Source organism: Parageobacillus galactosidasius (assembly GCF_002217735.1).
Taxonomy (GTDB): domain Bacteria; phylum Bacillota; class Bacilli; order Bacillales; family Anoxybacillaceae; genus Parageobacillus_B; species Parageobacillus_B toebii.
In genome coordinates this window covers 1495093-1551930 of record NZ_NDYL01000001.1, presented here as the reverse complement: position 1 = coordinate 1551930, position 56838 = coordinate 1495093, and the positions used below count along the sequence as shown (strand labels likewise).

76 protein-coding genes and 1 tRNA gene (2 of these 77 cut by a window edge) are annotated in these 56838 nt (G+C 35.2%); 37 read left to right on the top strand and 40 right to left on the bottom strand.

Annotated features, from left to right (window positions below; translation table 11 throughout):
• The 25 genes from B9L23_RS08120 to B9L23_RS08005 form a co-directional block, all read right to left on the bottom strand.
• Window positions 1-263, bottom strand: the 5' portion of a protein-coding gene (locus B9L23_RS08120; RefSeq protein WP_089097279.1) for a hypothetical protein. It extends 139 nt beyond the left edge of the window; the window shows 263 of its 402 coding nt (coding positions 1-263); it begins with the start codon at window positions 261-263; its stop codon lies beyond the left edge, outside the window.
• A 19-nt stretch (window positions 264-282) separates the two neighbouring features.
• Window positions 283-495: a hypothetical protein gene (locus tag B9L23_RS08115; protein WP_089097278.1), complete on the bottom strand. Its 213-nt coding sequence runs from the start codon at window positions 493-495 to the stop codon at window positions 283-285.
• Entirely contained in the window at window positions 492-659 is a 168-nt protein-coding gene (locus B9L23_RS20395) for a hypothetical protein (RefSeq protein ID WP_169712535.1), read from the bottom strand. Before B9L23_RS20395 ends, B9L23_RS08115 begins: the two co-directional genes overlap by 4 nt.
• Window positions 656-1000: a BC1872 family protein gene (locus B9L23_RS08110; RefSeq protein ID WP_089097277.1), complete on the bottom strand. Its 345-nt coding sequence runs from the start codon at window positions 998-1000 to the stop codon at window positions 656-658. The genes B9L23_RS20395 and B9L23_RS08110 overlap by 4 nt, the downstream gene beginning before the upstream one ends.
• A gap of 96 nt (window positions 1001-1096) precedes the next feature.
• Window positions 1097-1438 (bottom strand): hypothetical protein, encoded by a 342-nt coding sequence (locus B9L23_RS08105; protein WP_089097276.1) that lies wholly within the window; start codon window positions 1436-1438, stop codon window positions 1097-1099.
• A 36-nt stretch (window positions 1439-1474) separates the two neighbouring features.
• Window positions 1475-1843 carry a hypothetical protein gene (locus tag B9L23_RS08100; RefSeq protein WP_141103853.1) on the bottom strand — a complete coding sequence of 123 codons (369 nt, stop codon included), beginning with the start codon at window positions 1841-1843 and terminating at the stop codon, window positions 1475-1477.
• A gap of 39 nt (window positions 1844-1882) precedes the next feature.
• Window positions 1883-2074 carry a hypothetical protein gene (locus B9L23_RS08095; protein ID WP_089097274.1) on the bottom strand — a complete coding sequence of 64 codons (192 nt, stop codon included), beginning with the start codon at window positions 2072-2074 and terminating at the stop codon, window positions 1883-1885.
• A gap of 295 nt (window positions 2075-2369) precedes the next feature.
• Window positions 2370-2705 carry a hypothetical protein gene (locus B9L23_RS08085; RefSeq protein WP_089097272.1) on the bottom strand — a complete coding sequence of 112 codons (336 nt, stop codon included), beginning with the start codon at window positions 2703-2705 and terminating at the stop codon, window positions 2370-2372.
• Window positions 2698-2850: a hypothetical protein gene (locus B9L23_RS20390; protein ID WP_169712534.1), complete on the bottom strand. Its 153-nt coding sequence runs from the start codon at window positions 2848-2850 to the stop codon at window positions 2698-2700. The genes B9L23_RS08085 and B9L23_RS20390 overlap by 8 nt, the downstream gene beginning before the upstream one ends.
• On the bottom strand, window positions 2840-3274 hold the full coding sequence (locus tag B9L23_RS08080; RefSeq protein WP_089097271.1) for a YopX family protein: 435 nt from the start codon (window positions 3272-3274) through the stop codon (window positions 2840-2842). Before B9L23_RS08080 ends, B9L23_RS20390 begins: the two co-directional genes overlap by 11 nt.
• Window positions 3275-3279: 5 nt before the next feature.
• A complete protein-coding gene (locus B9L23_RS08075; RefSeq protein ID WP_089097270.1) occupies window positions 3280-3474 on the bottom strand; it encodes a hypothetical protein in 195 nt (64 codons plus the stop codon).
• Window positions 3475-3490: 16 nt separating this feature from the next.
• On the bottom strand, window positions 3491-3853 hold the full coding sequence (locus tag B9L23_RS08070; RefSeq protein WP_089097269.1) for a hypothetical protein: 363 nt from the start codon (window positions 3851-3853) through the stop codon (window positions 3491-3493).
• Window positions 3854-3944: 91 nt separating this feature from the next.
• Window positions 3945-4388 carry a hypothetical protein gene (locus B9L23_RS08065; RefSeq protein ID WP_089097268.1) on the bottom strand — a complete coding sequence of 148 codons (444 nt, stop codon included), beginning with the start codon at window positions 4386-4388 and terminating at the stop codon, window positions 3945-3947.
• Entirely contained in the window at window positions 4373-4741 is a 369-nt protein-coding gene (locus B9L23_RS08060) for a hypothetical protein (protein WP_089097267.1), read from the bottom strand. The genes B9L23_RS08065 and B9L23_RS08060 overlap by 16 nt, the downstream gene beginning before the upstream one ends.
• 37 nt (window positions 4742-4778) lie before the next feature.
• On the bottom strand, window positions 4779-4964 hold the full coding sequence (locus tag B9L23_RS08055; protein WP_089097266.1) for a hypothetical protein: 186 nt from the start codon (window positions 4962-4964) through the stop codon (window positions 4779-4781).
• Window positions 4965-4985: 21 nt separating this feature from the next.
• Window positions 4986-5495, bottom strand: coding sequence for a YopX family protein (locus B9L23_RS08050; protein WP_089097265.1), 510 nt, complete (start codon window positions 5493-5495; stop codon window positions 4986-4988).
• Window positions 5496-5525: 30 nt separating this feature from the next.
• Window positions 5526-5771 carry a hypothetical protein gene (locus tag B9L23_RS08045; RefSeq protein WP_089097264.1) on the bottom strand — a complete coding sequence of 82 codons (246 nt, stop codon included), beginning with the start codon at window positions 5769-5771 and terminating at the stop codon, window positions 5526-5528.
• The gene (locus B9L23_RS08040) at window positions 5743-6027 is read right to left on the bottom strand and encodes a hypothetical protein (RefSeq protein ID WP_089097263.1); all 285 of its coding nucleotides are present in this window, start codon (window positions 6025-6027) and stop codon (window positions 5743-5745) included. The genes B9L23_RS08045 and B9L23_RS08040 overlap by 29 nt, the downstream gene beginning before the upstream one ends.
• A gap of 430 nt (window positions 6028-6457) precedes the next feature.
• Entirely contained in the window at window positions 6458-8323 is a 1866-nt protein-coding gene (locus B9L23_RS08030) for a DEAD/DEAH box helicase (protein WP_089097261.1), read from the bottom strand.
• A gap of 188 nt (window positions 8324-8511) precedes the next feature.
• The gene (locus B9L23_RS08025) at window positions 8512-9519 is read right to left on the bottom strand and encodes a hypothetical protein (protein ID WP_089097260.1); all 1008 of its coding nucleotides are present in this window, start codon (window positions 9517-9519) and stop codon (window positions 8512-8514) included.
• 181 nt (window positions 9520-9700) lie between these two features.
• Window positions 9701-9952, bottom strand: a complete 252-nt coding sequence (locus tag B9L23_RS08020) for a hypothetical protein (protein ID WP_089097259.1) — start codon at window positions 9950-9952, stop codon at window positions 9701-9703.
• Between the two features lie 116 nt (window positions 9953-10068).
• Complete coding sequence (locus tag B9L23_RS08015; protein WP_089097258.1) at window positions 10069-10284, bottom strand: hypothetical protein; 216 nt, start codon at window positions 10282-10284, stop codon at window positions 10069-10071.
• 89 nt (window positions 10285-10373) lie between these two features.
• Window positions 10374-10508 (bottom strand): hypothetical protein, encoded by a 135-nt coding sequence (locus B9L23_RS21345; RefSeq protein WP_281255477.1) that lies wholly within the window; start codon window positions 10506-10508, stop codon window positions 10374-10376.
• Window positions 10508-10921, bottom strand: coding sequence for a hypothetical protein (locus B9L23_RS08010; RefSeq protein ID WP_089097257.1), 414 nt, complete (start codon window positions 10919-10921; stop codon window positions 10508-10510). The genes B9L23_RS21345 and B9L23_RS08010 overlap by 1 nt, the downstream gene beginning before the upstream one ends.
• Before the next feature lie 14 nt (window positions 10922-10935).
• Window positions 10936-11433, bottom strand: coding sequence for an RNase H family protein (locus B9L23_RS08005; RefSeq protein ID WP_169712533.1), 498 nt, complete (start codon window positions 11431-11433; stop codon window positions 10936-10938).
• A gap of 652 nt (window positions 11434-12085) precedes the next feature.
• On the opposite strand from B9L23_RS08005, the gene B9L23_RS08000 reads away from it, so the two are divergent.
• Window positions 12086-12778 carry a MerR family transcriptional regulator gene (locus B9L23_RS08000; protein WP_089097255.1) on the top strand — a complete coding sequence of 231 codons (693 nt, stop codon included), beginning with the start codon at window positions 12086-12088 and terminating at the stop codon, window positions 12776-12778.
• Between the two features lie 117 nt (window positions 12779-12895).
• On the opposite strand, the gene B9L23_RS07995 is transcribed toward B9L23_RS08000, so the two are convergent.
• From B9L23_RS07995 to B9L23_RS07925, 15 genes are all read right to left on the bottom strand, one after another.
• Window positions 12896-13093 (bottom strand): hypothetical protein, encoded by a 198-nt coding sequence (locus B9L23_RS07995; protein ID WP_089097254.1) that lies wholly within the window; start codon window positions 13091-13093, stop codon window positions 12896-12898.
• A gap of 64 nt (window positions 13094-13157) precedes the next feature.
• Entirely contained in the window at window positions 13158-13457 is a 300-nt protein-coding gene (locus B9L23_RS07990; RefSeq protein WP_089097253.1) for a hypothetical protein, read from the bottom strand.
• A 167-nt stretch (window positions 13458-13624) separates the two neighbouring features.
• A complete protein-coding gene (locus tag B9L23_RS07985; protein ID WP_089097252.1) occupies window positions 13625-13969 on the bottom strand; it encodes a hypothetical protein in 345 nt (114 codons plus the stop codon).
• A 161-nt stretch (window positions 13970-14130) separates the two neighbouring features.
• Window positions 14131-14391, bottom strand: a complete 261-nt coding sequence (locus B9L23_RS07980; RefSeq protein ID WP_089097251.1) for a hypothetical protein — start codon at window positions 14389-14391, stop codon at window positions 14131-14133.
• Window positions 14392-14434: 43 nt separating this feature from the next.
• Window positions 14435-14899: a macro domain-containing protein gene (locus B9L23_RS07975; RefSeq protein WP_089097250.1), complete on the bottom strand. Its 465-nt coding sequence runs from the start codon at window positions 14897-14899 to the stop codon at window positions 14435-14437.
• Window positions 14900-15251: 352 nt separating this feature from the next.
• A complete protein-coding gene (locus tag B9L23_RS07970) occupies window positions 15252-15527 on the bottom strand; it encodes a hypothetical protein (protein WP_089097249.1) in 276 nt (91 codons plus the stop codon).
• Window positions 15528-15655: 128 nt separating this feature from the next.
• The gene (locus B9L23_RS07965) at window positions 15656-15982 is read right to left on the bottom strand and encodes a hypothetical protein (RefSeq protein ID WP_089097248.1); all 327 of its coding nucleotides are present in this window, start codon (window positions 15980-15982) and stop codon (window positions 15656-15658) included.
• Between the two features lie 170 nt (window positions 15983-16152).
• Window positions 16153-16338, bottom strand: a complete 186-nt coding sequence (locus B9L23_RS07960; RefSeq protein ID WP_089097247.1) for a hypothetical protein — start codon at window positions 16336-16338, stop codon at window positions 16153-16155.
• Between the two features lie 285 nt (window positions 16339-16623).
• The gene (locus tag B9L23_RS07955; protein WP_089097246.1) at window positions 16624-17136 is read right to left on the bottom strand and encodes a hypothetical protein; all 513 of its coding nucleotides are present in this window, start codon (window positions 17134-17136) and stop codon (window positions 16624-16626) included.
• A 232-nt stretch (window positions 17137-17368) separates the two neighbouring features.
• Window positions 17369-17797 (bottom strand): hypothetical protein, encoded by a 429-nt coding sequence (locus tag B9L23_RS07950; RefSeq protein ID WP_089097245.1) that lies wholly within the window; start codon window positions 17795-17797, stop codon window positions 17369-17371.
• Window positions 17798-19141: 1344 nt separating this feature from the next.
• Entirely contained in the window at window positions 19142-22897 is a 3756-nt protein-coding gene (locus B9L23_RS07945; RefSeq protein WP_089097494.1) for a Rho termination factor N-terminal domain-containing protein, read from the bottom strand.
• Between the two features lie 21 nt (window positions 22898-22918).
• Window positions 22919-23104 carry a hypothetical protein gene (locus tag B9L23_RS07940; RefSeq protein ID WP_089097244.1) on the bottom strand — a complete coding sequence of 62 codons (186 nt, stop codon included), beginning with the start codon at window positions 23102-23104 and terminating at the stop codon, window positions 22919-22921.
• Window positions 23105-23161: 57 nt separating this feature from the next.
• Complete coding sequence (locus B9L23_RS07935) at window positions 23162-23566, bottom strand: hypothetical protein (protein WP_089097243.1); 405 nt, start codon at window positions 23564-23566, stop codon at window positions 23162-23164.
• Window positions 23566-23739, bottom strand: a complete 174-nt coding sequence (locus B9L23_RS20385) for a hypothetical protein (protein WP_169712532.1) — start codon at window positions 23737-23739, stop codon at window positions 23566-23568. The genes B9L23_RS07935 and B9L23_RS20385 overlap by 1 nt, the downstream gene beginning before the upstream one ends.
• Window positions 23740-24119: 380 nt before the next feature.
• Window positions 24120-24638, bottom strand: a complete 519-nt coding sequence (locus B9L23_RS07925; RefSeq protein ID WP_089097241.1) for a hypothetical protein — start codon at window positions 24636-24638, stop codon at window positions 24120-24122.
• 195 nt (window positions 24639-24833) lie between these two features.
• On the opposite strand from B9L23_RS07925, the gene B9L23_RS07920 reads away from it, so the two are divergent.
• From B9L23_RS07920 to B9L23_RS07745, 36 genes are all read left to right on the top strand, one after another.
• Window positions 24834-25049: a hypothetical protein gene (locus B9L23_RS07920; protein ID WP_089097240.1), complete on the top strand. Its 216-nt coding sequence runs from the start codon at window positions 24834-24836 to the stop codon at window positions 25047-25049.
• 58 nt (window positions 25050-25107) lie between these two features.
• Window positions 25108-25296, top strand: coding sequence for a hypothetical protein (locus B9L23_RS07915; RefSeq protein ID WP_089097239.1), 189 nt, complete (start codon window positions 25108-25110; stop codon window positions 25294-25296).
• Between the two features lie 20 nt (window positions 25297-25316).
• Complete coding sequence (locus tag B9L23_RS07910) at window positions 25317-25709, top strand: Thoeris anti-defense Tad2 family protein (protein ID WP_089097238.1); 393 nt, start codon at window positions 25317-25319, stop codon at window positions 25707-25709.
• 11 nt (window positions 25710-25720) lie between these two features.
• Window positions 25721-26296, top strand: a complete 576-nt coding sequence (locus tag B9L23_RS07905; RefSeq protein ID WP_089097237.1) for a hypothetical protein — start codon at window positions 25721-25723, stop codon at window positions 26294-26296.
• 338 nt (window positions 26297-26634) lie between these two features.
• Window positions 26635-26710: transfer RNA gene (locus B9L23_RS07900), tRNA-Asn, on the top strand.
• A gap of 390 nt (window positions 26711-27100) precedes the next feature.
• The gene (locus B9L23_RS07895; RefSeq protein ID WP_169712531.1) at window positions 27101-28312 is read left to right on the top strand and encodes a ParM/StbA family protein; all 1212 of its coding nucleotides are present in this window, start codon (window positions 27101-27103) and stop codon (window positions 28310-28312) included.
• Window positions 28313-28507, top strand: a complete 195-nt coding sequence (locus B9L23_RS07890) for a hypothetical protein (protein WP_245842320.1) — start codon at window positions 28313-28315, stop codon at window positions 28505-28507.
• Window positions 28508-28685: 178 nt separating this feature from the next.
• Window positions 28686-29459 (top strand): hypothetical protein, encoded by a 774-nt coding sequence (locus B9L23_RS07885; RefSeq protein ID WP_089097236.1) that lies wholly within the window; start codon window positions 28686-28688, stop codon window positions 29457-29459.
• Window positions 29460-29476: 17 nt separating this feature from the next.
• Window positions 29477-29815, top strand: a complete 339-nt coding sequence (locus tag B9L23_RS07880; RefSeq protein WP_089097235.1) for a hypothetical protein — start codon at window positions 29477-29479, stop codon at window positions 29813-29815.
• A 17-nt stretch (window positions 29816-29832) separates the two neighbouring features.
• Window positions 29833-30198, top strand: coding sequence for a hypothetical protein (locus B9L23_RS07875; RefSeq protein WP_089097234.1), 366 nt, complete (start codon window positions 29833-29835; stop codon window positions 30196-30198).
• Window positions 30199-30203: 5 nt separating this feature from the next.
• Window positions 30204-30629, top strand: a complete 426-nt coding sequence (locus B9L23_RS07870) for a hypothetical protein (protein WP_089097233.1) — start codon at window positions 30204-30206, stop codon at window positions 30627-30629.
• Window positions 30630-30643: 14 nt separating this feature from the next.
• Window positions 30644-31258 carry a hypothetical protein gene (locus B9L23_RS07865; protein ID WP_089097232.1) on the top strand — a complete coding sequence of 205 codons (615 nt, stop codon included), beginning with the start codon at window positions 30644-30646 and terminating at the stop codon, window positions 31256-31258.
• Window positions 31259-31264: 6 nt separating this feature from the next.
• Window positions 31265-31660, top strand: a complete 396-nt coding sequence (locus B9L23_RS07860; RefSeq protein WP_089097231.1) for a hypothetical protein — start codon at window positions 31265-31267, stop codon at window positions 31658-31660.
• 27 nt (window positions 31661-31687) lie between these two features.
• Window positions 31688-32203 (top strand): terminase large subunit domain-containing protein, encoded by a 516-nt coding sequence (locus B9L23_RS07855; protein ID WP_089097230.1) that lies wholly within the window; start codon window positions 31688-31690, stop codon window positions 32201-32203.
• Window positions 32204-32220: 17 nt separating this feature from the next.
• On the top strand, window positions 32221-32433 hold the full coding sequence (locus tag B9L23_RS07850) for a proline/glycine betaine transporter ProP (RefSeq protein WP_089097229.1): 213 nt from the start codon (window positions 32221-32223) through the stop codon (window positions 32431-32433).
• Between the two features lie 295 nt (window positions 32434-32728).
• Window positions 32729-33388: a hypothetical protein gene (locus tag B9L23_RS07845; RefSeq protein WP_089097228.1), complete on the top strand. Its 660-nt coding sequence runs from the start codon at window positions 32729-32731 to the stop codon at window positions 33386-33388.
• A gap of 188 nt (window positions 33389-33576) precedes the next feature.
• On the top strand, window positions 33577-34266 hold the full coding sequence (locus B9L23_RS07840) for a hypothetical protein (RefSeq protein WP_089097227.1): 690 nt from the start codon (window positions 33577-33579) through the stop codon (window positions 34264-34266).
• 15 nt (window positions 34267-34281) lie between these two features.
• On the top strand, window positions 34282-34623 hold the full coding sequence (locus B9L23_RS07835; RefSeq protein WP_089097226.1) for a hypothetical protein: 342 nt from the start codon (window positions 34282-34284) through the stop codon (window positions 34621-34623).
• A gap of 240 nt (window positions 34624-34863) precedes the next feature.
• Window positions 34864-36102 (top strand): hypothetical protein, encoded by a 1239-nt coding sequence (locus B9L23_RS07830; protein WP_089097225.1) that lies wholly within the window; start codon window positions 34864-34866, stop codon window positions 36100-36102.
• A gap of 96 nt (window positions 36103-36198) precedes the next feature.
• A complete protein-coding gene (locus B9L23_RS07825) occupies window positions 36199-38409 on the top strand; it encodes a hypothetical protein (protein WP_089097224.1) in 2211 nt (736 codons plus the stop codon).
• 1 nt (window position 38410) lies between these two features.
• Window positions 38411-39859: a hypothetical protein gene (locus B9L23_RS07820; protein ID WP_089097223.1), complete on the top strand. Its 1449-nt coding sequence runs from the start codon at window positions 38411-38413 to the stop codon at window positions 39857-39859.
• 14 nt (window positions 39860-39873) lie between these two features.
• A complete protein-coding gene (locus B9L23_RS07815) occupies window positions 39874-41142 on the top strand; it encodes a hypothetical protein (protein WP_089097222.1) in 1269 nt (422 codons plus the stop codon).
• A 19-nt stretch (window positions 41143-41161) separates the two neighbouring features.
• Window positions 41162-42178 carry a phage major capsid protein gene (locus B9L23_RS07810; protein ID WP_089097221.1) on the top strand — a complete coding sequence of 339 codons (1017 nt, stop codon included), beginning with the start codon at window positions 41162-41164 and terminating at the stop codon, window positions 42176-42178.
• Window positions 42179-42348: 170 nt separating this feature from the next.
• Window positions 42349-43146: an LAGLIDADG family homing endonuclease gene (locus B9L23_RS07805; RefSeq protein ID WP_089097220.1), complete on the top strand. Its 798-nt coding sequence runs from the start codon at window positions 42349-42351 to the stop codon at window positions 43144-43146.
• A gap of 300 nt (window positions 43147-43446) precedes the next feature.
• Window positions 43447-43944 carry a hypothetical protein gene (locus B9L23_RS07800; RefSeq protein ID WP_089097219.1) on the top strand — a complete coding sequence of 166 codons (498 nt, stop codon included), beginning with the start codon at window positions 43447-43449 and terminating at the stop codon, window positions 43942-43944.
• A gap of 18 nt (window positions 43945-43962) precedes the next feature.
• A complete protein-coding gene (locus B9L23_RS07795; RefSeq protein ID WP_089097218.1) occupies window positions 43963-46026 on the top strand; it encodes a ligand-binding sensor domain-containing protein in 2064 nt (687 codons plus the stop codon).
• Window positions 46027-46047: 21 nt separating this feature from the next.
• On the top strand, window positions 46048-48114 hold the full coding sequence (locus B9L23_RS07790; RefSeq protein ID WP_089097217.1) for a hypothetical protein: 2067 nt from the start codon (window positions 46048-46050) through the stop codon (window positions 48112-48114).
• A 23-nt stretch (window positions 48115-48137) separates the two neighbouring features.
• Window positions 48138-49889 (top strand): hypothetical protein, encoded by a 1752-nt coding sequence (locus B9L23_RS07785; protein ID WP_089097216.1) that lies wholly within the window; start codon window positions 48138-48140, stop codon window positions 49887-49889.
• A 13-nt stretch (window positions 49890-49902) separates the two neighbouring features.
• Complete coding sequence (locus B9L23_RS07780) at window positions 49903-50415, top strand: hypothetical protein (protein WP_089097215.1); 513 nt, start codon at window positions 49903-49905, stop codon at window positions 50413-50415.
• Window positions 50416-50428: 13 nt separating this feature from the next.
• Window positions 50429-50740 carry a hypothetical protein gene (locus tag B9L23_RS07775; protein ID WP_089097214.1) on the top strand — a complete coding sequence of 104 codons (312 nt, stop codon included), beginning with the start codon at window positions 50429-50431 and terminating at the stop codon, window positions 50738-50740.
• A gap of 2 nt (window positions 50741-50742) precedes the next feature.
• Window positions 50743-51633, top strand: coding sequence for an Ig-like domain-containing domain (locus B9L23_RS07770; RefSeq protein WP_089097213.1), 891 nt, complete (start codon window positions 50743-50745; stop codon window positions 51631-51633).
• A gap of 28 nt (window positions 51634-51661) precedes the next feature.
• A complete protein-coding gene (locus tag B9L23_RS07765; RefSeq protein WP_089097212.1) occupies window positions 51662-52744 on the top strand; it encodes an Ig-like domain-containing domain in 1083 nt (360 codons plus the stop codon).
• Complete coding sequence (locus B9L23_RS07760; protein ID WP_089097211.1) at window positions 52744-53226, top strand: hypothetical protein; 483 nt, start codon at window positions 52744-52746, stop codon at window positions 53224-53226. Before B9L23_RS07765 ends, B9L23_RS07760 begins: the two co-directional genes overlap by 1 nt.
• Window positions 53204-54244 carry a hypothetical protein gene (locus B9L23_RS07755; RefSeq protein ID WP_089097210.1) on the top strand — a complete coding sequence of 347 codons (1041 nt, stop codon included), beginning with the start codon at window positions 53204-53206 and terminating at the stop codon, window positions 54242-54244. Before B9L23_RS07760 ends, B9L23_RS07755 begins: the two co-directional genes overlap by 23 nt.
• A 14-nt stretch (window positions 54245-54258) precedes the next feature.
• Window positions 54259-54861, top strand: a complete 603-nt coding sequence (locus tag B9L23_RS07750; protein WP_089097209.1) for a hypothetical protein — start codon at window positions 54259-54261, stop codon at window positions 54859-54861.
• Window positions 54861-56838, top strand: partial view of a phage tail sheath protein gene (locus B9L23_RS07745; RefSeq protein WP_089097208.1) — the 5' portion only. 875 nt of this gene lie beyond the right edge of the window; the window shows 1978 of its 2853 coding nt (coding positions 1-1978); its start codon is at window positions 54861-54863; the stop codon falls past the right edge of the window. The genes B9L23_RS07750 and B9L23_RS07745 overlap by 1 nt, the downstream gene beginning before the upstream one ends.

The following is a 56838-nucleotide window of genomic DNA, read 5'->3' as shown; positions in this document are numbered from 1 at the left end:
AGAACAAACTCTACAATTCCATCTTGGATACCAGTGAAATAATATTTTGCTTCTTTGTTTTCTTTAAAACCAAACAATTCAGCTAATCGCTTTTTATATTCTTCATAAGGCAAATCTTGTTCGTATCTATCATTAATTAGATTTAATAATCCTTTAATAAACTTGAGTCGAAGATCAGGGCTTCCGCAGCCGCATAAACGCAAATCTTCAAAATACATCTTCTGTATTTTCTTAGCATAAGTTTCAAATTTTTCGTAATCCATGGAATTACCTCCTTACAGATTAATAAAACAGTTTCCCTTCACTTATCCCTTTTTTAATTTCATCTTCACTCATATATTCAATGGATAGATTAGAAACCCAAGAAAGTCTCATATCTTCATTTTGGGCTTCTTCAAGTGTATCAAATGTACCCCAGATCCTTCCGTATCCACCCCATATATTTTCAATTAACACAAATTTTCCATCTTCTTGTAATTGTTCTTGATTATTCATTCTTCATTCTCCTTTTTTATCTTCATCAAAGCATGGAAAGTACTTCTTTTAATTTCATCCAACAACTCAAATGCTTCATGTGGAGTTAAACCATCATCGGCTACCAATCCAGTTAGACCAGCTATAATTAATTGTTGGTTGATATTATTTAAATCTAGTTTCATTCCTCTTCCTCCACTTCTACACCTACTGCTTTCAATGCAGCTACACATATTGCTTTTGGTGTTAAGAAGAAGATCATCCATCCTGCATCTATTAAATTACCTCTGTTTTTTGTTTCTTCAGGAGTAACTTCTCTCTGTAATTCATCAATGAAACGTTTTCTAATAGAAAATCTCGCTTCCTTCATCTTCTCGACAACTGGCCAAGCTTCCGCAAAGCTAGATGAATAATGAGGTAAATCTAGACTAATTGCGCCTTCACGAAAATATCCAGCAATATATGGGCTTTCTTCCCAACCCATGATTTTTGTATGTACTAATCGATCAATCTTACGCAGATCCATTTCGTTCCACCTTTCTTTTCACATGAATTTGACACTCCCCATGACTAAAGTCAGGGGATTCTTGGGAACTCCTGTCCATTGACAGGATAATAAACATTAAGCTGGTTCAATATACACAACAATAGCTTTTTTCCATTCAAGTTGATCAATCCGTTTTCTAACTTGTTGATTTACCCATTCGTTTTGTTCATCTGATAAAGGAAATTCATTAAAATGTTTGTCAGCAATTTCTTCAGCTATATAGTCAAATAACTCGTCTTGATTATCAACTCGAAACCAAACTATATCATCTACGATAGTGTATTCATCGAGTATAATCCTTTTTGGCTGTCCCAACGTATAGTAATGATCAGACCCTTCTTCTGGATACATAAAAATGAGTTCTCGGTCAGGATTGTCTTGTAATAGTTGAAGCAACTCTTTTGTTTTGCTGTTCATTAAATTCACTCCTTCACAGTTTGTGTCAAATACATATTACCACCACTTATAACGAAAACCTTGAAATCCTCTTACCTGAATATCCAAATGTTCTATTCTTAAATCATCCATAATGATCTGACATCTTCCTGACCATGTTCTTCCCGTTGTTTCACATGTCATTGTTGAATTTTCAATAATATCGACAACCTTCATAGATGACTCAATTTTTCCGTCTTTTACGAAGTAGACCCTATCACCAATTTTTAATCTTCTCGGCACTTTTGATAATGTCCAAAATTGAACTAAATCCTTCTCTAACATATCTTGTGTTTCTCTATCATCGTTTTCATACTCAGACTTTGGAATTGTAACTACAATGTCTATACTTATCATCCTTTCTATTGCACAACATGTATCTATCATAAAACAAAATGAATTTCATGTAATCTTTATATCGTTCATTTAAGTTTCTTCTATTGGCTCACAATCATCTTGATCAAACACCCATCCATCATGATATAAATCCCAACTACCATCAGAACATTCTTTAACAGCTTCCAAAGTAACAACACTACCTATCTCAAAAGGATGACAACAAGTATTAGCTATTATTTTTACCTTTTGCCCAACATAGAACTTCTCATTCTGTTTCACACTCTCACCCCATTAATTTGAAACATATGTCTATTATGTAACACAATACTTATTTTGTATCCTGTTGTTTTTTCTTCTCTTTGATCTTAGCCTCCATAATTACAGCAAATACCCATAGTATTAACGCAAGAATTGGTTGGACAATAAAACAAAAGAAATCATAATAATATTGAACAGTTGGTGTTTTTATATTAAGTTTAATAATAACATGCAAGGTGTGATATATGGAAAAACCAATCACAAAAAACAATGCATTTCGAAGCGTAAAGAACGTCATCTCCTTATTGATACTAAGTTAACTATGCGCAAGCTTTTGCAAACGATCAATTTCCTTTTGCTGTTCTCTCACTAAATTAAGCAAAAATGGAATATCTTCTCTTGCATGCGCAATAAATTCTGCATTTTCTTTGTCAATAAACACACGATAATGTGGCTCATATATACAAATTCCTAATGTAACAATACCAACAACATCTTTTAATTGTGGATGTTTGTAATCTGTTACAATTCTTCTTTCTGCTAAATACTCTTTACCATCTTCATAAATCTTTTCTTGTACTTTCCATGGACCTGGAGATGCTTTTTGTACTCGATCTTGGATTTCTTGAAGTCGTTTTTCTATGTTATTCATTTTTCACCCTCCAATATTGCAATGCTTGTTTAGCCCATGTTTGTAATACAGATTTAGGAGCATTAGTGTACGCTATCTTTTTTAATATTTCTTCATAATGCTCTGCTTGTTCTGTTTTCAAAATTTGTCGTAATTTATCGCTCATTTGATTCCCTCCGATACTCCGATAACAATTCTGGATTTTCGTAAATATTACCAATGATTTCACCAATTTCATCAATTTCATTCAGTAAGTTATATCCCTTTAATGTAGGCGAATAAGCCATAAAGGAAGCAGTTTGTTCTGACCACTGAATAACAACGTAGTTGTCTCCATATCCCTGAACCTTTAGGATATCTCCCTCATAAATTCTTCTTCCATTTTTGTCTTTTCGGCCGGTATACATTCTAAAAACTAAGTCATTTAAGTCTGCAAATTCAGATAAGCCAACAGGCTCTTCCCAATAGACATTTGGATCATTTTCATCTTGTGTGTATAGAATCCATTTATCTCGAAATACATCAACAGATTCTAAATACTGCCTTGGAGAAACGCCTATAATAAGTGCTTGAAATTTAATCTCTTTCATTTTGTTCACTCCAATTCGATGTATCCAATATGCTTTTGATAAACCAAAACTTGAACTGTTTGATTATCTAATATATCAAAATAAGAATTGACGATTTTCCATCCATACTGTTTCATTTTCTTTGTATGTTCTTCCATTTCCTTATCATCTTTATAAGCAAATTTCAATTGTCCTACTAATTGATTGTCAATACAAATCATTCATATATCACCTACATTATTCATACCAAGTTTCTAATTGCTTCAAAAATTCTTCTATTTCACCAATTGCACATACAAGACCCATGATTTTTCCTATTATTGAAGCTTTTCTTCTTTCTGTCTTTGCATTGAAAAATTCCTTTTCATACTCTTCAATTTTATCTTCTAGTCGTTTCAAAATAGTTTGGGCAAACTCTTTATGATCCAATATTAATTCTTTATTATCTTTTTGTTCAACAATCCAACCCAAATCTAAAGATACTCCATAATCATATTTTCCCTGTTCAGACCACTTTTTAAGTATGTATAAAGCTCGTTTGCGATTAATTGGCAACTCATCAATTAGCTCTCTTGGCTTCTTTTTCGCAATTTTTAACAATTAGTAAAACATTTCTTCTTCACTTTTCCGTAACTGTAATAATCGTTTATATTGCTCTTTTGTCATATTAGCACTCCTTCTTAATTAATTGTTAATACTCAATAGTCCATTGACCTTCAAATAAATCTTGCCATGTCAAAAGCCATGCATCATCTTCATGGTGAAGCTCAAGACTTTCTTGAATTGGTTCTACATTTGAAAAAGAAATCTTTTTACCCTTATGGTGTAATGTTACAGATTTGCATTTGCCTTCTCTTAATGCATTCATTGCAGTTCCAAATTTGACATATCGAGGACGAATACGCCATCTTGCACTCAAAATATTATGATTTAAAATAAATTGGGCATAACCTTTTGTGTTGCCTTCTGAACTACAAAAATTCATTCCATGTTCATTTTTTATCACACAATATTCTCTTCCTAATATATCAACACCTTCTGCTATTTCTTCTATTGCCTTTAGTTGGTCGATCATTTGTCCGGTTGTTAATGGATACTCCATATGAATTCCTCCATCTATTAATTTTGCAAACATAATCGTTTCCACTCCTTAAATATCTCAGTAAACATTCTTTTCTCTAATTTCTTTTTAATTCTTTTGTTTTTAGTTCTGTTTCTTATCTTTGTTAATCGATCAATTTCTTTGTATAGCCAATGATTCTCACCAAATAACAAACAAACTAATTCATCAAAATCATATAAAGGTTTCTTAATATTTATATCAATACTGCCAGATATACTGTTTAATAGAAGCTCATACATAGGTTTTTGTTCGCCTTCACAATTTGTAACAACCTCTATTTCTTCAGTTTGCCCAACCAACAATTCTTTACCCGTTTCAGAATCATAAAAAATAACATTGATCTGATCGCTTGAGACTAGTCCCACTGCTATCACTCCATTTCTTAAAGTGAAAATGACATATTTACTGTATGATATTTAAACCTTGAACAGTATTTGAATCTTCTTTTTTAATATGCAACAGCTTCCAATCGGCATCAGCGGCATAATCCATTAAGTAATCAATATCCTCTAATGTAAGATCATTAGTATTTTGAATATCATAAGATGAATCAATTTCTGCTTCTAGTATTACTTTGTATTTAAACATGTGATGACCCCCTAAGTTGTCTTATTTACTGGTATTTTTCTCCTCATCAGGAATTAAGTCTGGATTTTCAAATATATTACCAATGACTTTACATGTAGATAGAATACCTTTTCCAAAACCATAATCACAATATTCATATAGTTGCTGAATCTCAGAGATTCCTAATAATTTTCGAAGTGAAGGCCCTTTTATCCAGGCCCCTAAATAGTTAAAATGCACAACAGCACGATAAGGATAGGATTTGAATTCAGTAACTTCTACAATATCTCCTTCATAAATTTCTTTACCGGTGTCATCAAATAGTCCTGTAAATTGAGTAATAATTGCATCCTCAACTTCTATCCAATCCGGAATAGTATAAGTATCACCATCTTCATCAGTAACTTGAATTCTACGCTGAAATGTAAACAGTCTTAATCCCGTACATTTTTTCCAATCAAATTCAAACTTATAAGAATTTAAAGGGTATGTGTCTTTATCAGAATAAATCATTTTCTCTCCTGTCCATGCTCGAACCTTGAAAACATACATTTATTTTCACCCTTTGATAATATATATGTTCTATTCATGTATTTGTACTTTTGCTGGTTTTAACACAAGTTTTGTATAATCATTGCGAAAAATAACCGTATCACCTTGGATTGTGATAAACTTTTCATATGTATGTATAACCTTTTCTTTAGAATAAATAGTCACCCTACGGCCGTAATCCGGTTCACGATATTGAACGTATTGATGTCGTAAATCAAATGCAGCAAACAATAATATGACTAACACACTAACCCAAAACCATATCTTTTTCATCATTTTGCGCACCACTTTTACATAATTCGTACTCATAATGCTCTGCTGCTAATACTTCTTCTACTTTTTGAATACGTTCATAAGCAGACGTAACACAATATCCACGTTGCAATAGCTCATAAAACAATGCTTTTACTCCTTTATCCAAATGGTACATATCCTCTAATTCATCCACATAAACTAAACAACGATCCCAAGTTTCATGGTCTCCGTTATGAAAAGATTCTGTACGGAAGTCAGGACAAATTAATTTATACATACAGCTCCCTCACTTTTATTTATTTTGATTTGATTAACAATAATTATATTTAAATTCATATTATGTATATATTCCTTTGGATATCTTCATTTATATAATATATAAAACATCTTTGTAACACAATACACATTTTATCTTAAATATCCTAAAAAATTCTCCAATTTTCTTAAAAAATCTTTGAACCTCTCCACCTTACAGAAGGTGGAGATTCTTGAGAAGTTTGGTAGTTTACACTACCCTTATTCTCAAGGGGTGGTTCAAGCACCCATTATCCCTCGCAATTTGTATTGCTCTGGGAATACCTTTGATATATTTTCTTAATATATTCAATGCACCATCAGCATTCGCAATTCATCTCCCACCTAAAGAAGTGGGAGTCTTCTTGCTTATTTACGATAAAAAATAAAGACCGACACGTTTTTGTGTCGGCCTACATTACTTTTTGTTTTAACCGTTTGGCTTGATTTTTCAACATTCTTTCTAGTGCCAGACGTGTGAAGTCCTGATGGCGAGCTTTCATTTTTCCGCCTTCTAGAATGTTTTGGGCCATTTCTGCCTTCCGCTGCAGGATCTCGATAAGGTGTTCATCGTACCCTTCACTCATGACGAGATACATAATCGTAATATTTGGGTGTGGGTTTCCGGTACGGTCAATACGACCTATTCTTTGCTCAATAAGCGTTGGATCCCATGGCATATCAATGTGAACCATATAGTTGGCGACCTGAAGGTTGAGGCCCGTTGAGGCAGCGTCAGTTCCGAGAAATACTTTGCAATTTGGATCATTACGGAACTTTTCCACTGCCCATTCTTTTTCACGGTCTGGTAATTGACCATGATAAATTACACTCGTTGTTGGAATATATTTATGAATTAATTGAATCATTCGCTCAAATTGACTAAATACCACGATCTTGGAGTTTGGCTCATCATTTATAATTTGATGATAAAAATCTAAGAAATAATCTAATTTTGGTGACTTAGTAATTTCTTTTTCTGTTATATTAAGTTCATTTAATATGCGATGAGCCATGTGGGAATCAGACATCTTAAATAGCTCTGGCGAATCACAATTAACAAGCAAGAATGTAGTATATCCTTGGATCATGCCATCATAATATTCTTTTGCCTGTTCTTCATTGAGAAACATGCCATTAATCACGGTACCATTTGGACCGATGGACCGGGACTCTTCTTTTAATTCTTCAATTTTGTACATAATATAATCCTGTATCTTGATTTGAGCATCGGACATTTCTAAGAAAATATGGTCATGTTTCACTTTTGGAAGTTGCTGTTGAATTTCCGGCATTTCTTTGGTGCGGCGAATAAAATATGGAGCAATTCTATAATACAACTCTCCGTCATTCATAGAGCCAGTTACACCATAACGAGGATGATACTTACAGTATCGTTCACGGAATTCTTCCCACGGACCAAGAATATTGTCATCTAAGAAGTGAAATAAACTCCATATTTCTGTCGGCTTACCTTGAATCGGTGTGGCTGTCGCAATAAATCTGTATGGAATATATTTTAATTCATATGTTGCCATTGCATTTTGGGAAGGTTTTAAGCCTAATACCTTATCAGTTACACCTGTTTTAATCTTTTGGGCTTCATCCAGCGCTACAATATCGAATGGGATTTTCTTAATTTCTTTCATATACTTTTCGTTCCGTAGGGATTCATAATTAATAATTAAAAATCTGACATCGTTACGAGAAGCGAAGCCTTTGATTAGTTTTAAGCGTTTAGCTGGATCCCCTACTACAGCAATGGCAGGTTCACCCATAAATTTTTCTACTTCTTTTGCCCATTGACGCTTCAATGCATTAAGAGTAACAATTAATGCTCGTTTTGCTTTTCCTTTATTAAATAGAATCTGACAAGCTCCTAGTATTTCTGGAGTCTTTCCTAAACCCACTGAATCAAATGTTGCCGCACGGCCACGATCTGCAAGGAAATGAGCTCCTACCTTTTGATATGGATATGGTTTTAGTTTCCACGTTTTAAAGTCATCTTCATCTCTCCAGGATAAATGTTTCTTCACTAACTCATCGTTTACTGGAACATCCTTCACAATTTCTTCTAAGGGCTGTACCCATACGATTTGATTCCCAAACTGACGAAGCAACTCCCCTATCATTTCTTTGGGAAACATCCACTCACCGGTATCCATTTTAAAAGATCGGCCGGGAATGGCACGAATTTTATTCAGAGTTAATTCAAATGTTTCTGCTGTATCTAAAATACGGACATAAATCATGCCGTATTGTTCTCTAACCTGTATCAAGAAATGTGTCCCCCTTTCTACAATCATTAGGGATGATTATACTATTCATTATAACAAATTTTGTATATTTCTTAAACATTACTTCATTTTTCAGGGGAAATCGATGGGGAGGAATAATTGTAGGGAGGAACAATCATAGAGGAAAAGATCAGCCAAACGCAAATATGCATTCAGCTGATCAGATATGATTAGAATGGGAGATTTTCATCATTTATCTCTGGTTTAGTTATGTCTATTGGATTTTGGAAGGAACCTTGGGATCCAGAAAAAGCTGGCTGTGGTTGATCTTGAAATTGTACTGGTTGTTGCATTTGTTGTTGAGCTTGCTGTTGTTGATTCCAGGCAGCAGCTTGTCCAAATGCAGTATTTGCTGTCCAGTTTTGATTCTGGAATCCTTGGAAACCACCGAAAGAACCAAGTGCTTGTGCCGGAGTTTGATTTACGATAAGTTCTTTTGCTTTCTCAAAAGCAACTTCCATGATCATTCTTTCGTAGATTCCAGCAAGCATGCGTCTTTCATTGCTCATTTCTTGGATGTACACGATTTCTGTTTGATTTTCATCAATCATCACCATTCCGTTTTGTGCACCTTGTCCAGCGGCTTTAATTAAAGATGGAGCGTCTGCTCCATTCTTATGGATTGGGATATAACGTTTCTTAGGTGGCAGCATGTGAGAATTGTATTTGTCAACGAATGTGTCTGTATTACGATCATAACAAGAATCATAACCAACTAGATAAGGAGCATTAGTATGTTCAGAAATGGTAACAAAGAAATTTGTTGTTAGCATGTGGAATGGTGAATTTTGATCAATTACAGTCATTGTGATGCTAACACCATTCTTTCTTTGCAAAGCAGTAAACCAAAGTTGATCATTCATTGGATAAGTAGCAAATCTAGTATTATAGCGTTGCTCCACTCCTTCACCATTTTGGAATTTACTATACACAACTTGTAGATGGGAATACAATTGGCTAAAATTTGGGATATGTAATTCTGCAAAGCGCCCAGTTGTGCTAAATAAATCATCATTGTATCTGGACTTATCTACTCGATAAACCAATGTCCACCCTGCTGTAACAGAATTGGATATATCTTTAACCGTAACAGGATATTTTCCATATTGAGCAGGCTGAACGTCTACTTGAATAGCACTTGCTACTTTCTCACGGATCATGTTTAAAATGAATGACATGAAGATTCCTCCTTATTAAGATTTAATTAATTTGTTTTCACCAAGCTCGCCGACAGGCGACAAAAAATAAATTAATTCATTTTGGAAAACATTTTATGTAATAAAGCAATGATCAATAAAATTGGGGCATATACTACATGCCCCGTTGCACATAGTAGTAAAAATGCAACAGCGTAGAACATTATAACAACGCACCCTCTTTAACTAGGGCACGTTCATATTCAAATAGAACATCTTCAAACATAGCAGCTTGAGCCATTCTCCAAATAGCAAGAGCATTATTCCCTTGTCGAATTGCTATTTCCACTTCATTATTGATTTCATTTATCCAGTAACTTAAAATTTCGCATTTCTCTTGCAACGTAAAATCTTTTAATCTGCGTTTTAATTCTTTAATATTGGTTACACCAGACAAATTTGGTTGTTGCAACATCATATATCCTCCCCTTTTTAATAAACATTTTTTGTTGTCAAAGGAAAAGATGTTTCACAACATCTCTTTCTTTGACAACAAAAAAGAGTGCTCGCTATGGAGCACTCCAGAAACAACTATTTTGTTAAATTAAAATCCAACCTATTTAAATCGAAATCATAAGATGGCTTTAACTCTTTAACTGTCTTTATTAATTCCATAACATCTTTTAAATCTAAATTTTGTACTTCAACTTCTACATTTTCTAGATTAATATTCATTTCTGGAATAAGGTCTGTTTGAGGAATTTGTACTTGCATTGAACCTACTTTATATGAAAAATTCAAACCCATAGTAGTTCCTCCTTATTACAATCAATTTAATTTTCCACAAAGCCCGCCGACAGGCGGCAAAAAAATATCAAATATCAATAGAAAATTATTTATGTGAATAATAAGCTAATAAGACCAAAAATCATGCCAATAATAAAAAAGCCTAAAAAGATTTCCCAAACACTTAATCCATCCCATGGATGTTCTTCCTGATGATCTTCTTTTTTACCATTTAAACGAAACATTACTTATCCTCTCCTCCAAAGTAATATTCAAAAAATGATATTCTCCTCTGAATAACGGGGATTCGGTATGTTTCTCCAGCTTGGATGCGACCAGCAGAATCTAACCCATTTTCTTGTCGCACGTATGAAAGTAAATCCCGAATATCTTTATTCGGATAATGTTTATTAAATTCCTTGACAACTGAATACATGGTATCCCCTTTTTGCGCTTGATAAGAAACGTATTTTACCTCATATTTAGGACACCATGCATATATAAAAGCAAGTACACAAAGCGTCATCATAAATACCATTAAAAATGTTCTTACAACACGATATATATTAATTCTTCTTCTTTGCTTTTGATGTATGTTAATTTTTCTTTTTTGTTTTTTAGATCGAATATTTGAATGCTGAACAACTATAGTTCTCATTATAATTCCCCCTTTTATGGCAACACCACTTCTTTTAAAGTTTTCTTCGCTCTCATAGCATACTCACTTGAGCGGTGAATCACCACAAGATTATAATCCGGGTTTGGACTTTCCTTTTGGTAATGCACTTTATAGTGCAACGATTTTTGTTGTAGTAAATCATAAATTTCTTGCCAAAGGTCTGCGTGTTGCAGTTCTCCTCCATCTTTCCGTTTCCAATTATTTTTTGACCATTCGTAAATGTATTTATTTAGTCCGGAAGAAACTTGAGGAATTTGTGTGTAAATATGTATAAAAGCTTTTTGCTTAATTGCACGCAGCCCGGCAATAACCGCTTTCAAAGTCATTCTAGTGACAGTGGTATTTGAGCCATATCCACCAAGCGTTTTTATATACGGTCTGCCAAGCATATTACAATACAATAAAGCGCAATAACCGCCATTCCCCTCTTTATCAGCGGTCCCAGAAACCCATAGATCGATTCTTAATTTATCGAACTCTAACTTGCTCAATAGAAAACCTCCTCTCTTGAATTTCTGTTGCATTTCACAAAGTCCACCGATAGGTGGTAAAAAAGAAAAAGACTTGCCTAGAACGGCAAGTCCTTTGTAAATTCTTCTAATTCTTCTTCAGTTAATTCAAAATCGTTATCTGTTGGTATAGTATATGACTTGACACTCCCCATGACTAAAGTCAGGGGATTCTTGGGAACTCCTGTCCATTGACAGGATAATAAGAATATTTCACCAAGCTCGCCGACAGGCGACAAAAACAAGCCGTAGGCTTGTGTGAATCATTGCTGATAAGTGAATAACAAATGATGGAATAGATATAAAACACAAATGAATATGAAACAACGAATGATTCATCATTACACAAACACAATATAAATACAAGTGATTCATTGATTATTAGTGATTCATCATGATGAACAATGTGACTGATAAACAATGAATCACTGATAATCAATGAATCATTAATAAATAAATAATGAATCATCAACTGTAACGAATAATTTACTAATGATCATTATCTAAGAAGAAAATGATGAATCATTTATAATAAATGTTTCACAACTGGTTTAATAATGATGCATAATAAAGGAGGAGTTAATCACTGATGATCGAAGCATTATATAAGGTTGTTGTGTGAAGGAGGAATAGAATGGAGATTAACACAAATGTGTGGCAAATCACTGAATTTGCCGAAAAAATAACTGAAGGCTTGGAAGGGACAATTCATTACAACACCGTAGATAAATGGTTTAAAGAGCTTGAAAAAAGAGGAATACATTATGTAAATCGTGTGGCCGGGGAAAAGGTTTATGATGAGTTAGACCTCGCCATAGGGAGATTCATCTATAAGAGACGACAAGAAAAATGGCGCTTGGATGTCATCTTTGAGCATCTTCCGAAATATGTAGAAGTACGTCCGTTTCCGGCTGAATGGGAAAGCAATCAAGACATAATAGATCCATCGCAAATAGAAAGAAAAATTGTTCGTACGGTAATGGAAGAACTAAATAAAGAACTCAGCAAGGTAAAAGAAGAACTATTACAGACTGTAAAGGAAGTAGCGGCTGCACAAGTAGCCACTATGCTGCCGAAACCTAAAAATGATGCACAAGAACGAATGGAAAAATTAAATATGATCATTCTACAAAAACGAATAGAACATAAATTAGAAGAAGAAGCCATCAAATTGTGGAATCAAAAACCGGAAAGTGAACGGATGAAGAAAGTTGGATGGTTCCGCAAAGAAGAGGATCTAATTAAACGAGAAGAGTTTATACGAAAGTATAAAGAGGAAAATTTCGAGCGAATGTTAAGAGAGGAATTAGGTATAGAGGATCACTAAAACAGTGATCCTCCTTTTTATTAAAAAATATAAAAATATTTTTTATGTAAATAAGAAAATACTTTTATATTTTTTAATAAGATTAAAAAATATTTTTTAACATTATTAAAAAAATAATCAGGAAGCCAGTGCTTGCTGAATAACAGGCACTAGCAACTGGCGATTTTGTACGCATGCAATAAATTTTCCCTTTACATAGCTTAGTGATCCTTTACATGCGATGAACGTTTTATCAGCATATCTAACAACAATGGCAAATGTGCCATCGTTTAATTTCTTAATAACAAAACGAGCTTTCATTACATCGATATTCATAATAGAACATCTCCTTTCAGCATGATAAATTTCTCACAAAGCCTGCCGATAGGCAGCGAAAAAATCACCATTCTGGTTGAATCATCACTGCATTATCACTAAGGATTCCTCTATATTCGTCTGGTATTCTTCCTTGGCACCAGACATTAGATGAAGTAATTGTCTTGCCTTTATGTGGACCATCAGTGAATTGAAAAACGAATTTACGCCCACCAAAACCGGCAATAACCGAATCTTTAGGGGCAATTACATAGTGTATTCCTTTGCAACGGACGACAATTTCATCGTCCTCTGTAATGTCGCCATTTTCTTTCCAAGCTACTTTTTCATCCCAAAATTCTTTAAGAAATGATGCACTTAACATAAAGGATAGCCTCCTTAACAGTAGATATTAGGATTATCACAAGTGAATTGTATAACACAAATGAATTATCATGAGGGGAGAGAGAATGAAGAAGAAAGAGGGAGAAGAAAAAATAACTTGATTTAATAAAAAATACTGCCCCTCAAAAAAAGAGGAGCAGTTAAAGATTAATAAATCATACCATAGTATTCATCAACAATTTCAATGTTTTTACTATCTAGATATTCTTGATATTCACTTATTGTGTCAAAATAATGACCATACAGTTGTAAAGCTCGATCATTTGCACTTCTTGTATTTAACAAGGATTTAATAAAATAATCTTTATTATTATTGTAATTCGCTTCTTTCTCCATAGGATCCATAGTAGACCATATATTTTCAAGGACTTCTATCTTTTCTTCATGAGACATACTTTCAGGAGATGTAACCAATCTAAATGTTTTTTCATCTACCACATATAATTGTAAATCTCCCATTCCAGATAAATGAATCAAATATCGTTTTTCCATTTTCATAATCTCCTTTCAATTTATTTTATATTAATTTTAATTTACTAAGGATCGCCAGCAAGCGAATAAAAAAGTTTTCATATATAAACCTCCTTATAATCGATATACAATATTTTCACCAAGCTCGCCGATAGGCGAACAAAAATAAAAAAGAGAAGAATTTAAGTATTCTTCTCCATGCGCATTCCATATTCAATGCCAAGAAGAGCAAGATATATATTATCATAATTGTCAATATCAAATTCATATATAATTTCTCCTTGTTCATGATTTTCATCAAGAGGACGGTACCAACAAAGAGCCATACATGTAGCATTACTGTATGTTTGTTTTTTCAATTCAAGTCTTTGTCTACTAGGAGCAAGATATTTATTAATAGACCGAAGTTTATATTCAACTAAATTTTTGATATTAGAAATCATAAGATATCACCTCAAGCTAATTTATAAAGCATGCCGATAGGCATTATTTAAGTTTATACAAATAAACATCACGATTATATTTAACCGAAAGTTTTTCAATCATCTTATAAACAATATTCCAATCTCCACCGGCTAAACCGCAGCCAATACCATATGGCATACCAATCTTAATAGGGAAAGGAACAGGATATTCATCAAGAATACAAAACATAGAATCCATAGCAGAATATAAAGCTCGATAATTTGTTTTTACTCCAGAACGACCATAATCATATTGACCATAAAGATTAAAAATAATAATCGGTTTCTCTGGTATATACGCATATGATAATTTACCTAAGCGAACTTCGGGGGAGTAGGGGAATGATTTATCCGCTTCATAGGCTTGAGGATACATATTTTTTATTTGCTTAGCAATACCAGCCCCCATAGTAGAGAAACAATTACACTGATGAGCAATCACCGTACAATCACTTTTTAATAAATCTCCTTGTACGATATGAATCATATAATCACCTCTAAATAAATAAAATCATTAAGCAAACCGATAGGCAATAGTTTTTAAATTCATATCTTCTAATGAATCATATTATAATTCTTACGATTGATACGTTTTAACTTTTCTAGATTACGATATAACTCACGATTAATAGGACTCATACTTCTAATGAACTTATACTTTCGATATGTGTATTTAGTATAAGCCATGACAAATCGAACAGGAGAAATTATAAAATGGATCAAAGATAAGACAAGTCTGAATAACATTCTCATTAAGAAACAACTCCTTTCAAAAAATCAAAGTACACCGATAGAAAAACAAAAATGAGAGGAAAAAAGGGAGAAAGAAAGAGGAAAAATTAGTCTTCTGACACATGTTTAAACACTTCATAAAAATATAATTCTGTATTATCTCTATTAACTTCAACATAATAAATCTCGAATTCATCTTTAAATCCATAATCTGAATAATAAAATCCGTTGCCGGGAAAGTTTACAACTTCATTTAAAGGATACGAACCAGCAAAGTTAATTGAAAAATCATTGTTTAAGTCTAATTCATATCTTTCTAAAACAATATCTTTTTCAATATCAATATTTGCTAAGTTTGTATCTTTATTAACAAAATAGATCATGATAACATCCTCCTTAATAAAAAATAATCAAGTTAATATGGATTTTATGCCAACAAATCGTCTTTTTCAATAATATCTGTCAAAAGTTAGAATGTTCATTTCTTATCACAAAACACGCCGATAGGCGATCAGACAAGTTGCCATCCAGTAGAAGCAACTGTCTGAATAACACGCCCATCTGGAAGCACTCTTTTCTCACGTTTATCATTATGAAAAACAAATACACGGAGATAATTATATCTTGACAATTGTTTAATCATGTATGGAATAGGGGATGCGAACACAATCGTATCCGCATTTTGAGAAAGAAAAGCAATATGTTCTTGCATTTGTGCAAGTGTCCAACCATCAGCAGGAACTAAATATTCTTTATAGTATCCAAATCGTTCATGAAGCAATCTAATTTGCTCCTCAAAAAGAGAATGCTGCTCATTCTTGATAACAAATACTTTCACATGTAAAACCTCCTTGTAAATAAAAAAATACTCTGTAAGAAAAGAGAAGCCACCTAAACAGGCAGCTCCTCATCGTCAAAATCAATATTAACTATATCCCAATTGATATCACCACTATCTTTAAGCTCATTAACAGCATTAGAATCAAAAGTGATATCAATTGAGACAGGTTAAGTAACACAATTCTCCTGAACCATATTATTATCATCAATATCTGATTCAGGAGAATTATCACCCCTCTCAAGAAGGCAACTCATAAAACGAGCTTCTTCATGAGAAGGATGATTAGGATCTTCTAATGCCTTACGCACACACTCAAGGTGCACGTAAGTATCAAATTCATAATCAAAAGCCATATCTCCACTGACAGTATAACAGAACCAACAACCTCCGTCAGCAGGAGATATTTTTTTATTTAAATTATTATTTAATATAAGAAAATCAACTCCTTTGGAATAAGTTTTAAATTTGAAAAAAAGAAAAAGAAGAAAAAAAGGGGAAAGGAAGAGGTAGAAAAAGAGGAAAGTATATTCTACAAAGCACGCCGATAGGCGGTTAAAAATAAAAAAAGCTATCTAAAAAGATAGCTCATTCTCAATTAGTTATTATTTTAAAAAATAAGGCAAGTGATAAACACCTGCCTATACAATTAAATCATGTGGAAATTCAACTTCATCTATCTGCTTTACTAAAGAAGAAGGAAAATATTTATAAGATGCATTCACCACTCTAGAAAATTCAGAACCACATGAATAAACAGTTTCAACTAAATAGAAACGATGTGTATCATTTTGAAAAACAAACATATCTTTGCGACGATAGCCAATTTTACGACCATCGTCATCATGCAGTGCTTCATAATTCTCGTATTTATTTATTTTTCTAAGATTAAAAAGCACTTTCTCAAAAACAAATTTATCATTATCACATTCAACAACAATAGCATGAAAAGGATAATTATACTTCACAAAATAAAGAAGATCAGAATCAATACATTTTAAAGTCAATTTGTCTTCTCGAACAAAACGTAATACGAATTTGTCATTAAGAGAAGTAGGCAAATTGTATATAACACGATTAAACAAATTATTAACATTATCACGAATAATGTTAATCATTTTTCTTTTGTTCATTTTCATCATTCTTCTTGTCATAAAAAATCAACCTCCATAAGAAATATTTTTTCAGGATAAATAAACAATGAGGAAAAATATCAGGAAAAATATTGAGGAAAACTAGAGGAAAACATTCAGAGGAAAACAAAAGGAGAGGTAAAAAGAAGAAAAGAAAAAGAGGAATAAAGAAGAAACACTTTTTACTAAATACGCCTCTAGGCAACTAAATTAACCAAAAAGCTTTATTAAATAAAAAATAGAGCCAGTCATACTAGACCAGCTCTATTACTAAACCAAAATCCCAAGTATCTTCACGATCTATAATATCACCATCATAAAAATAATTCTCATTATCAATATAAGCACCGATAACATGAATTTTCGCACTATTGAGTTCAATTGTTTTAAAATACTTTGATTCACCACGATCAGATAAGGATTTATATTTTTCTAAAATATCATTTAATGTTTGACCATGATGAATCAATTCAAAAGAGTGAAATCTATCTTTATACTCTCTTGGCTTCTTACCTAAACAAATATAATATTTAATATCTTTACAAGAGAGTATAGCTTTATAAATTTGATTTGCTTGCTCACAAGTAATAATTCCATTCTCAACATAAGAACGGAAATCTTCACGGAACCACTCTTTCACCATTCCACGTGTAACAACAAACTTATTCACAGTAAGTGACATATTGATTCCTCCTTTATTGAAATAATGGGATTAACAAATGAAGAATGATGAGGGAAATATTGAGAGAAATATTGAGGGAAAATTAGTGGAAAATATTCAGAGGAATAAAAAGAGGGATATCTTTCACAAAGCACGCCGATAGGCGACTTCTAACTACTAGCCAAAATATAGTAAATGTCACAACTTTGTAACAAATCGTTCGTAAAAATAACGAACATAATATGACAATTTTGTGAACTTTTAAGGGGGGTGTAGATTTTCATAAGGTTTTCAACCTTTATATATATATTAGTGAGAGATACTTTTTTAAAACATCATCCATGTCACTAAACAACATGAAAACCAACCCAAAATGAAAAAAGAGCGTCAACTAAAAAATAGAATTATAGACGCTAATCTATAATCCTACACTTTATAGTAGATCCATGTAGAAAGCTATCACATGATAGAATCACCCAACAATAAGAATCACCAATAATCTTTCACTATTAGTGAAAACCACTTAACAATGTAACTTAAAAGGGGGATAGTATGCCCATTTTTAGGGCAACCTTATTTAGCGGGAAACAATAGGGAAATATCACTACAAAGCGGATGATATACACTCACATCTATATCACTACACATGCAACTAACCACTTATAGGCAAGTATATCACTACATATGTACAGCCTGCTACTTTAGGGGATGAGGCTAGGTTTTTTCTCAGTTTTAGGGGATACATGGCATATTAGGGGATATGTAGTGATCTGCAAAGCGTGCTGAAAGGCATGCGATATAGGCTATGCATGTGATATAGGCTTTGATATATAAGCTGTGCGATATAGGCTATGCATGTGTGAGAAAAGGTCCTACCCCGCCCACCGCCGGCGGTTGAACCACACATATGTGTTTTGCATAGTTTCCGTCAAAACATGTGGAATAGCTAACCACGTCCATGTACAAAGAACAGCAACATCGCATCATGAGTGATAAACCATTGTGTAAGCAAAAAAGGATGCTGAATAAACAAAGCGAACGAATAGACCATATACATGTATAGGGGATGAGCATAAGTGGATCAATCATGCACATGGACGTCACTTATAGATCACTGATTAGGGATGATGAATCATCAGTGACATCCACCGAAGGTGGAATAGGGGAGTGGCATACACGGAGAATAGGGGAAGCATAACAATGGTGGATGAACAACACAAATGGGATAGCCGAAGGCTTTAATGTCTACTTAGTCGGGAGCATGATCATCATGGATCACACTCCCTCAAAATAGACATCACATATGGACATATATGCAACAAATAAATATAATTATAGGTGAAAGCTCAAGTGGAGGAAAAGCTTTCACCATTTTACAATGCGAGAGCCTGCGATGTTGACTACATAACGGCCGGAAGTGTAGACAGCATCCAGGCTCACTTTTGCTATTGTCGAACCTAAGAAGAAATTCTCTACAATGTTTTGGAATAATACCGCTACTGGATCATATTTACCGGTAGCTGGATTAAAGACGCATACATAATAGTTGTATACGCCTTTATCATTTCTACGGCGTGTAATCACCACACCATGTTCCTTAGTGGCTGCAATCATTTGAGCCACTTGTTCTTTTGTTAGGTGTGGTGCTACATACGCTTGTAAAACAAACTTATCTGCAAGCACAGTTGGTTCTGTATTAGCAGCAGTAGAAGATTCTAATTCTACTGCTTTTTGAATGGCTTTGAGTACAAAGTCACCCATCACTTTCCATGCAAAAGAAAGTGAAGGTTTGCTTGTACGATTAGCGGAGTATGTTACTAGATAAGCAACATACCCGATTGTAACATCATCATATTTTTCGATGACATCAGAGGATTTCACTGCATGAAGTGTTTCGTCCTCTAATGCATCGAATTGTTGTTTTCTTGCTTTTTCAAGAGCTTCCATGCGTTGTTCAAAGACATCATGTGGAAGCTCTTCTTTGAGTAAATCTTCTTTTTGTTGTTTATAGGAATCTAAGATTGCTTTCTTTCTGATATTGTAATCTGTCATAATAGGTTTTAAGACGGATGTTAATTCTTCAACCGCTTCTGGTTGAACAAAGCGGCCAAGTGGTGATAAGAAAGCAACTAGATTATGTTTTTCGATTTCTTTTTGAATTTGTTTAAATTCAGCTTTAAATGCAGACCACCATTCCATCATGTTGACGAAATGTTGATCCAACACGGATAAAACTTTAGGAAGCTTATGTTTAACTTCTTCATACATAGCTTCCATTTCCTCTATAGTTTGTGTTTTACGCATTACACGGAACCATAGAGGCTTAATCCATACACGTCTACCAGTTTTCTTGTTTGCTACATAAGAGCATATTTCTGGTAGGCATGTTTCATCTAAGACGAATGCTAATTGTTCAGCAAGATGGGATTCGTATGCACCGCCGTGTTTTGCACGGTCAATTTCCCAACCTTGTGCATAACGAATCCAATCAATTTTGTGTTGGAAGTCATGAACAAGTTGATAATAGAAGTTGCGTTTTGCTGGATGTAATGGAGTGCCATCTACATCCATGCCTTTACGGATGCAATATACTAGCTGACGTTTCTTATCAGCAAGCACAGTAGCTGCATCCGTTAAATAACCAATTTTGTTTTGTTGAAGCGTGCGTAATACCCACTTTTTCTCTATTTCATGAATGCGTTCGATGAGTTCGTCATTGTATTCTTCTGGCTTAAACTTAATGACAAACTCATCTCCACCAGCACCTGGCCATGGGCAACCATCTTTGAATACATACTCACCTTTTTCATTAACAACGAAATAGCGGTCTAAAATAGCTGGTTTGTCCATGTTGTGAACAGATTCAACAATGATCGGTTCGAATACTACAAAGCTTGTATCACCATCAGTGTCAGCTCCACCTTGACGAACTAATGCAAAGTCATGGCAGCTGACAATGACTACGTTAGAATAGAATCCTTCTTTCAAAGCGGCCGCATAATAATCATCATGTACAGCTTCTACAGCAGCCGCTTCACCTTGAGTGACAGCTGGGTTGCGAAGTAATGCTACTTTGCCTTCATAGCATACTTCATGGTCAAGTTCTTCGTTGTGTACAGCCACAACTACTTGACCTGGACGCAAACCAACGTGTTCAGGAACAATAATATCACCATCTTCATCACGTTGATTTGCTTTCAATGCTTCCAAGATCGCTTTTGGATCTTGAATTAAATATTTATAGTGACCTTCCACTGGAATTTGACCAGTCATCCAGCGGCGGATCATAATGCTGATAAAGCGGAATGCAAGCCCTTTGATATAAGCATCGTTAAGTGCGATGCCTTTTGAATAGAATAGGGCTTTTGTTAAAGTAGTAGTGAGTGCTTTATCGAGTTCTTCCGCTTCTGTTTCATCCATGTCGGCAATGTCATCATCGATATGAGCCATGCCAACATATTTCTTGAGTAATTCTGGATCATTCATCATTTGTTTCACTAAGTCTAAATGTTTCTTAACAATGTTCCACATATCTTCAGCAGATAAGTTCAAAATATGCACAAATTGATAAGGGAACATTGTGTATTGTTTCATTGTTCTAGCAGTTGGATTAATTCTTGCTACACGAATTTCTAATGCATGGCCAGCTTTTAAGAATTCTTCAAGATTACCTTTGATAGAAGACTTGAATACTATGAAATCTTCTTCATAGTATTTATGCAAGTCAGGTACTGCAACAAACATTCCTTTGATAATGTTACCAGTTCTGTGTTGGAAAGCAGCACCGAATTTACCGGTTTCTTGACCAATAATGTGAGCTACTCTTGGTGACACAAAGCAAGTACCATCACCAACAATTAACTTTTGAGGAAACTTAGAAGCATCTAATTCAACTAATTTCTTGTTATCTTTGTCTACGACAACGAATTTGCCATTCTTCACATAAGCATATACATCATTAACTACACGAAGCTTGAATGGCGTTTTACCGTAAACAACTATATCTCCATTAGCTTCTTTACGAATTTTGTTGCCAAATACGAAGCTAAAGAGAGGGAATGTGTTCGTAGCAGACAAACCTTTACGTTTGTCTGGTTTAGTTACATCAAGTGTGTATACGCCATCTTTTAATTTGGCATATACGATTGGTTCAACGCCAAGTTTTCTTAGGAAACTTGCAATGGTGTACTTGCCATCGTTTAGAATGAACATAGCTTTCAATGTACGAGCTTGTGCGTTAGAACGTAATGCATAAACAAAGTGTTTTTCTACACCGTTTTCTCTGATGTATAAACCTTTTGCAAATAGCTGTTTTAAGAATTCTTCGTTTTCCTCATTGTTTTCTGGCAAGTCTACCACCATGATTCTAGTGGAGACATTCAGCGATAAACCTTCTACTGAATAAGTTTCAAGGCCTGTTTCTTCTAACAGGTCGGAAACCGAAGTACGCATATAACCAGATCCAACGGAATAATCAGTAATGTCGTTGAATCTTTCAGTTGCAATAAACTTGCCGTTTTCGAATACTAATTCACGTGCATTTACTTTACGTACAACAACTTGCGCCTTCTTATCCGGTTTGAATTTACGTGGCACATAATATTGATTCAAGAAGTCGTCCACAATAACAGACAATTTACCATTGCGTTCTTTCACGATGCGTAATGCATTACGTGCAGAGCGGCCTTTCTTAACAATGTTTAATGCTTCTTCAGCTAGAACTGGATCAAAGTTGTTTAATGCTTTGATAAATTGTCCCATCGTTTTGATGAATTCTCTCTCCATAGCACGTTTTTGTTGACGAGTCATTTTTACATCAGCTCCTTCTACAGTAGTTTGATTGTTGTTGATATTTGCATTATTGTTCATAGTAACAACCTCCTCAGTAGTTTTTTGTTCGTTTGTGTTTGCAGGTTGATTATTAGCCATTGTTACATCTACCTCCATGTTTGTGTTTTGATTTTCATAAACAATAGCACCATTTTTATCCATACCAACAACACCCTCCATGATAAGTGATTCTAGAAGTTCAGCTTTGTTCATTTTTGAACGACCACGAATACCTAACACTTTTGCAACTGCATACAATTCTTTAACATTCATGTCTTTAATGTGTTTCATAATATCGACTCCCTTTCTTTTTTATTTTTGATAAATAAAAATTCTCGTTCCAAAAAAGGAACGAGCATACACAATGCCATAATCAGTGTTATCCTCAATACCGAATGCTGCAACATGCATATCCAACCATTCTTCACAAAAATCTTCTGGGAATATGTAGTTTTCAAGTGGAGCTTCTTGTTCTAAAAGTTCTCTTAATGTGAGCATATAAATCCTCCTTTTATTTTTCTTTTTGATTTTATATAATAAAAATCGCAAGCATGCTCACACATGCTTGCGGTAGAGGGAAAGGATCTGATCGAAGAACTCCTTGTCGCACTCAGCTTCGATCAGATCCACTAAGTCATAAGGATCAGGGCCAATAAATGATTCAAAATACATGACTAGAACTGGCTCCTTAAAATCATGTCTTCTATTGCCATACCGGAGCTGCACATGAATCGTGCAACCCGGAATGACAAAGGAATCAAGATATTTGACTTTGTTTTTAACAGGCTTCATCGTGACATCCACACGAATGCCACAAATAAAAAAGTCAGTACCTTCTTTTTGGTCCTGACTTTCTGTAGCACGTAAGTAATCTTCACCGTATAAGTGTTTTAGCAAGTATCCCATGCTATCTTCAAAAGCCTTTCCGATTGGCTGTGTGCCATACAGTAAGATGTTCATTATTTCACCCCCGTGAATTCGATAAGTAATTGTTCTTCTCCACCTTTAATGGCATAAATGCGATAAATCTTGCGGCCACGTTCATCGTAGCCATAGAACACAGAATAGATATATCCTTTTTCCTCACAATAGCCAAGATATTCCCCGTTACGAATGATTGCTTGAACAGACATAACACATCTCCTTTTCTATAGTTTTTTGTATTGTGTTTCATTGTTTTGAAAGGTTGTAATAGCCCCCATAACCCTATATAGAAGGGGATATAGGGGGGATATAGGGGGAAAAGGGGAAACATCCATGCTGAGTGGCATCTCTTTTGAAGCATGGACGACCTGTGTTTTGACTTGTTGACGCACAAGTGGCACACAGATCAAGCCAATGCGAGCCATTCTTTACATGCATCTCTTATGGCCATCCAAGATACATGTCCACCCAACACTGCATACTTGCCATAGTAGGTTGTGTGGACTATCCACCTATGGCAAGGGCTTGCTTATGAATGGCTTCATTGCATCGTCATCATGCTCCACCATCCATAGCTCACCGATTCCTCTTATGCCAAGAGGAGAATCAATCCGAAAATCCATGCATAGACAACGAGATCAAGAACAGTAGGAACAATCCAAGTAAGCAAACCAGCACCGATGATTGCATAGCACCATGTATCAAATGCATCAAACGTAAAGTCTAAAACTGAAAACTTGTAATTGACGTTTTCAAGTGATGCTTTCACATAAGTTTTAGTGTGTTTGTAACCAGTAATTGTAAGAGCAGACGCAATAGTAGCTGCCCACAAGCTTGGCATGACAACACCCCATGCAATGGATACACCAGTGGCAATTGCAATGTTTTTGCAAAGCTTTACAGCTGCTTGTTTAGTTTTGCTGTCAAAGATGCTGTCAAAGATTCGATTCACGAAGCTTTTGACAGTTTCAGCCTTTTTCAAAACGAAGGATTTTACTTTTTCATAGGCAGATTTAACTTTTGTCCAGAATGTTGATCCTTTATCGATGATCACTTCGTACACTCCTTCCTTGTTCATTTTTGTTTCAAGTACGATGTTTTTGTTCATAGTAATTCCTCCTCCTTAGTTTTGGTTGTGTTGTGGTAGGGGGTGGGGCGCCGAACGCCGCCACCAAAAGTCCCCATAAAAGGTACTACCCCTCGCAAATTTTTTTATAAAATTTTCCCCTATATAGGGCGTTTCCCTAGGTTTGATATGCTATAATAAACGTGTGTAACACATTACAAAATGGGGGATTGGATGATGGAAAAACAAACGGTGTTTGCCAATGAGTTATCACAGTTATTGGAGCAAAAATATAAAGAGTTAAAAGAGATTGAAAAAGCATTAGTAGAGAAGCAAAAAGAGATTCGAGAATTGAAGAAAAAATGCACTCATTCGTATACTCCATGGCGTGTAAGAACAGTGGATGTAGAAACCGGAGTGTGTCGTATTTGTCAGCAAAAAGTAGAGTGGTGATATAGAAGTGGAATTAGTAGAGGCATATTGGAAATATGATGAATGAGGGTGATCGTTAATGGAATTGATTCAAGCTTATTTAGACAAAAAATTACAAAGAATGTGTGTGCTGAGAGTAAAAGATTGTGACGAAAAAACAATAAACGAATTTTTAGAGCAATGGAGAAATACCCCATTGACTGTGTTTTCTGATCAAACAGAAATAGAGATTATCAATCCATGTTTAGGTCCGATATGGCCAGTATGACAGATAAAGGAGATGGAAGGATGGAGTTAATTGAGTCTTATTTGGAAAAAGCAAAAAAGGTTAGAGGAGTATATGTATTAAAGGTTAGAGATATAGAAGAAGATGTACTGCATGAGATAGCAGTACAATGGAGTCAAAGGCTGAAAGATGGAATAATTGACGCTCCTTTAATAATGATTCCAGATTATGCAGAGTTAGATTATGAAAAGATGTTTACATTTGAAAGAGCTATGCAAATACTTCGATCAAAAGGCAAGGTGCGAAGACGAATATGGAGTGCATACACACATTTGTTTGTTGATCAAGATGGAATCATCATGAAATATGTAGATCATGGTTGTGTCATTCCATATCAAATAAAAACAAACGACATGGAAGCGGTGGATTGGGAATTATACAGATCTGAATGGTAGGTGTGGCATAGATGGAGTTAGTAACATATTACATAGAGAATGTTTTGCCGCACATAGAAAGACAAAGAGTAATGAATTGTGTGCGACCGAAATATCGTTTGATCGCAGACCAATGGAAAGAGTTTCATGAATCCCAAGCTTCTAGTGTTGTATGCATAGGGGGAAGACAAGTAGGGAAAACACATAATCTCTTATTAAGAGCGATTCTTCAAAATGATTTGAATGCAATTATAATAAGTAATATACCAAGATATTTGTTATTGCATTTTTTGAGTATGTTGGATAGTTCGATTCAAATTAATTATGTGAAAGAACAAGAACATTGGGTTGCATTACGATTATTTGGGCGCGTGTTTCATTTTATACATCCGAGAAGAATTAGACGAGGAATGCGATTTGATCCTTGTGCAGTGTATTATGATGAACCAGAATTGTATGATAATGAATTATCCAATATTCGTTACATTTTGGCTCCTTTTTGTAGGCAAGAGATTGCAGTAGGATCTATTTGTAAGCCGGAATCGACATATTTTAAAAAATGGTATGAAGAAGCAGAAAAGAAAATAAGAATATATTATGAGATATAGAGGAATTGAGGAACTAAAAAATTAAAAAATAAATAAAAAAGTATTGTAATGTGATACAAAATATGTATAATAATAATCAGAAAGAACCAACGGCCTCCTTCCATCAGGTGTTTGTGATGGTCTCCTAATGGCGTGTTTGCAGATCGCTCAATAGTTTCATCAGTTTTTAAAGGATTTGCATACTGCGTTTATAGTATTAGTATCCATAATTTCGAGTCCAGAGAATTTGTAGCTATGGTGTCTTTATCCATGGTTTCACCACCTCCTTAACACAACAACCATTTATTGATATGAGGTTAAATAAGCTGGCTCCTCTCCATTTAACCTCATATCATTATTCTGACGTAGCTCAGTTGGTAGAGCGCTCGGCTGTTAACCGAGTGGTCGCAGGTTCGAGTCCTGCCGTCAGAGCCATGAGGAACTAAACCAGCGAAGCAGCAATGCACCTCCTTTCACTAGGAGCCGTGCAAGAGATGGATTCATTTCTTGTGCGGCATAAATAAGGGAACCACACCTCCTTGAGGGTTCATAATATATTAGTAGTCTGGCGCATAGGTATGGATACACTCCGTCATTCTATTAAAAGGTGAGCCATACGATCAACTCCGACCAACAGCTAGGCTTTTATTGCCTAGCTGTTTTTCTTTTGTAGTTTTTGTCGAAAAAGAGGAGAAAATATTTTTTAATAAAATTAAAAAATAAAAAAAGAAAATCTTGCTAAATAGAAAAGAATATAGTAATATGATGATAGGTTATCAATGTTAACAAAATAAACATATTTAACAAGAAGGAGAGGAAGTATTCATGCCAAAAGCGTCAGCGAAAGCGAACAGAGTTGGGGTAGTGAAAAAAGAGAAAGAAGTAAAATTTCCTTACTTGGTTGCGATTGATGTAGGGTTTGGAATGATGAAGTATATCTCCAACGCAAAACCAGAATGGAGTGTGATTCCAAGCGCAGGATTGCGTGGGTATGCAAGCTCTAGTAATTTATATTCGGATACAGAAATTAATACAAAGCGGCTTGTTGTTACTACGCAAGATGGCACATGGTTTGTTGGAGATCACGCACTAAATATGCCAACGAATAATGAATCTCCACGTACAAAAGTAAGAGATAGAGCAAATGATCCATTAAGCCGCGTGCTATTCCATACAGGGATTGCTTTAGCGGTTCCGGATGAAGAGGGAGAATATGATGTACATATTGTGACAGGGCTTCCGAATGAAGATTATGATTTATTCTTTAAAGAAAACTTACAGAAATTTTTAGAACAGCCATTTGAAGTAGAATTTCATTTGGGTAATCAGCGTTCCTTGAAAAAGAAAATAAATGTATTAAGCGTAACGATTATTCGTCAGCCAGAAGGAGCAGTTACATACAATCAGTTTGTGTTTGATCCAGAACATTTCTTGGCGGTTAGTGAAAATGCCCGTGATTATATTGGTGTAATTGATATTGGGCACTATACAACAGACTATGCGTTATTCCGAGAAGGAGTTATTATTGAAGATGTATTATTGTATGGTTCAGCAGATGCTGTCAGTTTGGTGTATGAAAAGCTCCGCAGAAAATTAATGATCATGTTTGCAAATGAATACGGTCTGCCGGGATTTAAAGCAACGGATAAAGAATTGGATGAAGCAATTCGTACAGGAATCATCCGGTATAATGGTGTAGAATTTGATTGCATGGAAAAAGTGCAAGAAACAGCAAAAGAAGTGGCTCAAAAAATTGCAAAAGAAGTATTAACGACTTGGTCAACAGAAACAAGCCGCTTGGATGCTATTTTAGTAACCGGCGGAGGATCTCATGTATTTGCGGAATATTTAGCAGAAGAGTTTGAACAAAATAAACGTCAAGGATTTAAAGTGCTAGAAGCTCCTCAATTCTCCAATGTTATTGGATTCTACATGTATGGGGCTATTAGCTTAGTAGATCAATATGGAGCAGATGATGTATATAAACAATACGTTGCCCCTGTTTTTCATCGAGAAGAGAATGAGGAGATGGTCTAATTGGGAGACTCCAAAATGGTGTTAGTGGCAAGAATACGAAAAGACGATGATTTATTAAGAGAGTATTTTTCTAACATTAAGCAAAGCGATTGGCCTTATGAAATTCGCAGACTATTGGAAAAGGCCATCAAAATAGAAAGAAAAGAAAAGGAAATGGTAGAAAAAGCGAAAAAAGAACAAGTGCAGAGCCAATGAACAAGGCTCTGCTTTTTTTATATTACATGAAGTTATCTGAGACAATTTTATACATTTGACAAAAAACAGTACAATGATGGATAGGGGATACTGTTTGATCCAAATAGCACCGACTGGGATAAGGGAGACGTAACAGTATCCCTTATTATCCCTTATTTTTTATAAGGAGGGAAATATCATGGGAAAACGAGGTCCAAAAACAGAAGCTGGATTAGCCGCTGTTTCGCAAGCAGCAAAACAATGGGATCATTCTGCTTGGACACGAAATCCTAAAGCTGTAGAAGCAATTGAAATAGCACGTAGATTAAGAAAAACAAAACATGGATTATATGCATCTGTGCCGATTATTTGTAAAGGTCAAGGATGTCCTTATGCACATTCATGTCCATTAGTGGAAATGGATAAAGCTCCTTATGGAGAAAAATGTCCGATTGAAATTGCGGCATTAGAAGATTTGTTCCATCGTTATTGTGAACATTTTGGAATTGATCCAGACAATCCAAAGCCTTCTGATACGGTAGATTTGATGATGATTAAAGATCTAGTAGATGCTGATATTGCACTACTTCGTTGTGACAACAAAATGGCATGGGATGCTGACTATATTATTCATAATACTGTTGGAATGACAGAAGAAGGAGAACGAATCACGAAACAAGAGTTACACCCATTGACAGAATATAAAGAAAAACTCATAGCAAGAAAAAATAAAACATTCCAATTATTGAATTCGACACGAAAAGATAAAGAGGGTATGAAATTAACGGTAACTCACGATCCGTCCGAAAGAGCGGCAGAAATGCTAAAAGTGCTTCAAGATATGAAAGAAATTGAAGCAACAGAAGAAGAAAGAAAACAGAAATACCTGGATCGATCCTCATCTATGATGAAGGAAACAGTGACAAAAGATACGATTGAAGTAGAACCAATCGATTATTCAGAAGAAGAATAAAAGGGGGCGAATCCATCATGATGAGAAGTAATTTGGCCATCAATGGATGGAATGCCATTAAACAAACATATAAGGAAATCGGCCGAGATTTAAAAAGAACTTGGTATAATGAAGTGCCATTGAGTTATGCGATTCGAACAGAAAAAGCACGAAGAGCATTTGATCAGGTAGGAGATATTCAAGCATTTAAGCAACAAGGCGGATTCGGTCCAGGCACATTAGATTGGAAGCGGATCGGAATTATTGGTGGAACTGCTTATGTTGGAATTGATGGGGCATATCGTGCATTGAGTGGTGGATCGATGTATCGGAATAAAACTGGAGAAAGCGATATTGTAGGAATTCCGCTTATTTAGAGATAGGGGGATTTATGATGTATAAAGTAAGACGTTTTTTAAAAGGGTTAAAAAAGGAGATGGATTGGAACGACACATGGTTTAGATATACCGGTCGGCGATCCATTGATAATTTGTGGACAGGTTATGAAGCTGGCGGCAAAACTAAAGCGGTTGCAGGTGGAGCAGCTGCTATTGGTTTATTGAGTTATGGTGGATATCAGATTTACCAAACTCCACTGAATATATTGGGAGAAATAGCGAAAGAGCAAGATGTGGAATCATTGCCTGGCACTAGAGGAGATATGCAAGGATACACTGCATATGGTGGAAATGTCGGCCCAGGAATAGAAGTTAGTGGTGATTTAGTATTTGCTTTGCATAAATTACGACATGGCGGGTGATGAGCATGGCAACAGCAAAAGAACCAACGAATAGTAGGGGATTGATTCAACGATTAAATGGACCGTTAGGATATGCCGCAGTTGGATTAGATTCTTATATGCGTATTAAAGAAGGAGAATCTGTTCCAGTTGCAGTTGGCAAAGCATTATTTACTAATGCATTATGGGCAATGGTTCCAGGCGGAATGGTAGGAGCAGTTGGATTAAGTCTTGGGTTTACAGCCGCTCAAGCAGTTCCTATGATCGCAAATTGGATTGATCAAAAACGAGCTGCCTTAAATCAGCAACGATCACAATTTGGTGGTAATTTTCAATCTACACAAGCACAGCAAATGATGATGAATCATGGAATTAATCAAATTGTTAGTGCTCGTTCTCAATTAGCGGCAAGTATGACTAATCATGCAAGAAATGCACAGCGAGTGTATTAAGGCAGGTGAAATACATGGCTTATTTATATGCGAATGAACCATATCAGCGTGTTGATGAAGGGATGTTAAATGGCGCATTATGGGGAGCTGGCATTGGAATTGCGGCTGGAGGAGCAACAATGGGGATCTCATACGCAATGATGAAAGGAATCCCCCAAAGAGCAGAAAAAATGAGAAACGAACTGGAAGAGCGACAACAAGCAATTCGACAAAAAGTTTCTGATACAAATCAATATTACAGCCAGCAAGTTGATAATATTGTAAATCGAATGAACTCATTGCAAAATCCTATTTCTGCTCCTAATGACGGAAGATTAACACGTTTGAAAAATGCAATTATTACCCAAATGAATGAGAATCAAAGAAGATATTTGCAAAATCAATTAAATTCCATTGATAAACGTCATGAAAGAGCAATTAATCGATTAAATAAAAAATTTGATCGACTTCAAGAAAGATACGGTAAATATGCAGATCCTAGTTATGTGGAAACAGCAATGAAAAATTCGTTCTATGCAAAGCATTTAAGCAGTTGGAAAGGAAAAGCAGGATTATTAGGTGGAGCCGCATTATTAGGAGTCGCCGCTGGCGCATTAATTGATCATTATTATGATGAAAATAGGGAGTGAAGTAATATGTTACAATCCAATGAGCCTTATTTTCGAGTAGATGATGGCATAGGTAATGGCATTATATATGGAGCATTAGCAGGAGCGGCAGGTATGGGGATTACACAAGGCATCATGAATGCGTCAGCAAAAAGAGAATACAATAAAGCTCGTGATGCTTTTGTTGAGTCAAGACTGAAACCGAGATTAGCTTTACCGGCTCCTCCAGGAAGTATTAATGGAACCCCTACTACAGCATTAGTGTCAGTGCATCAACCAGAAACTCCGAAAGTAGAATTAGGCCCAGCACAAAGAAGATACGCAAAAATGTTTAGGGGGTGGAAAGGAAAAGGATTAGCTTATGGTGGAGCAATTCTTGCTGGAGGATTGTTAGGGGCAGCAATTGATGCGGCAAACGATTAATGTTCAGTAATATGAAGGGGTGATTTGGTGAATCTTGCTAGTGTACGAGAAGATGACTTAGAACAATTAGAATTAGAGATACGATCCGATCCAGTAAAATGGGCGTATTGGAAGTTAAAAGATCCAAAAGGCCGACCATGGAAAGCACGTTGGTATCAAAAGATGATTATTGACGATATTATGAAAGGTGAGCGGCGTTTAGCCATTCGCATGGGTAGACGTGTTGGAAAAACAGAGACGCTTTGTGTGTTTTGTCTATGGTATGCGTTTCATCACAAAAATGCTCGTTTATTAGTTACTGCACCTTATGAGCACCAAGTTCGATTAATTTTTATGAGATTGAATGAGTTTATTGATGATTGTGATGAATTAACAGAAGGATTGAAATCTCGAACAAAAAACCCGTTTATCATTGAATTTCATAATGGTTCTCGAATTATGGGATTCACTGCTGGAGCTAATGATGGACAAGCTGGAGCGTCAGTACGGGGACAAAGAGCAGATTGGATTTTTTTGGATAACATTGTTATTTCATCAAGATAAAAAAGGAAGTGATTAATATGTTTGGTTTTCTAAGAAGATTGCGTTCAAATCAAGCATTTAATCCAATTCATAATGCAACTAGTCATGTACAGAAACAATATGAAGCATTACATCAATTACAACAACATAACCAACGAATGACAAGGGCTATGAAAAATATTCCAAATGTTGATGATGATATTTCTAAGATGCTTCAACAAAATCAAGATTTATTAAATCGATGGCCTTGATGAAATAACAATTGTCCCTCACATGAGTAATCATGTGTAGCAAATCGGGTGAATTCAGGGAAGGCTAAGGACATTTTGTCTATGCTAACCCTGAGCCAAGCCCACATGTCATGTCGTGAGACACGCATGTTGGGAAGGTGCAAAGACTATCCCCTTGTGGGAGTAGGGATGCAAGCGATTGGCATCTCGAAGCGCCCGACATCCTCCAGAAATGGAGAGATGATGAGATAGTCTCGTCCTCCTCGAAAGGGGAGAGTGGCGTAGCGAGCCACGCAAGGCAACGGAATGTGATTACATGTCCCGTGCTGGTATTGACGCTATTACTGCGATTGCTTTAGAGGATCCAAAACGTATTGGTATTTGGTGTTCTTCCACTCCAACTGGTAAACGTGACTTTTTCTATGAAATTTGCACGAATCCTGATACTGGTTATAAAGCATATCACTTCCCATCTATGGTGAATCCGGATTGGGATGAAAAAATGGAAGCAGAGCTTCGTGCAACAATGACGGAACAAGGTTATATTCATGAAGTATTAGCAGAATTCGGTGAAGAAACAATCGGTGTGTTTAATAAGCAAGCAGTTGAACGAGCAAAATCTCAATATTTATATACTTATCGTGAATTAAACGCATATGAAATAGAGATGTATAAGAAACAAGGTTATGATATGGATAAGATTGTGTATTTTGGCCCATATACACGTAAAAATCCGGCACCACCAGCTATACGTATAATCGGGGTCGATTGGGATAAATTCAATGAGGCTACTCAAATTGTTATCACAGAATTTGATGAGTTATTGAAAAAGTTTAGAGTGGCCAACCGTGTAGAAATTCCTCGTGGTGAATTCACATATGATAATGCAGTCAGAAAGATTATCGAGTTGAATGAGATTTATGATCCGAAGTTTATTTATGTTGATGCAGGGCATGGTAAGAAAATTGCCGTCTAATGTGGAAACACATTAGATTATAAGGGCGGAATTAAGCGGGGAAGCCTAAGTCCTTATTGGATATGGCCACCCGAACCGAAGGCTAGGAGTAACACCCTAGTCAGGGGCAGAGCGTAGTGGTTGAACCTCTCCATACGGAGAGAATATAATACCACCAAGAGGCCGCCCCACCCAAACCGTAAAGGTCGGTGGGTGAAAATGTACGCCGAGCTGCAGGGAAACCTGTAGAAGCATGGATAAAAAGCCATGCGATAACACAACTGGAATATCAAATTGAAATGTTGCACAAATATGGGCTTGAACATCCAGAAAGTGGATTGAAACATAAAGTCAAACGTATTCAATTCTCTCAAAGCATTGAAATTCGAGATCCAGCAACTCGTGAAATCGATAAAAAAGATGCGAAAAACTTTATGGTGAATCAAACATCGATTTTATTAGAACGTGGACAAATTGTATTGTCTCCATTTGATGATATGATTTGGAAACAAATGATGGACTATCAAGTGGTTCGTGTAACCCAAAACGGAAGGCCAATTTATACATCTGAAAATGAACATGCTTTAGATGCATTTATGTTGACGATTTTAGGATTTACCCTTGAGTTTCCGAATATTACAAAAATCTTAGAAGAAGTGCATATTGCACGAAAAGTGATTCCATTTAAGCCGAAAACAGAAGAAAGTCTAAAGGAAAAAGTGTTTGGTGGAGAACGTGACATTTATAGACCTGTAAGACCTCAAAGAGAACGTGAGCCAAGAGATAATCCACGTTGGCATTGGGTGAAAGTTCCGTTAGGATATAGTAAAAGAAAAAATAATGCATGGGGAAGAAGAGGAAGCACAAAAATGTCGTCTTTCTCTAGATCAAAATTTTAAAAGGAGTTGAGCTTGATGGAATTTCATTTGTGTCAAGAATGTGAAAAGAAAATGTTAGAGAATGGATTATATGGATTAACAGTAGAAGAAATGTTTGAACAACAAGTTCAATTTGATTTTGGTGTTGCAATTATGTTATTTAAAGAAGGTCATGAATTAATTCGAGCAAGTAAAATGGATGATGAATATAAAGAACTTGGTGGATATAGTTATAAGTTAGTAGTAGATGAGAATTCAAAAGAAAAACGATATCGATTTGCCATGATTTATGATGGAAAAATAATATCTTATCTTGAATTTGCTGTTGAAGATATTTTAGCTGAAGACTGGATGATTAAAAAATTAGCAGATAAATAAAAATTTTGGGAATACCTGAAGTAATGCGTTGTCCCCACATGTTTTGAATTACTGGTCCGCATTATTGCGTTTTGAATTATGTTCCATGTGGGTGGAAGGCAAAAAATCAAATCCCCTATCTCCTTTATTGGCTTGGCTCATCTTTCATCTCTTTCCCCTTATGAAGCGCAGCTTATGCTGCGCTATTTCTGTTATAATATATGTGTATTGTGATACATATTATCAATGGAGTGATGATACATGGATGAAATGCAAATGAAGGATGAATTTTTTGGAGATAAAGGAATTGATACGCCTTATGAACGAGAATTAATTGATCCAGAAGTTAATATTGAGTTTCCGGAAAAAACATCAGAATATCAGATACTGCCTGACACACTAAATATGATTGAGCGTTCTAGAGAATTTCGTCTTTCTAAAGCATTAATGAATTACCAAGAATTATATGATGAAATACAGTCATTATTATCCAAAATAGAAGAACGCAATTCGAATGATCCGGCATTTAAGGGATTTGTCCAAGCTCTTCAAACATCTTCTAAAAACATCTATGAATTATTAGAAATAGAAAATCAGCATAGTAGTCATACAGATTCAGGTGATTTTGAATTGTATGGAATGTTGTTTCGCATGGGGAAATCTATTTCTGTTCGAATGACATTTTTAGATCAATATTTCCGCACACAATTAACCGATAAAACGAATATCGATGAGATTGAACAAGCAGAGCTAGATTCAATTTCAGAATGGGAAAAGAAAGAAAATGAGATAGCGGCAATTTATTTAGAGCTTTCAGATGAAATCGATGAAGCAGCAGAGACGGAAATTAACAGGCTGGAAGAAGAAAAGCGTGTATATGAAAGACTGCATACGACATTAGCTGATGTTTCTTTTATTCATCAAAACCGGTATCTGATGTTTTCAGAGGTAGTACAACAAGCAAAAATCCTTGTGGAACATCCTATTTCTTTGATTGATGGAGATATGCGCTATTTCCTAAAACAATTATCTATGCTCCCTGATTTATCTACTGCAAAAATCCATTTGCTTTTATTGTTCCGTCAGTATAAAGAAAAGCTTCAGTCATTAAAAGGGAAATACGCATTTATTGATGATATAAAAGAGACATTTTTATCAGAGAAACACTATTTATTCCAGCGCATTACTCGCAATGCAACGGATCCTATACGTACATGGCTATACGATCAAGTAGAATCTGCAAGTAGAACATTAGACATTTTTGCAAGTTTGATGGTGAATGCTATAAAGCGAAGCAAAGAACAATATGAAGATAGCATGATGGATTTATTGAAATTTTATAGAAAAGAAGCAGTTTTCTACTATGAACAAATTGCCTATCTTCAAAAAAAGGAGCAAATTCGATTATTTTTGAGAATAATTGAGGATTTGCAAGAAACGAGTGAGATAACAGATGAATGGATTGAAAAATATGTAAAGGCAAACGGTTATGAAGAATGAGCGACTTCGTAATATTTGTTCATCATCATGTATAATATGAGTGAATTTGTTTGTAATGTGTTTCACCGGATTTAGATGAGAAAGGGGGAGACATTCTTGGCCAAATGGTTATTCCAAGTGATGAAAAATTTGAGAGTCAAGAATGCACCCTCTGGCGGTAGAAGTGGCGGAAAAGTAGGATCCTTTTCTAGGGACCCGAAAGCAATACAAGTTAAACGTGTCGGTTATCAGTTGACGAATGCTTCTGGCGGCGGAGGTCGAGATAACTTTGAAACTCCGGAAGCGGATTTCAATATCATCGACCAAGCTATTAAACGGGATTCATATTTAATGCAAAGTGTAATGAAATACGAAGAGTTAATATTTAAATCTGGATGGACTTTGCAAGGTAAAAATGATCAATCACTTCAGTATGTGAAGTTGCGTTTAGATATGATGGCTATTGCTACAGGAATCCCGACAGAAGAATTATTTCAAGGTATTGCGAGAGATATTGTTCGATATTCTAATTGCTTTATCGTAAAAGCGAGAGCAAAAAATGGACAAGGATTGCCACCTGGCATATCAGTGATGGCTGTTCCTCCTGCAAAAGATCCTGTTGCCGGATATTTTCGTTTACCTCCTCAAACCATGCAAATAGCAAGGGATCAAAACGGAAATATCGTTAAATATAGACAGGAAGTGCAAGGAGCAAGCAAACCAATTGAATTTAGGCCAGAAGATATTATTCATATCAAAGTCAATGTTCCTCCAGGAAAGGCGTTTGGCGATCCTTGGTTAGCTCCTGTATTAGAAGATGTTCGGCTTTTACGAAAAGTAGAAGAGAATGCGGCTTTATTGCTATATCGACACATCTTTCCGCTTTTGAAGTATAAAGTTGGTTTAGCCGAACCAGGATGGGAAGCAACAGATGAGGAACTGGAAGAATTGCGAGCAATTATTGAAGATATGCCGACAGATGGTGCAATTGTATTACCTGAACGACATGATGTAGAAGCAGTTGATATTAATCCAATCGATGGAAAGCCTTATTTAGAGTATTTTGAGAACCGTGTCTTTTCAGGATTAGGTTTATCGCAAGTAGATTTTGGACGTGGAGATACAGCCAATCGATCTACTGCAGATGCAATGACTGGTATTAAAGCGGACCGGGTAAAAGGACTTCAACAGACAATTATGATGCAAATTGACAAGTACATTATTGATGAACTTCTTGTTGAAGGTGGATTTGACCCGATTGTGAATCCAGAATTTGATGTAAACTTTGTCTTTAATGAAATAGAGCTTGAACGCAAAATTGCTAAAGAAACTCACGAAGTCTTTAAATTCAATAACAATATTCAAACATGGGAAGAAACTCGAATTAATATGGGTATGGATCCAGTAGCAGATGAATCAAGATTGCATTTCAATATGATTGGTGCTGCCACATCAAAAGAAGCTGATAATAAAAATCAGCCAGAAAATCAAAATGGCAAGCGAATAGGACCAAAGCGAGCTACTGAACGTGTTCGAGAGATTCATCAAAAATATTTTTATGATAAAGCAACTCCTACTCAAGTGATCAAAGAAAACAAATCAAGTGATGATAAAAAGCTTCAAGAAAATGTAATGGATCATGTTTCAGATGAAGAATATCAGCATCTCATTCAGAAACTAGAAGAAATGTATTTCGACATAGAGCAAGATACAATAGATTATTTTAAGCAACAACAAAGTAAAATGACTTACCCGTTAAAAGATACGAAAGGCTTATTTGGTTCATTGCATTTTGGTACTAAGCAAATGGAAAGCGCAATTAGGAAATATGCAGAAGTCGTTTTTAAGCAAGGAGTTGCTAATGCAAAAGACGATCTGGATAGAAAGAACGAGCCATCGTTTAAACATTCGTTAGCTTTGCAAACAATTCATATGTATACACAAGAATCACTGAGTAATTTAAAGAAGCAGATTATTTCATTGCTCGAAGAAAGGTTAGAAGGTGCTGAAAATTTAAGTGAAGCTACTCTAATTATTAAAGGCGTTTTTGAGTCGATGCGGTTTAAAATTCGAACGATTGCCAAGGTATTAGTAGCTCGCAGTTACAATTACGGATATGCGTTGTCCATTATGAATTATGGAGTAAATAAAGCAAAGGTCGTATATACAGGGGAAGAATGTTCGAGTTGCAAGGAAAAAGCAAAAGGGTTGATGGAATTGAAACAGCTTTCTGATTTAGATGAAGTTTCCGTGTTTTATAAGATACCTCCATGGCATCCAAATTGTGAATGTGAGTTAAAAGCAGTTTTAGAAGGAGGTGAAATGTGAGATGAAATACACGCTTAAAGAGCATTTGGCCAAGAAACTGATTCCTAAAGATGCAATTGAAGAACGAGTAAATACGGTTGCAAAGATTAGTCAAGAGAATGTCAAAATATTAAACGAATCTGCCAAAGGCAAAAAACGCAAATTGATTGTCACAATGGAAGCCATCCATGTTGGCCGTACTAAAAACTATACTTACTACACAGAAGAAGGATTAAAAGCGGGCTTATCCTCTTGGACACATCCATATAATAAGCCGGTTTTAACACATCATAATGAATATAATGGAGAGCCAATTGGTCGTATTTTGAAAGCAGAGTACTCTGAAAAAACATTGTCAGGTAAACCAGGATTGATTTTCACTTGTGAAATTACAGATCCGGATGCTATTGAAAAAGTATTAGATGGCCGCTATCAAACGGTTTCGATTGGTGCTTCCACAGACAAAGTAATATGCAACATTTGTGGAACGGATCGCACACAAGAATGGTGTGATCACTGGCCAGGAGAAAAATATGAAGATCAAACTTGTCACTTTATTATTGGAACTACTTATGGTCGTGAAGTAAGTTATGTAAATACTCCTGCTGATGAGAATGCAGGAAACAGAACAGTAGAAATTGTAACTGATGATGGTGATACACAAGAATCTGTACATGTTCAAGTGTATCAAATGGCTGAAGGTTTATATCAGAACGCACAAGATCCAGAAGTAAACTTATATGAACACTTAAATGAAGATGTGAAAAAATTATTAGATGCAATGAGCAATGTGAAAGAGGAGAGTGGCAAACGGATGGATGGTAAAGAAAATAAAACGACAGAAAACGTAAATGCTAATAATCCAGAACAAACTCCAAATCAAGGAGTACCGGTCCAAGAAAATCAACAAGGTGTGCAAGATAATTCCAATAACACTCCAGAAAATTCACCAACTCCAGTACAAGAGAACAAAACAGTTTCTGGTGTTGCAGATTTAGAGGAAGCTAACAAACGTATTAGTGAATTAGAGAGTAAAGTTTCTGAAATGCAAGCAACCATTACTAAATTAGTAATGGAAAAAGTTAAATTAGAATCTCGTGTTTCTGAATTAGAATCTGAAAATAACACATTAGTTTCTGAGAATGCTCGTTTAGTTTCTGAGGTACATCGGGCATTAGCAGAAAAAGTTGTAGATCTAAAATTATCTTTGCGTAAATCTGATGTTATTGGAGTTACTCGTGAAGAAGCGATTGAGGCTCATGTGGCAAGAACAAAAGAATCTTTAACGGATACTTACAATGATTTGTTGGCTGAAGCAAAACAAATGCGGCCAGAGCCGGGTAGTGTAAAAAACCCTGGTTATGCCCCAGAAGATAATCAAACTAATGAATCTTTCCAAGAAGAAAAAATGACTGCAAAAGAAGCTGTAGAAACAATGATAAGCATGTTTAGTCCGAAGAAAAGACGATAAAGGAGTGAAACACGATGGCATTGTTTAAAGGTATTGCAGGTCCAATTCCAAGCACGAAAGATCAATATTTTCGCACGAACACAAAATTACAAGCTGGTACACATGATTCGCCTGGTGAAAAGTTTTTGATTGATCCACGTTTGAAACGCCTATTCCGTTATCATTTCGGTGGTGATGGTTGGGTTGTAATCCCGAAAGGTCGTGCAGTTGCTCCTGCAACAGATGATGGTGGTATTTTTAAAAACGGCACTATTAAAGACTTTGATGGTAATGTGTATCGTCCTGTATTAACACTTGCAAATGGTGGGGTAGATGTACAGGATGTGGACAAAGAAGGAAATCCATACATTCGTAAAGCAAACCGTGCAATTGGTGTAGCTTATGCAAACCTTTATGAAGAAATTATCGATGGATTCAATGGATTCCAACCAACTATTGAAAACGAAATCTATATTGAATTGCCTTACATTCCTAGAAAAGAAGATGCTTATGAAATTGAATGGGGTTCTTTTTATGATGTAGATCCATCACGTCCAGTAAAACCTGGTGACTATGTAATGTCTGATGAAACAGGACGTTTGATTAAAGCAGATTTTGAAAAAGTACGTGAAGATATTGAAGCGGCAAAACAAAAAGCAGCAAATGCTTCTTCATTGGATGAATTGAAAGAAGCACTACAAGAATTAGCAGATGCGGAAAAAGAATATACTCGCTTGCAAGAGCAAGTGATTGGACAAGTATGGGCGATTGAAACAAATCTGCCGCCGCAAGGTTGGTTGCAATGGGTCGGTTGGTCACAACAAGATATGGCAGAAGATGATTGGAAACAACAAACTGGTTTCCGTCCTGAAGATATTGGTGCACAAGACGGATTCCCTGGTTATCCATATGAAAAAACATATCGTAACTGGGATACAAAAACAAATAAATACTTCCCAACAGGAATTCCGGGATTAACGAACGGTTCAAATATTGAAGTGCCTTTCACTAACGAAGTGATCGGTTATGTGCAACCAGGTCAAAAAGGTCGTCATGACTTCCGTTTGAAACACACTCCAGCAGTGGAAGGCAGTGTAGAAGTATTTGCAAACGGAACAAAAATCGATCCGATTTATGTGCATCATGAATCTGGTCTTGTAGTGATTGATTATGACAACTCAAGTGGTTCATCACCTGTTGAAATTACAGCAACTTATAAAGCAACTGGTCAAATTCCTGGTGTACCTACTGGTTGGGACTGGAAAGGTTCAGTGGGTGCAGTAAGAATCTTGTTGCATAAGTAATGAAAGGGGAGACAACATTATGTTCGGCAATCTAGAAGAATTACAACTTTCACAAGAATCACTAAACGTGTTAAAGCGCATGAAGCGCATGTTAGATCTTTCTGAAGACTGGACTCAAATTCCGAAAAATGAATTAGTTACGGTTCGTGAGGCATTGACAACTCAAGACGCATCGATTTTGATTCCTCGTGTAATTACCGGCATGATGCGTGAAGCAGCTGAGCCTTTATATATCGGTACGCAATTACTTCAAAAAGTGCGCTTAACAGAAGGTCGTTCGATTGAATTCCCGTCCATCGGTGCTATGCGTGCGCATGACATCGGGGAATCTCAAAGCTACCTCGAAGAAACAGTGGACTTCCAACTTCACAGAACTCAAGAAGTGAAAGTTGGTAAGTCCGGTATGGTGGTCCGTGTAACGGATGAAATGATCAACGATTCTCAATGGGATGTTATTGGTATTCTTGTCCGTAAAGCTGGCGAAGCAATGGCACGTTTAAAAGAAGAAAAAATCTTTATCCAATTCTCTAAACACGGACACATTGTATTTGATAATGATATTCGTCAAAAATATCCGGAAGCTGGTACAACTGGTATGGATATCGAAGGGCATTATAACAATACTCTATCAACAGAAGACTTGATTGATATGTTTATTGCGGTTATGGCAAATGGTTATACACCAACGGATATTATCATGCATCCATTAACTTGGTCTGTATTCTTCAAAAATGACATTATTAATAGCTTAACACATGCTGCATTGGGTGGATCTCAAATCACAAACTTAAAAATTCAACCGGATCAAGTGCAAGGTCGTATTCCATTTGCAATTAATATCAACTTTACGCCATTTGCACCATTCAACTATGAAACTAAGAAATTTGATATGTATGTGGTTGACCGCAATAACATTGGTATCTTGCTTGAAAAAGAGCCATTAAGCACGGAACAATTCGATGATCCAATGCGTGATATCCAAACAATTAAAGTAAAAGAACGTTATGGTAATGAAGAATTAAGCGTAGCTGCTTAATTCGGAATTGCCCCTTATGGCAGTAATGTCATAAGTGCACTCGGCTATATGCGGGGACATCCTGGGTATCCTGTAAGAGCAATCTTGCAGGTGGGGACAATCCGCAGGGAAGCTTATCTTTTGACAATTAAATACGATGTGCCTTAAATGATATTAGAGGTGTTGGAAAAATGAATAAAAAATACCAAGTTAATGAAAACTTTTTTAAAACATGGACAGAAGAAAGTGCTTATATATTAGGATGGATTATGTCAGATGGTTGCATTAATTACATTCCACAAAAGAAATATGAAATACGTTTTGAATTAGCTGATTTGGAGGCTATTCAAAAAATAAGAAAAGCAATGGGATCTAATCATCCAATAAGAGAACGTAATGATAAAGGAAGCAAATTGTATGGATTATATATAAATAGCAAGAAATTAGTTAAGCAACTTTTAGATTTAGGAGTCCATCCTAATAAAGCGAAGCGTTTAAATTGGCCTAATATACCTAAAGAATATGAAAAAGATTTTATTAGAGGATTCTTTGATGGAGATGGTTCTGTAAGAATTAATAATAAGAAAAATAATCGCAAACAACTAACTAGCTTTTTTGGATCTATATGCAAACCATTTTTAGAAAAACTGGGGCAAGTTTTAAGAGATGAAATTGAATTAATACCAAAAATTTATGAAGATACTCCAGGATTTTATAAGTTGCATTATGGAGGAAAAGAATCTCATGCACTTTATAGATACATGTACAAAGATGCAACCATATACTTAAATCGCAAAAAAGAAAAATTCGAGGAAGCAATTGAGATTAAAGCAGGAATAGGATTAGCAAAGTGTAAAAGATGTGGAGAAGAAATTGTTCGAACAAGCAATCGTCAAAAATGGTGCGCTGATTGTAAAAAGGAAGTGCTAAGAGAACAATGGAGAAAGAAATATCAGCGCCAGAAGGCACGTCGTAGTCAAAAGATATAGCCCCTCACAGACTGTACGCCGAGCATCCAATGCAAATTGGATGAAGATACAGTCGGAGCTGCATGGCGACATGCAGAGATAGGCAGAAATGACCTATCCCCCGTTGCCTTCCGGGAGTAACAACACTGATCGGAATTTTAAATGAAGGTAAAGCCGTTGCAACAGCACGTAATATTGCATTCGAAAAATCTTATCCAGCTCCTGAAAGAATTAAAATTGTATCTTAATTAAAATAAATAGGCGGGCGAAAAATAAGGTCGCCCGCTTTTTTGATAAAAAGAAGGAGAGGGGAGAAGTAACATGCCTGAAATCAAAGTTGGTTTGGCTCAAGGTAAAGTAAGTTTTTTTGATCCAAAAACGAATACGTACATTACGTTAGATAATCCGGTTCAAAAAATTAAGTTTGATGATAATACAGATTTATCAGGTATTTGTCATGCGTTATTCTCTCAACGTCCAGCACTTGTGTTATATGAAGGGAAATTACCACAAGCGGCTATTGATGCGTGGAAAGCGAAATATGATTTGAAAGGCCTGCAAATGGCTAAGCAACGTGCAGATGAGATTCAAGCTAAAAGTGCAGATGTTGTAACACAAAACATCAATAAAGCAGAAGAAGTAAAAATGGAAGCCATGGCAATTGAAAATGAAAAAGAAGTAGAAACAATAGAACAAGATGATGAAAAAGAAACAGAAGAAGTAGAAACAGCAGAAAAAGATGATGAAAAAGAAGAAAATAAACAAGAGGAGAAAAAGACTTCTCGTAAACGTAAATCAAAAGCAGCAGATGAAGAGTAATAGGAAGAGGTGACACACATGCTTGAATCTAATTTCTCAAAGCAAGTTGTGGTCCCCTTCCTTAATCAATCATTTCCAATTGAACAACAAAAACGAGAAGATCGATTATTACGAAGCATAACATTTCCAAGTGATACACAAACTGCTTTGCGTTTGCATGCTATTAACCATAACTATAAAGTAGTATCTACAATTGAAAGACGAACAATAAATCTTCATATTCCAGAAGATGAATGGAACGCTGAGACTGATAAACTTCGTATTAAAGCATATTTATCTATTCCAGTGGATGGCGTTCGAGAGTCACATTGGGTAACTCAACATCATGTTGATTATGGAATGGTTCAATCTCATAACCAATACCGAGTTCGTGGAGTTTCTACTCAAGGTTATTTAAGCGATTGGGTATATTCTGAAATACGTGACGATGAAAATGATCTCATTCTTTATGAGTTGTTATATGAAATCATTGATACGTTGCAAGCGATTAATGATAAAGATGTGACGTATTTATTAGATTATGCTTTAGAAGATATGTTTAATACGATATTTTCTTCAGGAAAACCGATTCCGAGTACTTCATTTGCATTAAATGACGAAATAAAAACGAAAATCAATGAATTGCTGCAAGTATTTTCAGCGATTTTTACCTCATCTTTCAAAGAAGATGTTTTTGCATCACCTAAAGAGTTTACTGAAATTGCAAGAACGTATAAATTGTTAGAAAAATATCAGGAAACAAAAACAGACTTTTTGGCTTTATTGATCGAACATTATTTAGAAGAAAAATATGAGGAATTAATCAAAAAAGTTGATCTTGAAGTATTTCTGAAAAACGATGAAGAAATGCAAGTTTTACTTCAAAGCATGTATGAATTTGATATCAAGAATGAATTAATACGCTCATTGCATGATATAGAGCCTCATGATCGTTTTGTCACAAGTTTGAATGATGCAGTAGAATTAATTTCAGAACCAATTGTGTTTGAGCAATTAAAAACTACCCCGAAAGAAACAATTGAACAGTTTATGAGATTGGCGTTTCAAGAGTTGTATATCCCATTATTGATAATGGATAAAAGAGCTGTCGAGTTAACTCATGAATTGTTTGATGAATCAAGTTTTGAGTCTAAAGGCGATATTGTTGAAATAGATACTATCAATGAGGAAGATGTTTATAAGCTATTATTAGTTTATGATGTGCTTGAATTACTAATGAATGATCTAGTGGATCCTGAAATGGATTTTCACATTCAATTTATTGAAAAAATTATTCAAACAGCCAATCAAGAACAATTGTCTTTATTCATTGAATATTCGCCTATTGAATTTATTGAATGGATGACTAATATCAGAGAAAGTTTTCAAACCAAATATTTATCATTAGCGAATTCATTATCTTATCAAATAAATGCACAGATTAAAGAAAACACGAATATAAAGCATTCGTCATCTATGTATTCGTTGCTTCATCAAGTGAATACACAGATAGATGATGATAGTGAATTACATTTCTTAAAAGGAACAGTCAGTTTAAAAGATGTCTATATGGCCAAGATTAAAGAATTTAATGAGTTAAAAGAAAAGTTAGAATTTCCATCTTATCAATTTGAGTTTATCTTGAAAATATTAGAATCAGCTTTTAATCAAACAAATTTAAGTAAAGTAGAATCTGATCATAATTTATCTTTAACATCAGAAGAAGATTATTTCATTCAAGAAAATAAGAAAAAGTTTCATCATAAATTAGCTCAAAAAATATTAATGAATGAACATATTATCAACCATTCGAATAAATGGTTTGTATCCCTTAAAGAATCATTGAAAAGTTATCCGATTGAATCATTTTTTAATACTTGGAATCTTAATCCTGCTTCACTTTATAATGAATTGCTTCTTGAGAAAAAAGAACTTGAGATCCATCAGGATCTAGAAGATGCATTTATTATGAGTGGAGAAGAAGTAGTTCGTTATATGCTAGGTGAAATAGGTGGCGGTTGGCCTTTAGGACAATTTGTTTTAGGAATCAATACATTGAAAGGACAAGCAGGCGGATCTCAAACTGGAGAAGGAACGAATTAAACAATTAAAGGGGTGTCACATATGAATGTAAAAAGCTTAAAAAAACTGATTTCCTTGCTTCCAGATGGAGCTAAGAAAAATATGCTTTTGCGTAAATTAGAAGCTTTGCAAGCTAAACAATCAGACGGATTGTCTGATGAATTTTCATTAAAACCAACAGGACACATTAAAATTGAAGCTATTGATGAAGATGGTAATGTAGTAGGGGTGTTAGCTGATCAACCAAACCTTGTAGTAAATGGTGCTGAAGAAATTTTATTGCGTGCTTTTAGTGGCGATCCAGAAAGAATGTTGTTTAAAAACCGTATTCCTAAAGGCGGTTCTACTGGCGTGTATCATGTTCAATTAAACAAAATTATTGATGTTGTAAATGGGCAAAATGTTGTCGTTCATCATCCAAATGAGTTATGGAAAGTTGTGAATGATGAGGACTTTGATATTGATTATAGTTATTATCCTATTACCGTTTATGTAAAAGAAGAAGTTTCAAAAGAGCCGGGAATGAAAGCATTTAGTATTACAACTACACCTGGTCCTAATACAGCACCTTTAACATCTGAAGTTTACAGCACATATACAAATTTATTCATTGGAATTGGTGATGGTAAAAACTATGCGGTTCCTTTAGATGATAGTCGCTTAACATTCTCCTCTGGATTTACAGGAGATGCTACTCGAAAAGAAACTACAACATTAAATGATGAAGTAACATTTACTGAAAAAATGAGTCACTTTGTTGTAGAGTACATGAAACACAATAAAGGTGGTCAATTAGAAATTTATGTAGATGGTGTATTGAATCAAACTATTGAGACATATGATAGCTCATTAGCTGATGGAGTTGAAGTACCTGCGTTTGTGGAAATTTCGGTTGATCCAACAAAAGAAACTGCTGTTAGATTAAAATTTTCTGGTGCTGATCCAAGTGTAACAAATCCAAAAATTGTTCTAACTGGCATTCGATTTGATGCATTTAGTAAAAACATGAATGGCTTGATTAGTGAAATTCCTACTTTTGTGACAAAATTTGATACACCGGAAGTTTATAATACAACAACAGTTGCGCCATATACCATTCAATTAAAGCATTATCCTGTCATTGCAGATAGTGTTTCAATTGAGTATGAAGGGAACGCAATGCAACGTGTTACAGATATGAATGATGTAGCAGAGGGTAAGTTCTTTGTTGATGAAATGACAGGTAAAGTTTATTTCAATCGTGCATTAACAGGATTATTTGTCACATATGAAATCACTGGTGAAATCCACGAAGATGAAATTGCTACTTCTTTAACTACTGTTCAAGTTGAAGTTCCTGTAAATGAATCATTAACTCCTGATGGAAGCAACAAAGTGTTTACTTTAAGTCATAATAATCTAGTTGCTGGCTCTGTAACAGTGAAACTGAATGATGTGGAATTGAGTATGCCGGCTGATTATACTGTGAATCATTCGACAGGAACTATTACATTTACTACAGCTCCTGCAAGTGACTCTACATTGGTGGTTGATTACAAATATAAGGAAAATGCATTGAAATATGAGCTTCAAAAACCAATTAAAGATTCTTTCGTGCGCTTATTTGATCAAAACAAAAATGAGTTGACGTTAATCGAAGATACTGCAGGTTTTGATGAAGCAAATTTCTTAATTGACGAAAATGATGTAAATCGCAAAACATTGATTATTCATCCAAAAACATTAGGTGGCAATGCAATTACACGTTTGGATGTTTATTATAAATCTGATGCTCAACCAGGAATTCCTACAAATTATAAACGACAAGTAATTTTAAAACCAAAAACAGAAAATGAATATCCATGGTTTGAATTAGATAAAGGTTCTGTGCAATTTGTCGCAGAATTCAAAGAAGGAATTCCAAACTATAATGTAACAATTCGTGAAATGGGATTATTTGATGGACCACGAGTTGATGATCAAGTAACAGGCTATAAAGGTTATCCAGTGAAGGCTTTCTCATTGGTTCGGGTAGGAGAAACAAGAAAAGAAGTGTCCACAGGTATTCGTGTAACATGGACAATCACTTTATTGAATGAAAACGGACAACCATTTAAAGGCGGATTTTAATTATAAGTCAGGGGTGAAGTAACATGATCCAAGATGTAGCTGCGATGAATCCAAAAGGTCATGTAAAAGTAGAATTGTATGATGAAAATGGCGTGTTTTATACAAAAGAAAAGAAAAATCTAGTGGTATTAGATGCAAATAGTATTGTCGCTGAAATGATGGCAAATCCATCAAAAATGATTCGAATGACTCAAACCGATCACGGAGATACAGATTTAACAACGAATGCGGAAGGAACATATACCTTCCACTTGTCTATCCAGCCTGAAGTAAAAGGAACTTATGACAAAGATATTCCTTCTACAAACACAAATACCATCATTACTTTAGATGGCGTAGAAAACATTACAGCATTGCTTTCTGTAAAAGTGGGAACGAATGTATTGCAAATTAACCAAGATGTATTTTTAAGGGATGCCGAAAAAGGTATTTTGGAGTTTGCTGTAGCTCCAACACAGCCTATTTCTGTTACTTATAGAAAAGTGAAAGACCCAATGGTTCGAATTATTGAGGGAACAGAAGTTGTAAAAGTCGGAGCAGAAACTTGGAAGCGTGGCAATGTGGCAAGTGATGCAAACAAAACATATGTGATTGATTATAAAACAGGAGAAGTAAAATTTGAAAACACAAAAGTAAATGTAACAGTCACATATGATTATCATCGTAAATATTGTTTAGGTTTTATGGCATTAGGTGGCAAACCTGCTGGACATCCTGATTATATGCCGGTTTCATTCTCTAACACGGATAAAAATAAAACAGATATGCCAGAAGAGCTTGATGGTTCAAGAGTGCCAATTATGTTCCCAGCAGAAATTTCAGATGGAAAACCAGAAATTGATATTTTTCCAACCAAGCCAATTGATGTTATTGAAAAGACAGTAACAATAACAGCTGCAGATAACGATAGCGATGGAGCAGTTGATACAGTTTATGATTTAGATAACTCTGGAAACAAATTATTAGCATTAGTTTCTGTAAAAAATTTAACTACTTCGACAGATTTAGTTGTTGGCACTGATGTAAACATTAAAGATGCAAATGCAGCTACTATTGAATTTGTAAATGTTCCGAATAACGGGGATCAGTTTGAAGTGAAATTCCAATTGCAAGCTAATAATAATCATCTCACATATCAATTAACTCAAGCACCAGTTGTAGCTTTAGAAAAAGTTGTTCATGAGGATATTAATGGAAATAAAACAGAGTATGTCATTCAAGATCGTGGCCTTAAATTAGGGCAAGGCGATGTTTGGTTGCTGAATCCAAATGCCGGCATTATTCAATTTAGTGCAACTCCAAGTACAGGAGTTCCTGTAAACACTCCAGGACAATTAACCATTCAATATCGTGTGAATGCCGGTAAAGTAGTTAAATTTATCGCTGACTTCCCGAAAGGTGTTCCAGGTCCAGTGAAATTAACAAAAACTGATACATTTACTGTAAGTGGCGGAATGACTACTTTTGCATTAACTTATCCAGCAGCTAAAGATGCAAGCGGCAAATTTATTATTGCAAGTGTAAAACGCAATGGAAATCCAGAAAGTTATACACTTTCTCCAGATGGAACTCAAATTACAGTGAATAACGCTGCGAACGGCGATGTCATTGAAGTGCAATACACATATGAAAAAACAACTCATGAAATTTATCAAGTAGCAATGTTTGATGGCAAAGATAAAGCAACAAGCAAAATGTTTAATATTTCAGGTATTGGTCCAATTACAAAAGATCAAAATACAGGGATGCGGGTAACTTGGTCCGTGACCTTCTAAGGAGGGACCATAAATGGCAACACCAAACTATATGAAACGTATCACATTTTTAGATGGACAAGTATTGCATGATTTCCACTTAAATATCATGCAAAAGAATATTGCTGAAGCTATTAAGCTTAAAACAACAATGGAGAGATACGACATGCTTTTGCTCGTATCTCCCTACAATTATTATTTTGCAGAACCTTTTATTGATACATCGAATCGTGATCCAAGCAGTACTGCGCAATTAAATCCACTAACTTTCACGATTAATGCCGATTCATGGGTTACACCAGTTCTTGAGTTGCCAGTGGTGACAGATGAAATTTACTTGTTAGCTAACTTTGAAGATTATCCTAGTCAAAATAGCTTTGTGAATTTTTACTACCGTACAAGTACAGCAAACAACTGGGTTAAAGTAGCGGTAGACACTCCAATTTATTTACCAGTCCCATCTAAATTTATTCAAGTAAAAGTGGAATGCACGTATTCTGGGACAGTACGACCAACTGTATATGATTTTGCAATTATGGCGAAATAAGGGGAGATTGTATATGGCAATGGTTCGTCAGCATCCGGATTATCCTAAATGGAGAATGAAAATTGGAATCATGCCAGACTTTTCTGGTTCTAAAATATCTAGTCAGGAGATTCCAATTGGTGTTTGTGATGGAGCTAATAAAGTATTTAAATTAGCAAATAAGCCATTGAAACACAGTGAAGAAGTAGTAAAAGATGGGATGGTAATGAAACGGGATTTGGATTATACCATAGACTACGCCACTGGCACCATTACTTTTTCAGATCATCAAATTCCTCAACCAAAGTCAGTTATTCATGTCACATATAAATATATGGGGGCATAATTATGGATTTTGTGTTACGAACATTTCCTAGACATTTAAGTGAAGATGTTGCTTGTGATACAAATATTAGAGTCGATTTTATGGTGGACTTGAATAGTCAATTATTAAGAGAGGAACATATTGTGTTATGGAATGTTACCGAACAAAAACCAGTTTCTATTCGATATGAATACCGAAGTCGAACATTAATTATAAAGCCTAGAGAATCACTATCTCCACGAATGCATTATCAATTGCAATTAGTAGGCGGAGAAAAAGGGATTCGAGATATTGTAGGAAGATACATGCCAGAAAGTTATCAAATTGAGTTTTTTACCAAAGATGTAGATGGTATTAAACCTCCTGTATTACTAACACCTACTCATTTATCTGAAGTGACAGAAAAACCTACTTTTACATGGAGTGCAGTAGAACATGCTTATGCTTATGAATTACAGATATCTTCAACTAATACGTTTCATAATGTGACTTGGCCACCTTCTTCACAATTAATATTTGGCACCAGTGTGAAGCCAGATGTGAAATATGAACAAGGAAGATATTATGCTAGAATCCGAGCTATCGCTGAAGACGGAACCAAAAGCGCATTTTCTGATGTAATTCAATTTTATGTAAATATTAATGATTTTCAAAAGCCACCAGAAACAAATTTTCCTATTCGAACGAATACGAGAATTGAGCAAAATTCACAATTAACAGTACTTGAACAATATTTCTCTCAACAAAATCAATCGAGTTCAGAAAAATTACGTATCGTTTCTAGTTCTCCAAAACATCGTTCTTCACATTTCCCTGTGGCCAAATTACAAAAAATTATTGTTGAATTCAATGAGCCGTTGGATCCGAATAGTGTGACTTCACAAAGCTGTTATATCACTGAAGAAAAAAATTAAATGACCGTCTCTAAAGCAGGTGGTATACGTGAAAGATTTAGGAGAATTTCATAAAAATTCAAAGATATTTTTAGAATTATTGACAATAGATGAAAAAAATATGCCAATTTCTGTGGATAGTATACCTACAGTGGCTATTGGGTATTATGGCACAGATGGCGTTCAAAACATGGATAATGTTACACTAAATACAGTAGATGGAGGCAATAGATATACTTATGTGTACGAAATTCCTTCGAATTGGCCAGATGGGCAATATATTTTGCGATATGAAGTAATAGTGCAAGGTGTTACACATACTATAGAGGAGACATTCTCTTTATACTCTAACTCAAATGCAGAACATGATTCCGGTTCAAATGAAGATGTACAAGATGAAATATTAGAAACGGATACTGATATTATGATAATGCCTCCAGAATTTCAGATACCAGTAGATATTCAGGTAAATGGTAATACAATTACGATTACACCAAAAGAAAGTGTCGCTTATAATCGCACTTATACATTAGTTTTAGATAAAAGTATCCAGTCAGTAACCGGAAAGTCTTTATCGCAAACACAAGTAATTCAATTTACTTCTGAATACAGCCCATTATATGCAACGCCTCTAGAGTTAAGATCTATTCTTTCTCGATTGTATTCTTATTTTACATTAGATGAAATGTATGCGGCATTGCGAGATGCTGGACAAAAAGTGCATCAATTATTAAAGAGAATTCCAGATGCCAATAATTCACGTTTTCAATTATTAACAGATCGGGATGATGCATATTTTCCAGCAGCGAAATTTAGTGTATATGAAGCAGCTAAGAATTTATTAAATCATTTGTTAATCAAAGTAATTGAAAGACACACTAATCCATCCAACGAGCAGATGGAAAATGGCTTCAAGTTAGGGGATTTTGAAGTACAATTTGGTGATTCATCAAACGGTTCCAATGAACAAAACAATGCTTTGGATATGATTCAAGCATTGCTTTCTAATATTGAACGAGATTGGAAATATTGGATGGATGCTTTAATGGGTAGAAATGCTAGAGGATATGCTAAGCCAATTACGGCAGTTACAAGAAGTAGTTCTCCTAGTCCAGAAAGTAGGGATATTTAATGGATATACGAAAATTGCTAAAGTCTATCTTGCAACAGTATGGGCATGATGTTGTGTATGTGGAAAAAGATAGGCGTTTTCGATGCTCTTGTTATTCAGAACGCAGTGGGGAATCAGCAGATCCTAATTGCCCTAAATGTTTTGGTACTTCATTTTATGTCACTTTCAGAAAAGTTAAGGTAAGGAGAGTTATTAGTTCTGTCCCCGAAACTCTAATTGGAGTAAATAAACTAACAGAAGAAGGCAATGTGACTTTAAAAGCTTATGTGTATTACATGGAATATGATGCATATCCCAAAGAAGGGGACTTGATCTTAGAAGTAGATTGGAAAAATGGAATACCGGTGAATATTAAAGAAAAATTGTTTATTAGTGTTGTGGAACCTAAATTAGGGGATCAAGGAAGGGTTGAGTTTTATCAGGTGTATTGTCGTTATACACCGAAAGGGGCGAATGACGATGATGCCCTCTCCACACATTGAGTATCAACAACACGACTCCATTTATTTATTATCCCAGGCACCGACAGGAAAGCGATTAATCATTATGGGAGAAGCCGATAATGGACCATATTATGAGCCAGTATATGCTCCTAATACTTTTGTGGCGCAATCTTACTTTCAATCTGGCCCACTTCTAGAACGTCAAAAAGATGCATTATTATTTGATCCAAATTTAGAGGTTTATTTGATGCGGATTGATAAGTATGGATTTGTTTCCGCATTAGATTATTTAAAGACCTATGAGTTTGATTTGTTGTATTGTGATACTATTCGATTTGGGGAAAATACAGAGGATATTTTGTCATTTATTGAATTTGCGCATGAAAAAGAGCAGCAAGGAATATTAGTTCATGGCATTTTTGATTTAATGCCATTTAAGAATATCACAGAGTTGGAATCAATAGAGCAACTAATTAAGTCATTTACTTTTGATTCTTTGTTTCATATCGAAGAAGACGGAAAATATTTATCTGTTGTTGTTGATCAATTTCAAGATCATAAAGCAGGAGCAGTTTATTCAGGAGTAATCGCTTCATTAGATATTGGTACAAGTCCAATGAATAAAAAAATCAATGTTCAACTAAAACAGGAATTTAATAAAAGAGAAATTCTGTATTTGGAACAAATAGGGGTTGTTTCTTTCCGGTCTAGTTTTAAAAAAGGAGTTGTTTGTGCTACTTGTCCTTGCGCCGTTCATACACCGGGAGTCCATAAAAATATAGCGAATTTCAGAATTGCTCAATCGGTAATCTTGGATGTTTCTAGTGCATTATCTTCTTTTGTGGGCCGCACTGGAATATCTATTCAAGGACAAGAGATTCAGGAATTATTGATTTCAATTTTAGATGAATATCGTCAAAAAGAAATTATACGTGAGTACGCATTTAGTATTGTCTCCGCTTATTTAGAAGGATCTATCTATGTGGAATTAGAGATTGTCCCTGTTTTCACTACAGAAAAAATGATTGCACACACACAAGTTCGAATTAAGCGTTAATTGGGTGAGAGAGTATGAAAATTCAGGATCCATATTTGGATGATCGACTACGATCTGAACGGCCTATCACATTTTTGCAATTTGTAGATGTGTTGCGGAAATTATGGAAAAGTGCGGGTAAGAAAGGAGATATTGTCCGACAATTTCCTGTTGATGAGGATGTAAAATATCCGCTAATCACATATCGATTATTAAAACGAGTTATTAATCCAAGTTTCAAAGATTATAAACCTCGTTTTCGAGATGTTATTCGCCATCCATATGCACCGGATCAATTTGTTGAATTATATGGACAAATTTTTGATGTATGGGTGGAATTTAAAATTTATTCATTAAGTCAGGAGGAAGCAGATGAATTGGTTGTTGAATTTGAAGATTTTCTTTATATGTATACTGGTTTTTTTAAGAAAAGTGGAGTGCAAAATATTCAATTTTACTCACAAGAAGAAGATGAGTTGATCACAAAAGGAAGATATCCTGTTGCAGTAAGAACACTTCAATATCAAATGCGATTAGAGAGAGTAGTGCCTCGTTTCTTAAATCAAATACACGATTTGGCTGTTCAAGCCAATATTATGCATACATCAGAAAATCCAAATGAAGAGGAGGATTACTAATGGCAAACGCAATTGTTGATAAATATCCAAACTTGCCTGGTGTAAAAGTAGAATATGAAGATGGTAACTTATTTTCGAATCAACAAAATTTGCAGGCGACAACACAATCTGTTTTAATTATTGGCACTGCAATTGATGGTCCAGTAGGAGAACCAGTAAGTGTACAAGCTATTGGTGGTCCAAAAGCTGCAGAAAAATTATTTGGTGGTATGTTGAAGAAAGAAGAAATTGAAACAGGAGAGGTAGATCCAAATACAGGTGAAAGAATTAAGAAAACCGTAAAAGTGCCGCATAAAGGTACTTTAGTGCGTAAAATGTATGAAGTATTGCGAACTGGCAATGAAGATGTGCGATTGCTTCGTATTTCTGGTCGTCGTGCAAAAACAGAATTACATGCGCAAGACATTGCAACAGAACTCACTCAGTTTTTAGGTTTATCTAAAGGTAATGTGGCTTTCTCAAAAGCATTGAATTTAGAAACAGATGCACGCATTAATAGCAATGCAATTGAATATATCCGTGAATTAAAAGATGATTCAACAATTTTGAGGGAATATACTGGTAGCTCTATTAATAATGTCATTTTGAATTTAGATACAACACCTGGTTCAGAGACTATTCATTTCGCTGCCGATAAATTCCGTCCTGGCAATAAATTAGAAGTGAAAATCAATTATAGTAAACGCAATTATCATGAAGTAATGCGCAGTGATACAGATGGTGTTCTCACGCAAGACCCTACACAAACAAACTATTTCTCTAGTGTGCATGGTTTTTGGTCTGATAATGTTGCTGCTGGACACACGATCAATGTGTACGTAAATGGTATTTCTATTCCACAAATGAATGCAAATGGTCAATATTTATGGCGGCCAGGTAAAGGAGATCCTGCTGTTACGGATGAATTAACACAAGACTATACAGCAAAAGAATATGAACAAGGTGGTATTCGTTTTACAAGCGCATATCAGCAAGAAGTAATAAATGGCGTGTATCCAGCATTAACATCTTCTGTGACAGTAGTAGCAGACTATTTCTATTATGATGAAGTGATGATGAATACGGTTCAAACTTATGATGTTCCTGGTGCAGATACGACTTATGAATTGAATTACGTTCCACAGCCAGACGCATTCCGAGTATATTATGAGTTAAATGGTAATCAATATGATTTACAACCAAAAGACGCAAGTAATCCAAATGGGCATTATACAATGATTTTCCCAGCAGCAGGAAGTAAAGAAAAAGCAAAATTAATTATATCTGCTGGTGCCACTCCAATTGGAGTAAAATTATATGCATTGTATAAAACAAATGAAGCTTCTGTTGATAATCCAATGTTGATTGTAGAAGGTAAATATCCAGGAAGCTTGTATGGTGGAATTAAAAATGTGTATGATCCAAATACGTTGTATGGTGTGCAAGTAGAAGTCCGGGAAGATATTACGCCAGAAGATCCTTCCGGAAAAGAAAAAATCATTGCATTTATTAAACCAGAAGATAAACGGACTTCTAATCGTGATTACGCACTAGAATATCGGACTCGTGAATTGCGTGGTATTCGCACATTAAGAGAATTTGCAAACTACGTTAACAATGACCCACGCAACAATGTTGTACAATTGTCTGTTCCAGATGGTGCTGGTGATATTCCGGTGCAAGGATTATTGCCAACAGATCGTCCAGTATTCTTAGGAGAATGGAAAAACCCTGCAACTGGTGAATATGAGCTATTGAAAGATGATACAAAACCAGTCAATGATCCAGATTATTATCCATGGCTTGGAACAGACGGATTCTTTGATGTGACAAGCCTAAAAAGCATGAAAGAACTTTATGAGGAACTAGGTGGAGTTTATGAATTAGTTCCTGGAACAATTGATGAATATGAGTTAGTGAAACAAGGTATCTATAATAAACTAGAAAACTATGCAGTAGATATCATTATTATGGCAGAAGCGTATGCTAATACACCAA

Excerpts from the sequence above, each read along its gene's own strand:
- B9L23_RS07990 (WP_089097253.1), bottom strand. The coding sequence starts at position 13,457 with ATGTTAAGTGCATCATTTCTTAAAGAATTTTGGGATGAAAAAGTAGCT.
- B9L23_RS07940 (WP_089097244.1), bottom strand. The coding sequence starts at position 23,104 with ATGCTCACATTAAGAGAACTTTTAGAACAAGAAGCTCCACTTGAAAAC.
- B9L23_RS08015 (WP_089097258.1), bottom strand. The coding sequence starts at position 10,284 with ATGGGTTTGAATTTTTCATATAAAGTAGGTTCAATGCAAGTACAAATT.
- B9L23_RS07770 (WP_089097213.1), top strand. The coding sequence starts at position 50,743 with ATGGATTTTGTGTTACGAACATTTCCTAGACATTTAAGTGAAGATGTT.
- B9L23_RS07935 (WP_089097243.1), bottom strand. The coding sequence starts at position 23,566 with ATGAACATCTTACTGTATGGCACACAGCCAATCGGAAAGGCTTTTGAA.
- B9L23_RS07955 (WP_089097246.1), bottom strand. The coding sequence starts at position 17,136 with ATGACAAGAAGAATGATGAAAATGAACAAAAGAAAAATGATTAACATT.
- B9L23_RS07830 (WP_089097225.1), top strand. The coding sequence starts at position 34,864 with ATGGATGAAATGCAAATGAAGGATGAATTTTTTGGAGATAAAGGAATT.
- B9L23_RS07810 (WP_089097221.1), top strand. The coding sequence starts at position 41,162 with ATGTTCGGCAATCTAGAAGAATTACAACTTTCACAAGAATCACTAAAC.
- B9L23_RS07905 (WP_089097237.1), top strand. The coding sequence starts at position 25,721 with ATGGAGTTAGTAACATATTACATAGAGAATGTTTTGCCGCACATAGAA.
- B9L23_RS07805 (WP_089097220.1), top strand. The coding sequence starts at position 42,349 with ATGAATAAAAAATACCAAGTTAATGAAAACTTTTTTAAAACATGGACA.
- B9L23_RS07755 (WP_089097210.1), top strand. The coding sequence starts at position 53,204 with ATGATGCCCTCTCCACACATTGAGTATCAACAACACGACTCCATTTAT.
- B9L23_RS07870 (WP_089097233.1), top strand. The coding sequence starts at position 30,204 with ATGGCAACAGCAAAAGAACCAACGAATAGTAGGGGATTGATTCAACGA.
- B9L23_RS07980 (WP_089097251.1), bottom strand. The coding sequence starts at position 14,391 with ATGATTTCTAATATCAAAAATTTAGTTGAATATAAACTTCGGTCTATT.
- B9L23_RS20390 (WP_169712534.1), bottom strand. The coding sequence starts at position 2,850 with ATGAGCGATAAATTACGACAAATTTTGAAAACAGAACAAGCAGAGCAT.
- B9L23_RS07910 (WP_089097238.1), top strand. The coding sequence starts at position 25,317 with ATGGAGTTAATTGAGTCTTATTTGGAAAAAGCAAAAAAGGTTAGAGGA.
- B9L23_RS07785 (WP_089097216.1), top strand. The coding sequence starts at position 48,138 with ATGATCCAAGATGTAGCTGCGATGAATCCAAAAGGTCATGTAAAAGTA.
- B9L23_RS08085 (WP_089097272.1), bottom strand. The coding sequence starts at position 2,705 with ATGAATAACATAGAAAAACGACTTCAAGAAATCCAAGATCGAGTACAA.
- B9L23_RS07835 (WP_089097226.1), top strand. The coding sequence starts at position 34,282 with ATGGAATTTCATTTGTGTCAAGAATGTGAAAAGAAAATGTTAGAGAAT.
- B9L23_RS20395 (WP_169712535.1), bottom strand. The coding sequence starts at position 659 with ATGAAACTAGATTTAAATAATATCAACCAACAATTAATTATAGCTGGT.
- B9L23_RS07915 (WP_089097239.1), top strand. The coding sequence starts at position 25,108 with ATGGAATTGATTCAAGCTTATTTAGACAAAAAATTACAAAGAATGTGT.
- B9L23_RS08055 (WP_089097266.1), bottom strand. The coding sequence starts at position 4,964 with ATGTTTAAATACAAAGTAATACTAGAAGCAGAAATTGATTCATCTTAT.
- B9L23_RS08100 (WP_141103853.1), bottom strand. The coding sequence starts at position 1,843 with ATGATAGATACATGTTGTGCAATAGAAAGGATGATAAGTATAGACATT.
- B9L23_RS07970 (WP_089097249.1), bottom strand. The coding sequence starts at position 15,527 with ATGATCTATTTTGTTAATAAAGATACAAACTTAGCAAATATTGATATT.
- B9L23_RS08065 (WP_089097268.1), bottom strand. The coding sequence starts at position 4,388 with ATGTTTGCAAAATTAATAGATGGAGGAATTCATATGGAGTATCCATTA.
- B9L23_RS08080 (WP_089097271.1), bottom strand. The coding sequence starts at position 3,274 with ATGAAAGAGATTAAATTTCAAGCACTTATTATAGGCGTTTCTCCAAGG.
- B9L23_RS07795 (WP_089097218.1), top strand. The coding sequence starts at position 43,963 with ATGCTTGAATCTAATTTCTCAAAGCAAGTTGTGGTCCCCTTCCTTAAT.
- B9L23_RS08115 (WP_089097278.1), bottom strand. The coding sequence starts at position 495 with ATGAATAATCAAGAACAATTACAAGAAGATGGAAAATTTGTGTTAATT.
- B9L23_RS07800 (WP_089097219.1), top strand. The coding sequence starts at position 43,447 with ATGCCTGAAATCAAAGTTGGTTTGGCTCAAGGTAAAGTAAGTTTTTTT.
- B9L23_RS08000 (WP_089097255.1), top strand. The coding sequence starts at position 12,086 with ATGGAGATTAACACAAATGTGTGGCAAATCACTGAATTTGCCGAAAAA.
- B9L23_RS20385 (WP_169712532.1), bottom strand. The coding sequence starts at position 23,739 with ATGTCTGTTCAAGCAATCATTCGTAACGGGGAATATCTTGGCTATTGT.
- B9L23_RS08110 (WP_089097277.1), bottom strand. The coding sequence starts at position 1,000 with ATGGATCTGCGTAAGATTGATCGATTAGTACATACAAAAATCATGGGT.
- B9L23_RS07920 (WP_089097240.1), top strand. The coding sequence starts at position 24,834 with ATGGAAAAACAAACGGTGTTTGCCAATGAGTTATCACAGTTATTGGAG.
- B9L23_RS07960 (WP_089097247.1), bottom strand. The coding sequence starts at position 16,338 with ATGGCTTTTGATTATGAATTTGATACTTACGTGCACCTTGAGTGTGTG.
- B9L23_RS08050 (WP_089097265.1), bottom strand. The coding sequence starts at position 5,495 with ATGTATGTTTTCAAGGTTCGAGCATGGACAGGAGAGAAAATGATTTAT.
- B9L23_RS07875 (WP_089097234.1), top strand. The coding sequence starts at position 29,833 with ATGTATAAAGTAAGACGTTTTTTAAAAGGGTTAAAAAAGGAGATGGAT.
- B9L23_RS07775 (WP_089097214.1), top strand. The coding sequence starts at position 50,429 with ATGGCAATGGTTCGTCAGCATCCGGATTATCCTAAATGGAGAATGAAA.
- B9L23_RS07895 (WP_169712531.1), top strand. The coding sequence starts at position 27,101 with ATGCCAAAAGCGTCAGCGAAAGCGAACAGAGTTGGGGTAGTGAAAAAA.
- B9L23_RS08020 (WP_089097259.1), bottom strand. The coding sequence starts at position 9,952 with ATGTTGCAACAACCAAATTTGTCTGGTGTAACCAATATTAAAGAATTA.
- B9L23_RS08075 (WP_089097270.1), bottom strand. The coding sequence starts at position 3,474 with ATGATTTGTATTGACAATCAATTAGTAGGACAATTGAAATTTGCTTAT.
- B9L23_RS07995 (WP_089097254.1), bottom strand. The coding sequence starts at position 13,093 with ATGAATATCGATGTAATGAAAGCTCGTTTTGTTATTAAGAAATTAAAC.
- B9L23_RS07925 (WP_089097241.1), bottom strand. The coding sequence starts at position 24,638 with ATGAACAAAAACATCGTACTTGAAACAAAAATGAACAAGGAAGGAGTG.
- B9L23_RS07750 (WP_089097209.1), top strand. The coding sequence starts at position 54,259 with ATGAAAATTCAGGATCCATATTTGGATGATCGACTACGATCTGAACGG.
- B9L23_RS07815 (WP_089097222.1), top strand. The coding sequence starts at position 39,874 with ATGGCATTGTTTAAAGGTATTGCAGGTCCAATTCCAAGCACGAAAGAT.
- B9L23_RS08025 (WP_089097260.1), bottom strand. The coding sequence starts at position 9,519 with ATGTCATTCATTTTAAACATGATCCGTGAGAAAGTAGCAAGTGCTATT.
- B9L23_RS08040 (WP_089097263.1), bottom strand. The coding sequence starts at position 6,027 with ATGTATAAATTAATTTGTCCTGACTTCCGTACAGAATCTTTTCATAAC.
- B9L23_RS07945 (WP_089097494.1), bottom strand. The coding sequence starts at position 22,897 with ATGAAACACATTAAAGACATGAATGTTAAAGAATTGTATGCAGTTGCA.
- B9L23_RS07865 (WP_089097232.1), top strand. The coding sequence starts at position 30,644 with ATGGCTTATTTATATGCGAATGAACCATATCAGCGTGTTGATGAAGGG.
- B9L23_RS07985 (WP_089097252.1), bottom strand. The coding sequence starts at position 13,969 with ATGGAAAAACGATATTTGATTCATTTATCTGGAATGGGAGATTTACAA.
- B9L23_RS08105 (WP_089097276.1), bottom strand. The coding sequence starts at position 1,438 with ATGAACAGCAAAACAAAAGAGTTGCTTCAACTATTACAAGACAATCCT.
- B9L23_RS08010 (WP_089097257.1), bottom strand. The coding sequence starts at position 10,921 with ATGAGAACTATAGTTGTTCAGCATTCAAATATTCGATCTAAAAAACAA.
- B9L23_RS08045 (WP_089097264.1), bottom strand. The coding sequence starts at position 5,771 with ATGATGAAAAAGATATGGTTTTGGGTTAGTGTGTTAGTCATATTATTG.
- B9L23_RS07790 (WP_089097217.1), top strand. The coding sequence starts at position 46,048 with ATGAATGTAAAAAGCTTAAAAAAACTGATTTCCTTGCTTCCAGATGGA.
- B9L23_RS07950 (WP_089097245.1), bottom strand. The coding sequence starts at position 17,797 with ATGTCACTTACTGTGAATAAGTTTGTTGTTACACGTGGAATGGTGAAA.
- B9L23_RS21345 (WP_281255477.1), bottom strand. The coding sequence starts at position 10,508 with ATGTTTCGTTTAAATGGTAAAAAAGAAGATCATCAGGAAGAACATCCA.
- B9L23_RS07760 (WP_089097211.1), top strand. The coding sequence starts at position 52,744 with ATGGATATACGAAAATTGCTAAAGTCTATCTTGCAACAGTATGGGCAT.
- B9L23_RS07975 (WP_089097250.1), bottom strand. The coding sequence starts at position 14,899 with ATGATTCATATCGTACAAGGAGATTTATTAAAAAGTGATTGTACGGTG.
- B9L23_RS07885 (WP_089097236.1), top strand. The coding sequence starts at position 28,686 with ATGGGAAAACGAGGTCCAAAAACAGAAGCTGGATTAGCCGCTGTTTCG.
- B9L23_RS07845 (WP_089097228.1), top strand. The coding sequence starts at position 32,729 with ATGTCCCGTGCTGGTATTGACGCTATTACTGCGATTGCTTTAGAGGAT.
- B9L23_RS07860 (WP_089097231.1), top strand. The coding sequence starts at position 31,265 with ATGTTACAATCCAATGAGCCTTATTTTCGAGTAGATGATGGCATAGGT.
- B9L23_RS07850 (WP_089097229.1), top strand. The coding sequence starts at position 32,221 with ATGTTTGGTTTTCTAAGAAGATTGCGTTCAAATCAAGCATTTAATCCA.
- B9L23_RS07880 (WP_089097235.1), top strand. The coding sequence starts at position 29,477 with ATGATGAGAAGTAATTTGGCCATCAATGGATGGAATGCCATTAAACAA.
- B9L23_RS07820 (WP_089097223.1), top strand. The coding sequence starts at position 38,411 with ATGAAATACACGCTTAAAGAGCATTTGGCCAAGAAACTGATTCCTAAA.
- B9L23_RS07780 (WP_089097215.1), top strand. The coding sequence starts at position 49,903 with ATGGCAACACCAAACTATATGAAACGTATCACATTTTTAGATGGACAA.